The 48087-nt window shown below is 74.8% G+C and carries 46 protein-coding genes and 3 tRNA genes (1 of these 49 cut by a window edge); 24 read left to right on the top strand and 25 right to left on the bottom strand.

Annotation, left to right across the window (positions count from 1 at the left end; all coding sequences use genetic code 11):
* The 3 genes in view from BM414_RS20760 to BM414_RS20770 are tightly spaced (at most 17 nt apart) and all read left to right on the top strand, a layout consistent with a single transcriptional unit that may run on beyond the window.
* On the top strand, window positions 1-360 hold the end of the coding sequence (locus BM414_RS20760) for an energy-coupling factor ABC transporter ATP-binding protein (protein ID WP_093582550.1). Its footprint begins 381 nt before the window's first position; 360 of the gene's 741 nt are visible here — the last part of the coding sequence; its start codon lies beyond the left edge, outside the window; the stop codon is at window positions 358-360.
* Window positions 357-1022 carry an energy-coupling factor transporter transmembrane component T gene (locus BM414_RS20765; RefSeq protein ID WP_093582552.1) on the top strand — a complete coding sequence of 222 codons (666 nt, stop codon included), beginning with the start codon at window positions 357-359 and terminating at the stop codon, window positions 1020-1022. The genes BM414_RS20760 and BM414_RS20765 overlap by 4 nt, the downstream gene beginning before the upstream one ends.
* A 17-nt stretch (window positions 1023-1039) precedes the next feature.
* Window positions 1040-1567, top strand: coding sequence for an MOSC domain-containing protein (locus BM414_RS20770; protein WP_093582554.1), 528 nt, complete (start codon window positions 1040-1042; stop codon window positions 1565-1567).
* Window positions 1568-1574: 7 nt separating this feature from the next.
* Here BM414_RS20770 and BM414_RS20775 read toward each other — a convergent pair whose 3' ends face one another.
* Window positions 1575-2693 (bottom strand): class I SAM-dependent methyltransferase, encoded by a 1119-nt coding sequence (locus tag BM414_RS20775; RefSeq protein ID WP_093582556.1) that lies wholly within the window; start codon window positions 2691-2693, stop codon window positions 1575-1577.
* A gap of 118 nt (window positions 2694-2811) precedes the next feature.
* On the opposite strand from BM414_RS20775, the gene BM414_RS20780 reads away from it, so the two are divergent.
* On the top strand, window positions 2812-3255 hold the full coding sequence (locus BM414_RS20780; protein WP_093582638.1) for a YccF domain-containing protein: 444 nt from the start codon (window positions 2812-2814) through the stop codon (window positions 3253-3255).
* Between the two features lie 9 nt (window positions 3256-3264).
* On the opposite strand, the gene BM414_RS20785 is transcribed toward BM414_RS20780, so the two are convergent.
* Window positions 3265-3678, bottom strand: a complete 414-nt coding sequence (locus BM414_RS20785) for an acyl-CoA thioesterase (protein ID WP_175551714.1) — start codon at window positions 3676-3678, stop codon at window positions 3265-3267.
* Window positions 3679-3771: 93 nt separating this feature from the next.
* Here BM414_RS20785 and BM414_RS20790 point away from each other — a divergent pair, with 93 nt between their 5' ends.
* Complete coding sequence (locus BM414_RS20790; RefSeq protein WP_093582642.1) at window positions 3772-4200, top strand: protein-tyrosine phosphatase family protein; 429 nt, start codon at window positions 3772-3774, stop codon at window positions 4198-4200.
* A gap of 102 nt (window positions 4201-4302) precedes the next feature.
* Here the strand turns inward: BM414_RS20790 and ettA are convergent, their stop codons facing one another.
* Both ettA and BM414_RS20800 read right to left on the bottom strand, forming a co-directional pair.
* A complete protein-coding gene (ettA, locus tag BM414_RS20795; RefSeq protein ID WP_093582558.1) occupies window positions 4303-5973 on the bottom strand; it encodes an energy-dependent translational throttle protein EttA in 1671 nt (556 codons plus the stop codon).
* 115 nt (window positions 5974-6088) lie between these two features.
* Window positions 6089-6643 (bottom strand): single-stranded DNA-binding protein, encoded by a 555-nt coding sequence (locus tag BM414_RS20800; RefSeq protein WP_175551715.1) that lies wholly within the window; start codon window positions 6641-6643, stop codon window positions 6089-6091.
* A 181-nt stretch (window positions 6644-6824) separates the two neighbouring features.
* On the opposite strand from BM414_RS20800, the gene BM414_RS20805 reads away from it, so the two are divergent.
* Window positions 6825-6897: transfer RNA gene (locus BM414_RS20805), tRNA-Arg, on the top strand.
* A gap of 4 nt (window positions 6898-6901) precedes the next feature.
* On the opposite strand, the gene BM414_RS30325 is transcribed toward BM414_RS20805, so the two are convergent.
* Both BM414_RS30325 and BM414_RS30330 read right to left on the bottom strand, forming a co-directional pair.
* The gene (locus tag BM414_RS30325) at window positions 6902-7498 is read right to left on the bottom strand and encodes a sensor histidine kinase (protein WP_217644845.1); all 597 of its coding nucleotides are present in this window, start codon (window positions 7496-7498) and stop codon (window positions 6902-6904) included.
* The gene (locus BM414_RS30330; RefSeq protein WP_217644846.1) at window positions 7456-8319 is read right to left on the bottom strand and encodes a cyclic nucleotide-binding domain-containing protein; all 864 of its coding nucleotides are present in this window, start codon (window positions 8317-8319) and stop codon (window positions 7456-7458) included. The genes BM414_RS30325 and BM414_RS30330 overlap by 43 nt, the downstream gene beginning before the upstream one ends.
* 305 nt (window positions 8320-8624) lie before the next feature.
* Here BM414_RS30330 and BM414_RS20815 point away from each other — a divergent pair, with 305 nt between their 5' ends.
* Complete coding sequence (locus tag BM414_RS20815) at window positions 8625-9314, top strand: DUF4333 domain-containing protein (RefSeq protein WP_093582562.1); 690 nt, start codon at window positions 8625-8627, stop codon at window positions 9312-9314.
* Between the two features lie 40 nt (window positions 9315-9354).
* On the opposite strand, the gene BM414_RS20820 is transcribed toward BM414_RS20815, so the two are convergent.
* Entirely contained in the window at window positions 9355-10389 is a 1035-nt protein-coding gene (locus BM414_RS20820) for an LLM class flavin-dependent oxidoreductase (protein ID WP_093582564.1), read from the bottom strand.
* Window positions 10390-10520: 131 nt separating this feature from the next.
* On the opposite strand from BM414_RS20820, the gene BM414_RS20825 reads away from it, so the two are divergent.
* A complete protein-coding gene (locus tag BM414_RS20825) occupies window positions 10521-12524 on the top strand; it encodes a putative bifunctional diguanylate cyclase/phosphodiesterase (protein WP_245784877.1) in 2004 nt (667 codons plus the stop codon).
* 12 nt (window positions 12525-12536) lie between these two features.
* Here the strand turns inward: BM414_RS20825 and BM414_RS20830 are convergent, their stop codons facing one another.
* Window positions 12537-13349, bottom strand: a complete 813-nt coding sequence (locus BM414_RS20830; RefSeq protein ID WP_093582566.1) for an SGNH/GDSL hydrolase family protein — start codon at window positions 13347-13349, stop codon at window positions 12537-12539.
* A 43-nt stretch (window positions 13350-13392) separates the two neighbouring features.
* Complete coding sequence (locus tag BM414_RS20835; protein WP_245784878.1) at window positions 13393-14817, bottom strand: dihydrolipoyl dehydrogenase family protein; 1425 nt, start codon at window positions 14815-14817, stop codon at window positions 13393-13395.
* Between the two features lie 34 nt (window positions 14818-14851).
* Here BM414_RS20835 and BM414_RS20840 point away from each other — a divergent pair, with 34 nt between their 5' ends.
* The 4 genes from BM414_RS20840 to BM414_RS20855 all read left to right on the top strand — a co-directional run bounded on the left by BM414_RS20840 (window position 14852) and on the right by BM414_RS20855 (window position 19414).
* Window positions 14852-15352: a flavin reductase family protein gene (locus tag BM414_RS20840; RefSeq protein ID WP_093582570.1), complete on the top strand. Its 501-nt coding sequence runs from the start codon at window positions 14852-14854 to the stop codon at window positions 15350-15352.
* A gap of 54 nt (window positions 15353-15406) precedes the next feature.
* Window positions 15407-18022 (top strand): bifunctional FO biosynthesis protein CofGH, encoded by a 2616-nt coding sequence (locus BM414_RS20845; RefSeq protein ID WP_093582572.1) that lies wholly within the window; start codon window positions 15407-15409, stop codon window positions 18020-18022.
* A gap of 311 nt (window positions 18023-18333) precedes the next feature.
* Window positions 18334-19014 carry an alpha/beta hydrolase gene (locus BM414_RS20850; RefSeq protein ID WP_217644847.1) on the top strand — a complete coding sequence of 227 codons (681 nt, stop codon included), beginning with the start codon at window positions 18334-18336 and terminating at the stop codon, window positions 19012-19014.
* A gap of 25 nt (window positions 19015-19039) precedes the next feature.
* On the top strand, window positions 19040-19414 hold the full coding sequence (locus BM414_RS20855) for a VOC family protein (protein ID WP_093582574.1): 375 nt from the start codon (window positions 19040-19042) through the stop codon (window positions 19412-19414).
* Between the two features lie 27 nt (window positions 19415-19441).
* On the opposite strand, the gene BM414_RS20860 is transcribed toward BM414_RS20855, so the two are convergent.
* From BM414_RS20860 to BM414_RS20890, 7 genes are read right to left on the bottom strand one after another with little or no spacing between them, the layout of a single operon-like run.
* On the bottom strand, window positions 19442-20284 hold the full coding sequence (locus BM414_RS20860) for an HAD-IIA family hydrolase (RefSeq protein ID WP_093582575.1): 843 nt from the start codon (window positions 20282-20284) through the stop codon (window positions 19442-19444).
* Entirely contained in the window at window positions 20277-21758 is a 1482-nt protein-coding gene (locus BM414_RS20865; RefSeq protein ID WP_093582577.1) for a biotin carboxyl carrier protein, read from the bottom strand. Before BM414_RS20865 ends, BM414_RS20860 begins: the two co-directional genes overlap by 8 nt.
* A complete protein-coding gene (locus BM414_RS20870; RefSeq protein WP_093582579.1) occupies window positions 21758-23128 on the bottom strand; it encodes an acetyl-CoA carboxylase biotin carboxylase subunit in 1371 nt (456 codons plus the stop codon). Before BM414_RS20870 ends, BM414_RS20865 begins: the two co-directional genes overlap by 1 nt.
* Entirely contained in the window at window positions 23125-23610 is a 486-nt protein-coding gene (locus BM414_RS20875) for an acetyl-CoA carboxylase biotin carboxyl carrier protein (RefSeq protein WP_093582581.1), read from the bottom strand. Before BM414_RS20875 ends, BM414_RS20870 begins: the two co-directional genes overlap by 4 nt.
* Window positions 23611-23616: 6 nt before the next feature.
* Window positions 23617-24705 (bottom strand): PEP/pyruvate-binding domain-containing protein, encoded by a 1089-nt coding sequence (locus tag BM414_RS20880; protein WP_093582583.1) that lies wholly within the window; start codon window positions 24703-24705, stop codon window positions 23617-23619.
* Entirely contained in the window at window positions 24705-26513 is a 1809-nt protein-coding gene (locus tag BM414_RS20885) for a PEP-utilizing enzyme (protein WP_093582585.1), read from the bottom strand. The genes BM414_RS20880 and BM414_RS20885 overlap by 1 nt, the downstream gene beginning before the upstream one ends.
* Before the next feature lie 26 nt (window positions 26514-26539).
* On the bottom strand, window positions 26540-28549 hold the full coding sequence (locus tag BM414_RS20890; RefSeq protein ID WP_245784879.1) for an acetoacetate--CoA ligase: 2010 nt from the start codon (window positions 28547-28549) through the stop codon (window positions 26540-26542).
* A gap of 75 nt (window positions 28550-28624) precedes the next feature.
* Here BM414_RS20890 and BM414_RS20895 point away from each other — a divergent pair, with 75 nt between their 5' ends.
* Entirely contained in the window at window positions 28625-29458 is an 834-nt protein-coding gene (locus BM414_RS20895) for a helix-turn-helix domain-containing protein (RefSeq protein ID WP_245784880.1), read from the top strand.
* Between the two features lie 54 nt (window positions 29459-29512).
* On the opposite strand, the gene BM414_RS20900 is transcribed toward BM414_RS20895, so the two are convergent.
* Window positions 29513-30286, bottom strand: coding sequence for a hypothetical protein (locus BM414_RS20900; protein ID WP_139245966.1), 774 nt, complete (start codon window positions 30284-30286; stop codon window positions 29513-29515).
* Between the two features lie 311 nt (window positions 30287-30597).
* Window positions 30598-31488, bottom strand: a complete 891-nt coding sequence (locus BM414_RS20905; RefSeq protein WP_093582591.1) for an ATP-grasp fold amidoligase family protein — start codon at window positions 31486-31488, stop codon at window positions 30598-30600.
* A gap of 78 nt (window positions 31489-31566) precedes the next feature.
* Between BM414_RS20905 and BM414_RS20910 the strand changes: the two genes are divergently transcribed.
* Entirely contained in the window at window positions 31567-32580 is a 1014-nt protein-coding gene (locus BM414_RS20910; RefSeq protein ID WP_093582593.1) for an NADPH:quinone reductase, read from the top strand.
* A gap of 13 nt (window positions 32581-32593) precedes the next feature.
* Here the strand turns inward: BM414_RS20910 and BM414_RS20915 are convergent, their stop codons facing one another.
* Window positions 32594-33748, bottom strand: a complete 1155-nt coding sequence (locus tag BM414_RS20915) for an acyl-CoA dehydrogenase family protein (protein WP_093582595.1) — start codon at window positions 33746-33748, stop codon at window positions 32594-32596.
* A 160-nt stretch (window positions 33749-33908) separates the two neighbouring features.
* Between BM414_RS20915 and BM414_RS20920 the strand changes: the two genes are divergently transcribed.
* Window positions 33909-34508 carry an SACE_7040 family transcriptional regulator gene (locus BM414_RS20920; protein ID WP_217644849.1) on the top strand — a complete coding sequence of 200 codons (600 nt, stop codon included), beginning with the start codon at window positions 33909-33911 and terminating at the stop codon, window positions 34506-34508.
* Window positions 34509-34534: 26 nt separating this feature from the next.
* On the opposite strand, the gene BM414_RS20925 is transcribed toward BM414_RS20920, so the two are convergent.
* Window positions 34535-36394, bottom strand: a complete 1860-nt coding sequence (locus BM414_RS20925; protein ID WP_093582597.1) for a hypothetical protein — start codon at window positions 36392-36394, stop codon at window positions 34535-34537.
* A 157-nt stretch (window positions 36395-36551) separates the two neighbouring features.
* Complete coding sequence (locus BM414_RS20930) at window positions 36552-37781, bottom strand: hypothetical protein (RefSeq protein ID WP_245784881.1); 1230 nt, start codon at window positions 37779-37781, stop codon at window positions 36552-36554.
* A gap of 151 nt (window positions 37782-37932) precedes the next feature.
* On the opposite strand from BM414_RS20930, the gene orn reads away from it, so the two are divergent.
* The 8 genes from orn to BM414_RS20970 all read left to right on the top strand — a co-directional run bounded on the left by orn (window position 37933) and on the right by BM414_RS20970 (window position 44167).
* The gene (orn, locus tag BM414_RS20935) at window positions 37933-38625 is read left to right on the top strand and encodes an oligoribonuclease (protein ID WP_093582599.1); all 693 of its coding nucleotides are present in this window, start codon (window positions 37933-37935) and stop codon (window positions 38623-38625) included.
* 57 nt (window positions 38626-38682) lie between these two features.
* Window positions 38683-38758: transfer RNA gene (locus BM414_RS20940), tRNA-His, on the top strand.
* 72 nt (window positions 38759-38830) lie between these two features.
* Window positions 38831-40456 (top strand): peptide chain release factor 3, encoded by a 1626-nt coding sequence (locus tag BM414_RS20945; protein ID WP_093582601.1) that lies wholly within the window; start codon window positions 38831-38833, stop codon window positions 40454-40456.
* A gap of 86 nt (window positions 40457-40542) precedes the next feature.
* Window positions 40543-41484: a 3-hydroxyacyl-CoA dehydrogenase NAD-binding domain-containing protein gene (locus BM414_RS20950; protein ID WP_217644850.1), complete on the top strand. Its 942-nt coding sequence runs from the start codon at window positions 40543-40545 to the stop codon at window positions 41482-41484.
* Window positions 41484-42221, top strand: a complete 738-nt coding sequence (locus tag BM414_RS20955) for an acetoacetate decarboxylase (protein WP_093582604.1) — start codon at window positions 41484-41486, stop codon at window positions 42219-42221. The genes BM414_RS20950 and BM414_RS20955 overlap by 1 nt, the downstream gene beginning before the upstream one ends.
* A 52-nt stretch (window positions 42222-42273) precedes the next feature.
* Complete coding sequence (locus tag BM414_RS20960) at window positions 42274-43497, top strand: CaiB/BaiF CoA transferase family protein (RefSeq protein ID WP_093582606.1); 1224 nt, start codon at window positions 42274-42276, stop codon at window positions 43495-43497.
* A 92-nt stretch (window positions 43498-43589) separates the two neighbouring features.
* Window positions 43590-43817: a hypothetical protein gene (locus BM414_RS20965; RefSeq protein WP_093582608.1), complete on the top strand. Its 228-nt coding sequence runs from the start codon at window positions 43590-43592 to the stop codon at window positions 43815-43817.
* 104 nt (window positions 43818-43921) lie between these two features.
* On the top strand, window positions 43922-44167 hold the full coding sequence (locus tag BM414_RS20970; RefSeq protein WP_093582648.1) for a hypothetical protein: 246 nt from the start codon (window positions 43922-43924) through the stop codon (window positions 44165-44167).
* Between the two features lie 68 nt (window positions 44168-44235).
* On the opposite strand, the gene BM414_RS20975 is transcribed toward BM414_RS20970, so the two are convergent.
* The 4 genes from BM414_RS20975 to BM414_RS20990 form a co-directional block, all read right to left on the bottom strand.
* Entirely contained in the window at window positions 44236-44517 is a 282-nt protein-coding gene (locus BM414_RS20975; RefSeq protein ID WP_093582610.1) for a MoaD/ThiS family protein, read from the bottom strand.
* 10 nt (window positions 44518-44527) lie between these two features.
* Window positions 44528-45625, bottom strand: a complete 1098-nt coding sequence (locus BM414_RS20980) for a sialidase family protein (RefSeq protein ID WP_093582612.1) — start codon at window positions 45623-45625, stop codon at window positions 44528-44530.
* Window positions 45626-45711: 86 nt separating this feature from the next.
* The gene (locus BM414_RS20985; RefSeq protein WP_093582614.1) at window positions 45712-46119 is read right to left on the bottom strand and encodes a hypothetical protein; all 408 of its coding nucleotides are present in this window, start codon (window positions 46117-46119) and stop codon (window positions 45712-45714) included.
* Between the two features lie 63 nt (window positions 46120-46182).
* Window positions 46183-47364, bottom strand: coding sequence for a L,D-transpeptidase (locus BM414_RS20990; protein WP_245784882.1), 1182 nt, complete (start codon window positions 47362-47364; stop codon window positions 46183-46185).
* Window positions 47365-47534: 170 nt separating this feature from the next.
* Between BM414_RS20990 and BM414_RS20995 the strand changes: the two genes are divergently transcribed.
* Window positions 47535-47607, top strand: a tRNA-Lys gene (locus tag BM414_RS20995).
* Window positions 47608-48087 lie beyond the last annotated feature (480 nt).

A 48087-nucleotide genomic window follows, 5' to 3' on the forward strand; every position in this document is an offset into this window, starting at 1 on the left:
GAGCGCGCGGCCCGCGTCGCCGAGGTGCTGCAGCGCTACGGGCTGGCCGAGCACGCCGACCACCCCGCGCACCTGCTCTCCGGTGGGCAGAAGCAGCTGCTGGCCATCGCCGGCGTGCTGGTGATGCGCCCGGCCCGCATCGTGTTCGACGAGCCGACGACGCTGCTGGACCTGGTCAACGCCCGCCGGGTCGCCGAGCTGATCGCCGGGCTCGAGCAGCAGGTCGTCGTCGTGACCCACCAGCTGGACCTGCTCGACGGCTTCGACCGGGTGCTCGTCGTCGACCGCGGCCGCGTGGTCCAGGACGCCGCCCCCGGCCCGGCCGTGGCCGCCTACCGCGCGCTGATGGCCGGCCGGTGACCCTCGCGCTGTACGTTCCCCGGGCCAGCGTCGTCCACCGGCTGCCGGCCGGCGCCAAGCTGCTCGCCCTCGCGGTGCTGGCCGTCGCGCTGTTCGTGCTGCCCACGCTGACCGCGGCCGGCGCGGCGCTGCTCGGGACGCTGGCCGTCGGGCTGCTCGTCGCCCGGCTGCCGGTGGCGGTGCTGGCCCGGCAGGCGCGGGCGGTCCGGTGGTGGCTGCTGGCCCTGCTCGTCGTCCACGCGCTGACCACGGACCCGCGCACCGGCGCGCACGTGGCGCTGCGGCTGCTGACGCTGGTGCTGGCGGCGGCCGTGGTGACGGCGACGACGCGGGTCAGCGAGATGGTCGCGGTGGTCGAGTGGCTGAGTGCGCCGCTGCGGCTGGTCGGCGTCCGGCCGGCGCGCGTGGGCCTGGCGATCACCATGGCGCTGCGGTTCATCCCGGTGCTGATCGAGCGCGCCGACCGGATCCGCGAGGCGCAGGCCGCCCGCGGCGGGTCCCCGCGCGGCGTGCGCGCGCTGCGGACGACGATCGCGCCGCTGCTCGTGCAGGTGCTGCAGATGGCCCACGACGTCAGCGAGGCGCTCGACGCCCGCGGCGCCGACGACGTCCCGCCCCCGCGCCGCCGCCGGCGCTCCCCCGCCGTGGAGGTCCCACGATGACCCCTGGAGGTCCCACGATGACCGTCGTCGAGATCTGGCTGACCCCGACGGCCGCCGCGCCGATGCGGCGGGTGCCCTCCGCGCGGCTGGTCGCCGGACAGGGGCTGGAGGGCGACCGCTACGCCCTCGGCGGTGGCACCTGGGCGCGGTACCCCGATCTGGAGAAGCAGCTGACGCTCATCGACGGCGCCGACGTCGCGGCGGTCGCGGCGGAGGCCGGCGTGCCGCTGACGCCCGGCGACACCCGCCGCAACCTGGTGACCGCCGGCATCGACCTGCCCGCGCTGGTGGGCCGGTGGTTCGCCGTCGGCGACGCGCTGCTGTTCGGCGTGAAGCGCTGCCCGCCGTGCGCCCACCTCGAGCGGCTCACCGGCGCGCGGCTGGTCAAGGCGATGGTGCACCGCGGCGGCATCAACGCGGCGGTGTTCGCGGGCGGCGAGGTCGCCGAGGGCGCGGTCGTGCGGGCGGTGTCCGAGGAGGAGGCCGCCCGGCGCGGGGCACCGACCGGCGCGGACCGGCCGGTACCCCGCCTCGTCGCAGGCTGAGGAGGACTCAGCCGACGAGGCGGTAGAAGCGGAGGAAGTCGTCCGGGAGGTCGAGGACCTCGACGTCGGCGAAGCCCGCCTCCCGGGCGTAGCGGCGGAGCGTGCCGGGGCGCATGACCGTCCCGGTGGCCGCCGACGGCTGGTGGGAGAGGCCGTCGGCCAGGCAGCAGGCCAGGCTGTAGCCGTACATCAGCCGCTCCACCTCGTCGCCGGGGGCGGTGAACTCCTCGGCCACGCGCTCGTCGACGACGAGCACCGTCCCGCCGGGGCGGACCAGCCGTCGCATGGCAGCCAGCACCGACACCGGGTCGGACAGGTCGTGGATGCACTCGAACGCCGTCACCAGGTCGTAGCCCGCCGCGTCGTCCACCGTGGCGGCGTCGGCGAGGTGGTGGTGCACCCGGTCGGCGACGCCGGCCTCGGCGGCGTTGCGGCGGGCCGCCTGCACCGAGGGCTCGTCGACGTCGTAGCCGTCGACGGTCGCCGCCGGGTAGGCCTGCGCGATGCCGATGGACGACCAGCCGTAGCCGCAGCCGACGTCGGCGACCCGGCCGCCGCGCCGCAGGGCCGCGTCGACGTCGGGGATCGACGGCAGGAGGGTGCTGCCCAGGCGGCCGAGGAACAGGGAGCGGTTGGCCGCGGCCTGCGCCTCGCGCACCTCGGTGCCCTGCTGGGCCCACGAGACGCCGCCGCCGGTCCGGTGCGCCTCGGCGAGCGCGTCGACCTGCCGCCCGGCCGCCACCGCGAACCGGACCAGCGGCACCAGGTGGTCGGCGCTGAGGACGTCGAGGAGTGGCGCCTCGTGCCCGCGGGGCAGCGTGAAGCGGCGGGCCCGGGCGTCCCCGGGGCGGGCGGGGTCGTCCTCGGCGGTGAGGATGCCGGTGACCGCCTGCTGCTCGAGCCACTCGCGGACGTAGCGCTCGGCCGTCCCGGTGCGGCCGGCCACCTCGGTGGAGGTGGACGCGCCGTGCGCGGCGAGGTCGCGGTAGTAGCCGAGGTGGTCGCCGAGGTACACGGCCTGCGCGTCCAGGACGGCGAGCACGGTCTGGAACAGGCGCCCGGCCAGGGCCTCGGTGGCGGCGGGCCCGGCGTCGTCGGTGTCGGGTGCGCGGGTGTCGGTGGTCATCGCGGACCTGCTCCTCTCGGGTGGCCCCGGCCGGTCGGCCGACCGCGCCGGCGCGGCCGATCCTGGTCCCGGCGGCCCCACCGCGGAACCCGGCGGCGCCCCGGTCCGTGGTCTGTCCGTGGACACCCTCCGGACGCTGCTCAACCTGGTCTGGCTCGTGCTGCACGGCTGGCTGCTCGCGCTGGCCTACGCGCTCGCCGGCGTGCTGGCCTGCCTGCTGGTGGTGACCATCCCGTTCGGCATCGCCGCGTTCCGGCTGGCCGGCTTCGTCGTCTGGCCGTTCGGGCGGACGACCGTGCGGGCACCCGGCGCGGGCGTCGCCTCGGCGCTGGGCAACCTGGTGTGGTTCCTGGTGGCCGGCTGGTGGCTGGCGCTGGTGCACGTGGCCGCCGGGGTCGCGTTCTGCGTGACGATCGTCGGCATCCCGTTCGGGATCGCCTCGTTCAAGCTGGCCGCCGTGGGCCTGTTCCCGCTGGGCAAGCGGGTGGTCGAGACCGCTCCCCCGCGCGACTGGATGCACGCCGGCAGCGGCGTGGTGCAGGGGGCGCCGGCCCGCTGGTGAGGGCGGGCGTCAGTCCCCCGGCTCGTCGAGCCAGCGGGCGAGGAACTCCTTCTCGTCCGGGGAGAGCCGGCGCGGGCGCTCGATCGAGAAGTCGAAGGGCACCAGCAGCGTGCTGCCGGTGACCGCCAGCTTCTCGTGGTCGAAGACCTCGTAGTGGCAGGTGAAGGCCGCCGCCCGGATGCCCGACACCCAGATCTGCACGTCCAGCGGGCGGGACGAGTAGACGACGGGCAGCTTGTAGGCGATCTCGTGGGCGGCCACGACCGTGCCGCGACGCAGTCCGGTGCGCTCCTCCAGTGAGGCGCGCTCGAAGAACAGCGCGACGCGCGCCATCTCGAAGTACTGCAGGTACACGACGTTGTTGACGTGGCCGTAGGCGTCCATGTCCGACCAGCGCATGGGGACCTGCACCGTGTACCGCACGGTGCGACACCCTGCCGCACGCGGGCCGCGGACGTCGACCGGCCCGCGGCGTGAGGGACGCACACGGACGTGCGGCGGGCCTACGGTCCGGCCGTGGACGTGTGGGACGCCGGGGCTCCGGGGGTCCTGGTGCTGCCCTCCGGCCGCCGCGTGCGGGGACGGGGGCTCCGCGACGGACTGCCCGGAGGGCCGCTCCCCCGCTTCGGCGTGTACCTCCTGGGCCGGCTGCCGGGTCCTCTCGACTGGGAGAGCCGCTGGGTGCGCTGGCCCGACTTCCGGCTGCCGGCGTCGCTGCCGGACCTGCGGGCGGCTCTGGGCGAGGCGTGGGAACGGTCGCTCACCGAGCGGGTCGAGATCGCCTGCAGCGGTGGCACCGGCCGCACGGGGACGGCCCTCGCGTGCCTGGCCGTCCTGGACGGTGTCCCCGCCGGTGAGGCGGTCGCCTTCGTGCGCCGGCACTACCGGTCCCGTGCCGTCGAGACGCGGAGGCAGGCACGGCTCGTGGCCGCGTTCCCGCCCTGAGACACCGCCGGCCGGCCGGAGCAGCGCTGCTCCGGCCGGCCGTGTAAGGACCCCCTCCTCCTCAGCCCTCGCATGCTCGGGCCGAGCCTCGGGAGGGGGCCGTCAGTCGCGGCTGAGCTTGCGGTAGGTCGCGCGGTGCGGGCGCGCGGCCTCCGGGCCGAGCCGATCGACCTTGTTCTTCTCGTAGTCGGCGAAGTTGCCCTCGAACCAGAACCACGTCGACTCGCCCTCGTAGGCGAGGATGTGGGTGGCCACGCGGTCGAGGAACCACCGGTCGTGGCTGACCACCACGGCGCAGCCGGGGAAGTCCAGCAGCGCCCCCTCGAGGCTGGTGAGGGTCTCGACGTCGAGGTCGTTGGTCGGCTCGTCGAGCAGCAGCAGGTTGCCGCCCTGCTTGAGGGTCAGCGCCAGGTTCAGCCGGTTGCGCTCACCGCCGGAGAGCACGCCGGCCGGCTTCTGCTGGTCGGGGCCCTTGAAGCCGAACGCCGCCACGTAGGCCCGCGAGGGCATCTCCACGTTGCCGACCTTGATGTGGTCGAGGCCGTCGGAGACGACGTCCCACAGCGTCTTCTTGGGGTCGATGCCGCTGCGGGACTGCTCGACGTAGCTGACCTTGACCGTCTCGCCGACCTTGATCTCGCCGTCGTCGGGCTTCTCCTCGCCGACGAGCATCTTGAACAGCGTGGTCTTGCCCGCGCCGTTGGGGCCGACCACGCCGACGATGCCGTTGCGCGGGAGCGTGAACGACAGGTCGTCGATGAGCAGGCGGTCGCCGAAGCCCTTGGTGAGGTCCCTGGTCTCCACGACGATGTTGCCCAGCCGCGGGCCCGGCGGGATCTGGATCTCCTCGAAGTCCAGCTTCCGCGTCTTCTCCGCCTCGGCGGCCATCTCCTCGTAGCGGGCCAGGCGGGCCTTGCTCTTCGCCTGGCGCGCCTTGGCGCCGGAGCGCACCCACTCCAGCTCGTCGGCCAGCCGCTTCTGCCGCTTGGCGTCCTTCGCGCCCTCGACCTTGAGCCGGGCGGCCTTGGTCTCCAGGTAGGTGGAGTAGTTGCCCTCGTAGGGGTAGGCCCGGCCGCGGTCGAGCTCGAGGATCCACTGGGCCACGTTGTCGAGGAAGTACCGGTCGTGTGTGACGGCGACGACGGTGCCGGCGTACTTCTCGAGGTGCTGCTCGAGCCACGCGACGCTCTCGGCGTCGAGGTGGTTGGTGGGCTCGTCGAGCAGCAGCAGGTCCGGCGCCTCGAGCAGCAGTCTGCACAGCGCGACGCGGCGGCGCTCACCACCGGAGAGGACGGTGACGTCGGCGTCGCCGGGCGGGCAGCGCAGCGCGTCCATGGCCTGCTCGATGCGGGCGTCGAGCTCCCAGCCGTCGTGGTTCTCGATGACCTCCATGAGCTCGCCCTGCTCGGTCAGCAGCGAGTCGAAGTCGGCGTCGGGCTCACCCATCGCCGCGCTGACCTCCTCGAAGCGGGTCAGCGCGTCGCGCAGCGGCTTGACCGCCTCCTCGACGTTGCCGCGGACGTCGAGCTCCTCGTTGAGCGGCGGCTCCTGGAGCAGGATGCCGACCGAGGCGTCCGGCGCCAGCATCACGTCGCCGTTGGAGGGCTGCTGCATGCCGGCCATGATCTGGAGGACGGTCGACTTCCCCGCGCCGTTCGGCCCGACGACGCCGATCTTGGCGCCGGGCAGGAAGGACAGCGTGACGTCGTCCAGGATGACCTTGTCGCCGTGCGCCTTGCGGGCACGGACCATGGTGTAGATGTACTGAGCCACTGGGCCTTCGAGCCTTCCGTCGGTGCGGTGTCGATGCGCAGGGAGGGGCGGGCCGGCGCGTGCGCCGGCCCGCCCCCGTGCGTTCTCGGCCCCGATCCTCCCAGTTGGCGGACGGCTACTGCAGAGCCGGTTCCGGCAGGACGTGCAGCGCCGTGTCCAGCGTGTCGTCGAACGCGCTGTCGAGCGCGCCGTCGGCCGCGGACGAGTCGGGGTCCAGCTCGTACAACGGCACACCCGCCCCGGTGTAGTCCCGCTCCCCGGCATCGGCCGGATCGGCCGGCGGCTCGTCCCCCTGCGGGGTGGCGGTCGCGGCCCGCTGCGTCTTGCGGAAGTCCGCGGTGCCGCGGCTGAGGTCGAACCCCACCGCCGCGGCCCGGACCTTCGGCCGGCTGCGGCGGCCCTGCTCGGAGTCCCACTCGTCGGTGCGCAGCGTGCCGCGGACGATGACCGGGTCGCCCTTGCTGACGCTGTGCGAGACGTTGCCGCTCAGCTCGCCCCAGCACTCGACGTCGACGAAGAACCTCGCGCCGTCGACGAAGCCCTGCACGCTGCTGTCGTAGCGCCGCTCGGTGGAGGCCACGCGGAAGTTGGTGACGCTGCCGTGCTGCGTGCGGTTGCGGGTGGGCGAGGTGACGACGTTGCCGGTCACGGTGATCTCGGTGGTGCTCACGGTGCTCCTCGGGTCTGCGGTGGCCGGCACGGTGCCGGTCCGACCTCGACCCTGGCGCCGCCGGTAGGTCGGCGGCGGCACCGTCGGCGACCTGTGGAGCACGCGCCCCCTGTGGACGACGGGCGCCCGGGGTGTCACCGGGTCACGCCAGGTCCCGCGGAGGTGTCATCATCGCGGCCGAGCGCCCGTAGCTCAGCGGATAGAGCAGGTGCCTTCTAAGCACTTGGTCGCAGGTTCGAGTCCTGCCGGGCGCGCCGGTCAGCCGGCGGTCCCGGCCGCCGGTCGCGCCCGCGCGGCGGGGCCGACGGACGGCAGCCGGACCCGGAGGACGGTCTCGCGCGGCCGGGGGTCGATGCCGATGTCGCCGCCGTGGCGTTCGACGATCCGCCGGGAGATGTCGAGCCCCAGGCCGGTGCCCTCGCCGACGCCCTTCGTCGTGAAGAACGGGTCGAAGGCGTGCGCCCGGACCTCCTCGGTCATGCCGGCGCCGGTGTCCCCCACCTCGACGACGACCGCGCTCCGCTCCCAGCCGGTCCGGACGCGCAACGTGCCCGCGCCGTCCATGGCGTCGAGGGCGTTGTCCACCAGGTGGGTCCAGAGCTGGTTGAGCTCACCGGCGAGGGCCTGGATGCGGGGGACGTCGGCGGCGTACTCCCGCACCACGGTCACCCCCGCGGGGACCCGGTGGGCGAGCGTCATCAGCGTGCTCTCCAGCCCCTCGGCGACGTCGGTCCGCTGCATCGACGCCCGGTCCAGCTGGGAGTAGGACCGGACGGCGGCGACCAGGTCGGAGATCCGCCGGGTGGAGTCCTTCACCTCGGCGAGCAGGCCGGTCGTCTCCAGGGTGCTGGCCACCCACTCCAGACCGGCGGCCAGGGCCGCCTCCCCCGCGACGGCCGCGACCCGCTCGCACCAGTCGACGTCGGCGCCGGCGGCGGCGAGCTCCGGGCCCAGGACCCAGTCCTGCGCCACGCCGTGCCCGGCCAGCCAGTCCGACAGGGCGTCCTCGCGGTCGGCGAGGGCCATCGGGTCCTCACCGGGCGACGGGGCCCGAGCTCCTGGCGCAGCGCGTCGATGCCGGTGAACTGGTCGGCGGTCACGGGGGCGGCGGCGAGCCGGCGCAGCGAGGTCAGCATCCCGTCGCACGCCTCGGCGAGGGCGTCGACGGCGCGGGTCGCCGCGGCGGCGGGGTTGTTCAGCTCGTGGGCCAGCCCGGCCGCCAGCGTGCCCAGGGCGGCCAGGGCCTCGCGCTGCCGGGCCATCGTCTCGTAGTTGCGCGCCGACCGGGAGACGCCCTCGGTGAGCGCCAGGCCGAGGGGGAAGCGCTCCGTCCAGATCCTGCGCAGCTCCGCGGCGGGTACGCAGAGCACCCGGCCGGCGGTGGCGGCGCGGCCGGTGGCGAGGTAGGCGCCGTGCTCGTCCCAGGCACGGAAGCCGCCGGCCCACCGTCCCGGCACGTCCATGCTCCCCAGCTGCGTCTCGTCCCGCCCGACGTGCCGGACGAGGTCGATGCCGCCGTCGAGCAGCACCCACCAGGAGTCGGCCGGGTGGTTCTCCTGGAAGAGGACGTCCCCGGGCGCGAAGGACACCTCGGTCCCCGCCGCCAGCAGGTCCCGCAGCTGGTCGTCCCCGGTGCCCTCGAAGAGGGCGACCCGGCGCAGGTCGTCGGGCCCCATCGCGACCTCCTCACCGCCCCGCAGCACACCAGCGCCGTTCCGGACACGGCCCGGGACCACGGGGTCGGTGGCGCGGATGGAAGCACGCGCGGGCACCTGTGCGGTCCGGTCCGGCGCACCGCGGGACCGACACCCTGCCCGCGGCCGACCGTGCGTCAGCCGCTGTGCGCACCGGGTCACCCCAGCGGTCCGGCAGTCGCTGGCACCGCGCTGCAAGTGGGATCGAAGGACGCCGCAAGCGGGGGGCGGCACGGTTGTCCCGAGCACCCGGGGACGGCCCCGGGGACCGCACCGAGGAGCCTCCCGTGACCCAGGTCCACGACCCCCGCCACACCGCCCAGCCCCACGGCTCCGCGCCCCAGGGACACGGCCCGTACGCGCCGCCGCCCGTCCCGGCGCCGGCCGGCTTCGGCGGCCCCGGCTTCCCGCCCGCCGGCTTCGGCGCCCCCGCCGGCAACGGCCGCCCGCCGAAGAAGCGGACCGGCGCGATCGTCGGCAGCATCGTCGCGGTGCTGGTGCTCGCCGGGCTCGGCGTCGGCGCCTTCCTCCTCTTCGGTACCAAGGTGCTCGACACCGCCGAGGCCGAGCGGCAGATCGCGGCCATCGCCCAGGAGCAGGCCGGCGTCACCGTCACCGACGTCAGCTGCCCCGACGACGTCGAGCTCGCGGCCGGCACGGTGACCACCTGCACCGCCTCGCTCGAGGGCCAGGAGGTCACCTTCACCGTCGAGCAGACCGACGACGAGGGCAACGTGACCATCGACAGCGACCAGGTCTACGTGCACCTGGCCGACGTCGAGACCACGCTGGCCGAGCAGTTCGCCTCCAGCACCGGCCTCGAGGTCGTCGCCAGCTGCGACGGCGGCGACCACACCGTGCTCGTCGCCGAGGACGGCCTGACGCTGCAGTGCCAGGTCGCCGCGGCCGACGACCCGAGCGACAGCGCCGTCGTCACCGCCACGCTGGACGCCGAGGGCAACGTCAGCTTCGAGTGACCCCGCCGCCGAGCGCCGGGCCCCGACCGGGGTCCGGCGCTCAGCGCTGTCCGGCGGGCACCCAGCCGATCGCCGGGGCGACGTGGCGCGCCACGTTCTCCAGCAGCCGGGCGTTGTACTCGACGCCGAGCATGTTGGGGACGGTGAGCAGCAGGGTGTCGGCTTCGCGGACGGCGGCGTCCTTGGCCAGCTCCTCGGCGAGCTGGTCGGGCTCGCCGGCGTAGCTGCGGCCGAAGCGGGCGCGCACGCCCTCGAGCAGCCCGACCTGGTCGGCGGAGCGGCGCTCGTCGCCGAAGTAGGCGCGGTCGAGGTCGGACACGATCGGGAGCACGCTGCGGCTGACCGAGACCCGCGGCTCGTGGTCCCACCCGGCCTCGGCCCAGGCGGCGCGGTAGCGGGCGATCTGCTCGGCCTGCAGCTCGTCGAAGGGCACGCCGGTGTCCTCGGACAGCAGCGTGGAGCTCATCAGGTTCATGCCCTGGCGGGCGGCCCACTCCCCCGTCGCACGGGTGCCCGCGCCCCACCAGATGCGGTCGGCCAGGCCCGGCGACTGCGGCTGGATCGCCAGCCGGCCGCGCGCGCCACCGGTCATCCCCGGGTCGGCGTCGACGACGGTGGTCCCGCGGATCGCGGCGAGGAACAGCGCCGTCTTCTCCCGCGCCAGGTCGGCGTCACCGGAGCCCTCCGGCGGGACGTAGCCGAAGGCCTCCGAGCCGCGCAGCGCCGTCTCCGGTGACCCCCGGCTGATGCCGAGCTGCAGCCGGCCGTCGGAGAGCAGGTCGGTGGCCGCCGCCTCCTCGGCCATGTACAGCGGGTTCTCGTAGCGCATGTCGACGACGCCGGTGCCGACCTCGATGCGTGACGTCCGCGCGGCCATGGCGGCCAGCAGCGGGAACGGCGAGGCCAGCTGGCGCGCGAAGTGGTGCACCCGCACGAAGGCGCCGTCGAGGCCGAGCTCCTCGGCGGCGACGGCGAGCTCCACGGACTGCACCAGCGCGTCGCGCCCGGTGCGCACCTGCGACCCCGGCAGCGGCTGCCAGTGGCCGAACGACAGGAACCCGATCCGCTTGTCCACGGCCCCCTCAGCGCGATCCGCGGGGTGGGTGTTCCCGGTGGGACTCGCCGTCACCCCACGTGACCGACTGACCACGACTCTCCGTGCGCGGGTTCCGCGGCTCCGGGCGTCCGGTCGGCCACCCTGTCCAGGTGACTCTCAGCGCCCCCCACGTGCCGCGGCCCCGAGGCGACCAGCCCGGTGAGCCCGGCGGCGCACCGGCGGGGACGAGGCTGCGGGCCATCGACACGCTGCTGGCCGACCGCGGCCAGATGTTCCGCGCCCTCTTCCTGTCCTCCCCGGTCCCCAAGGCCCTCGTCGACCTCGACGGCCACCTGCTCGTGGTCAACGACGCGCTGTGCGCGCTGTCCGGCCGCGGCATCGACGACATGGTCGGCCGGCACGTCGACCTGCTCGCCCACCCCGACGAGGCCCCGCTCCCCGAGGGGGAGACCAGCGGTGGTCCCGGCAGCGTGCCGGGGCTGGACCCGTGGCTGCGCCAGGACGGCGAGCGCCGCCTGCGCCGCGCCGACGGCAGCGAGCTGTGGGTGCAGCAGTCCCACGACGTCGTCCACCGCAGCACCGGGGAGCCACACTTCGTCGTGCTGTCGCTGGTCGACGTCACCGACCGGCGGCGGGCCGAGGAGGACCTGGTCCGCCGGGCCTTCACCGACCCGCTCACCGGGCTGCCCAACCGCCGCGCGCTCACCGACCGGCTCGCCCACGCCCTCGCGCTGTCCCGGCGCCGGGGGCTGCAGGTCGGCCTCGTGCACCTGGACCTCGACCGGTTCCAGGCGGTCAACGACACCCTCGGCACCGAGGCCGGCGACCAGCTGCTCAGCCAGGTCGCCGACCGGCTGCGCTGGAGCACCCGGGTCGAGGACACCGCCGTCCGGCTGGGCGCCGACGAGTTCCTCATCCTCGCCGAGGACGTCGAGGACCTCGACGGGCTGCGCGCGCTCGCCGACCGGCTGCTGTCGGTGCTCGACGACCCGTTCCTGCTCGGCGGCCGGGAGATCGTGCTGTCGGCGAGCGTCGGCCTGACGATGGGCTCCGACGTCGCCCCGGACGACCTGCTGCGCCAGGCGCACAGCGCGCTCACCTACGCCAAGCGGGACGGCAGCCGGGCGCGCATCGAGGTGCACGACGGCGGCCTCACCGAGGACGAGGTCGACCTGCTGCAGCTGGAGACCGACCTGCGCCGGGCACTGGACGGCAACGAGCTGCGGCTGTTCTACCAGCCGATCGTCTCCCTGGCCGACGAGACGCTGCTCGGCTACGAGGCCCTGATCCGCTGGCAGCACCCCACCCGCGGGCTGCTCCCGCCCGGCGCCTTCCTCGACGCCGCCGAGAACAACCGGCTGACCTCGCGGCTGGGCGCGTGGGTGCTCCGCCAGGCGTGCACCGACGCCGCCGGGTGGCCGGCCGGGCTGCGCGTGCACGTCAACGTCTCCGCCCGCCACCTCGCCGAGGAGGGCTTCAGCGACCTGGTCGCCGCCGCGCTGGACGAGTCGGGCCTGCCGCCCGAGCGGCTGGAGCTGGAGATCACCGAGTCGACGGCGCTGTTCGCCGCCGAGGCGACGCTGCAGGCGGTGTCGGAGGTGACCGAGCGCGGCGTGACCCTGGCGCTCGACGACTTCGGCACCGGCTACTCGGCCATCACCGCGCTGCACCGGCTGCCGATCCACACGGTCAAGATCGACCGGTCGTTCGTGGCCGACGTCGTCACCCGGCCCTCCACCGCCGCGCTCGTGCAGGGGCTGCTGAACCTCGGGCAGGGCATGGGCCTGCAGGTGATCGCCGAGGGCATCGAGGACCTCGATCAGGCCGACTGGCTGCGCCGGCACGGGTGCGCGATGGCCCAGGGCTACGCCTTCGGCCGCCCGGCCCCGCTGCCCAGCCGCGCCGAGGCACTGATGGCCGAGGTGCTCGTCGAGCAGGCCGCCGAGGAGGCCGCCGCCGTCCTCGAGGCCGTGACCGGCGAGCTCGAGGCGGTCACCGGCGGGCTGCCCCCGGTCCCGGACCCGGCCGGTGCCGACGGCGTCGACCTGTTCCTGCTCGACGACGTCGACACCCCGCCCGCCCGGCCGTTCCTCGTGGTCGTCGAGGACCACACCGACGAGCCCGACGACGACGCGGACCGGCCCCGGGCGTAGGGAAAGGCGGTCTCAGCCCCGCGCCAGCGTGAGCGGCACCGGTCGCTTGGCCGCCCGGCCGTCGCCGGAGGACCGGCCGCGCACGCGGCGGGCGACCCACGGCGCGACGAAGCCGCGCACCCAGGCGGCCTCCTCGGCCAGCGCCGCCCGCAGCGCCCGCGGCGGGGGCGGCGGCAGCGGCGTGCGCCAGTCGCCGCCGTCGGCGACGGGCACCCCCAGCGCCTCGGCCGCGGCCAGCGCGGTGCGCCGGTGCCCCTCGGCGGTGAGGTGGATGCGGTCGCTGTCCCACATCCGCCAGTCCTGCAGCCAGGCGGCACCCCACTGGTCGAGCACGACGGCGCCGTGCCGCGCGGCGATCGACCACAGCGAGGCGTTGAAGACGGCAACCCGGCCGCGGGTGCGCCGGATGATCGGCGTCTGCCGCGGGTCGACGCCGGTGGCCAGCAGCACGTCGGCGCCGTCGGCACGCAAGCCGGCCACCGCCTCCTCCAGCGCCGCGGCCAGCCGGTCGGGGTCGGCGCCGGGGCGCAGCAGGTCGTTGCCCCCGGCCACCAGGCTCACCAGGTCCGGCCGTGCGGCGCGGGCCACCGGCACCTGCTCGGCGAGGACCTGCGGCAGGAGCCGGCCGCGGATGGCCAGGTTGGCGTACTCCACGTCGGCGTCGGGCTGCGCGGCCGCAGCGGCGACGGCCAGGTGCCCGGCGAGCCGGTCGGCCCAGCCGCGGTACTCGCCGGGACGGTCGGGATCGGGGTCGCCGACCCCCTCGGTGAAGGAGTCGCCGAGGGCGACGTAGCGGCGCCAGGAACGGTTCGACGGGACGAGCACGTCCCCCACTCCAGCACGGTGGAGGGGGACACGGCGCGCCGGCCTAGCCGCGCCAGGTCTCCAGCAGCCGCAGCCAGATCTCGCTGACCGTCGGGTAGGCCGGGACCGCGTGCCACAGCCGCGCGATCGGCACCTCCCCGACGACGGCGACCGTGGCCGCGTGCAGCAGTTCGGCCACCGCGGGGCCGACGAAGGTGACGCCGAGCAGCACCTCCCGCTCGGTGTCGACGACGGCGATCGCGGTGCCCTCGTAGCCGTCGGCGAACAGCGACGCGCCCGCGACCGAGCCGATCGGGTACTCGACGACGCGGTGCGGCAGGTCCTGCTCCTGCGCCTGGGCGCTGGTCAGCCCGACGCTGGCCACCTGCGGGTCGGTGAACACGACCGACGGCGTGGCGGCGCGGTCGGCGGTGGCCGCGTGCGGCGACCAGTCGGCGCCGGAGGCCTCCTCGCCCCGCGCGCGGGCGACGATCGCCGCCGCGGCCTGGCGGGCCTGGTACTTGCCCATGTGGGTGAGCAGCCGGCGGCCGTTGACGTCGCCGACGCCGTAGAGCCACGGCAGCCCGCGCACCTGCAGCGTGTCGTCGACGTCGAGGTACTCCCCCGGCTCGAGGCCGACGGCGTCCACGCCGATGCCGGTGGTCCGCGCCCGCCGCCCGACGGCCACGAGCACCTCGTCGCCGCGGACCTCGCCCTCGGCGGTCGCGAGCACGACCTCGTCGTCCTCCCGGCGGGCGGCGCGGACCTCCGAGTCCAGCCGCACGTCGACGCCGCGGTCGCGCAGCGAGGCCAGCACGGCGTCGCCGGCCTGCGGCTCGGCGCCGGGCAGCAGCCGGTCGCCCTGCTGGAACAGCGTCACCTGCGAGCCCAGGGCGCTCCAGGCGAAGGACATCTCGCAGCCCACGTAGCCGCCGCCGATGACCAGCAGCCGGCGCGGGGCCTCCTTGGCGCTGGTGGCCTCGCGCGGGGTCCAGGGCTGCGCGCCGGGCAGGCCCTCGACCGGCGGCACGGCGGCCTCCGAGCCGGTGCAGACGGCGACCGCGTGCCGGGCGGTCAGCGTCGTCTCGCCGCCGTCGGCCCGGGTGACGACGACGGTGCGGTCGCCGGTCAGCCGCGCGGTGCCGCGGACCAGGTCGATGCCGGCGCCCTCGACCCACTGCACCTGGCTCGAGTCGTCCCAGTCGTGCGTGAAGGAGTCGCGGCGCTCGAGGGTGGCGGCGACGTCCTGCTCCCCGGTGACGGCGGCCGCGGCCCCCTTGACCGCCCTCGCCTCCTCGATGGCCTCGGTGCCGCGCAGCAGCGCCTTGCTCGGCATGCACGCGTAGTAGGAGCACTCGCCGCCCACGAGGTGCTCCTCCACCAGCACCGCGCTCAGCCCGCCCCTCACGACGACGTCGGCGACGTTCTCCCCGGTCGAGCCGGCTCCCATCACGACGACGTCGTAGGTCTTCTCGTCTGCGCTGCTCACCGGGCCATCCTCGCGGGTGTGGTCGACTGGCCGCATGCCCGTGTCCCCCGCCGACTTCAGCGCCGCGCTGCGCCAGTACGCGGCGGGGGTGGCCCTGATGACCGTGCGGGACGACATCGACGACGTCGGGACGACGGTCACCTCGGTGATGAGCGTGTCGGCCGACCCGCCGCTGGTCGCCGTCGGGCTGACCGCCGACGGCTACCCGGCCGAGGTGCTGGAGGCCGTGGGCACCTGCGGGCTGACCGTGCTGGCGGCGGGTCAGGCGATCCTCGCCAGCCGGTTCTCCTCGGCCGGGCGGCCCTCGGCGCGGCACCTGCTGGAGGCGGTGCCGTGGTCGCGGGCGCCGGGCAGCGGGGCGATCGTGCTCGACGGCGGCGTCGTCGCGCTGGACTGCCGGCTCGACCGCCTGGTCCCGGCCGGGGACCACGTGCTGGCGCTGCTCGCCGTCGAGGCGGTCCCGGTGCTGCACGACGGCGCGGCGCCCCTGCTGCGGCTGCGCGGCCGCTACGCCGACGCCCCCGGGAGCCGGTAGCACCCCGAAGGCCGTCCCTCGGCTCGCGGGGTCCGGGGTCTAGCGTCGGGGGCGATGAGCGAGCCGCAGACCCCCGTGCCGTCCGGCCTCCGCCGGGCCCTCGCCCGCGCCGAGCGGGGCGTGACCCTCGACGCCGCCGAGGCCGAGGTCCTGCTGTCGGCCCGCGGCCTCGCCGACGGTGACCCGCTGGACCGGCTGCTGACCGCCGCCTCGCGCGTCCGCGACGCCGGGCTCGCCTCGGCCGGGCGCCCGGGGATCGTCACCTATAGCCGCAAGGTCTTCATCCCGCTCACCCACCTGTGCCGCGACCGGTGCCACTACTGCACCTTCGTGACGACGCCCGGGCAGCTGCGCCGCGAGGGGAAGGCGCCGTTCCTGTCCCCCGACGAGGTGCTCGACATCGCCCGGCAGGGCGCGGCGCTGGGGTGCAAGGAGGCGCTGTTCACCCTCGGCGACCGCCCCGAGGACCGCTGGCCGGTGGCTGCCGAGTGGCTCGAGGCGCACGGGTTCGACTCCACGCTGGGCTACCTGCGCGCGATGGCGATCCGGGTGCTCGAGGAGACCGGGCTGCTGCCGCACCTCAACCCCGGGGTCATGACCTGGGAGGAGGTCCAGCGGCTCAAGCCGGTGTCGGCCTCGATGGGGATGATGCTCGAGACGACGGCGACCCGGCTGTGGTCCGAGCCCGGCGGCCCGCACTTCGGCAGCCCCGACAAGGAGCCCGCCGTCCGGCTGCGGGTGCTCGAGGACGCCGGCCGCTCGGCGGTCCCCTTCACCACCGGCGTGCTGCTGGGCATCGGCGAGACGCCGGCCGAGCGGGTCGACGCCGTCCTGCAGATCCGCGCCGCGCACCAGCGGCACGGGCACGTGCAGGAGGTCATCGTCCAGAACTTCCGGGCCAAGCCGCGTACCGCGATGGCCGCGCACGACGACCTGGCGCTGCAGGAGTACGTGGCCGCCGTCGCCGTCACCCGGCTGCTGCTCGGACCGCGGGCGCGGGTGCAGGCCCCGCCGAACCTGTCGGACTCCACCGAGCTCGGGCTGCTGCTGCGCGCCGGCGTCGACGACTGGGGCGGGGTCAGCCCGCTCACGCCCGACCACGTCAACCCCGAGCGGCCCTGGCCCCACACCGACGAGCTCGCCGCGCTGACCGCCGAGGGCGGGTTCACGCTGCGCGAGCGGCTGGCCGCCCAGCCCCGGTACGTGCTGGAGCCCGAGCCGTGGCTGGACCCGCGGGTGCGCCCGCACGTGGCCGCGCTGGCCGGGGACGACGGCCTGGCGGTCGAGGGCCGCGTGCCGGCCGGGCTGCCGTGGCAGGAGCCCGACGAGGCGTGGGTGACGTCAGGGCCGGGGTCCGGCCGCACCGACCTGCACGTCGAGGTCGACACCGTCGGGCGCACCGGCGACCGGCGCGGCGACTTCGACGCCGTCTACGGCGACTGGGCCGACCTGCGCTCGCGCACCGAGGCGGCCCGCGACGGCTCCTCCACTGCGCTGGCCGTGGGCGACCCCGAGGTGCACGCCGCGCTGCGGGTGGCCGAGCGGGACCCCGCCGGGCTGTCCGACGCGCAGTACCTGGCGCTCCTCGGTGCCGACGGCGCCGACCTCGAGGCGCTGACCGCGCTGGCCGACGCCGTCCGCCGCGACGTCAACGGCGACGACGTCACCTACGTCGTCAACCGGAACGTCAACTTCACCAACGTCTGCTACACCGGCTGCCGGTTCTGCGCCTTCGCCCAGCGGCGCACCGACGCCGACGCCTACACGCTGTCGCTGTCCGAGGTCGGCGACCGGGTGGACCGCGCGTGGGCCGCCGGCGCCACCGAGATCTGCATGCAGGGCGGCATCCACCCCGACCTGCCCGGCACCGCCTACCTCGACCTGATCGGCGAGGTGAAGCGGCGGCAGCCGGAGATCCACCTGCACGCCTTCTCGCCGATGGAGATCGTCAACGCCGCGACCCGCACCGGCCTGTCGTTCGAGGACTTCCTCGTCGCGGCCCGCGACGCCGGGCTCGACTCGGTCCCGGGCACGGCGGCGGAGATCCTCGACGACGACGTCCGCTGGGTGCTGACCAAGGGCAAGCTGCCCGCGGCGACCTGGCTGGAGATCATCGGCACCGCGCACCGCGTGGGCATCCCGACGACGTCGACGATGATGTACGGCCACGTCGACACCCCCCCGCACTGGGTGGCGCACCTGCGCACCCTCGCCCGCCAGCAGGACGAGACCGGGGGGTTCACCGAGTTCGTGCTGCTGCCGTTCGTGCACCACAACTCACCGATCTACCTGGCCGGCGTCGCCCGGCCGGGGCCGACGGTGCGGGAGAACCGGGCCGTCCACGCGGTGGCCCGGCTGCTGCTGCACGGCCGGATCCCGAACATCCAGACGTCCTGGGTCAAGCTCGCCGACGCGGGGACGAAGGCGGTGCTGCAGGGCGGGGCCAACGACCTCGGCGGCACGCTGATGGAGGAGACGATCAGCCGCATGGCCGGCAGCGAGAACGGCTCGCTGAAGACCATCGCCGAGCTCGAGGCCATGGCCGCCGCGATCGGCCGGCCCGCCCAGCAGCGCACCACCGGCTACGGCACGCCGTCCGAGGAGCGGCTGGCGACCGCCCGCTCCGACGCCGGCCGCCGCGCGCTCGACCTCTCGATCACGCCGGTCTGACCACGGCCCGGACGGGGTCGGGCCGGCCCGTTCCGGAGGACAGCGCGTGCACGTCGGACTGACCAGCCTGGTCCGACCGGACCTCGCGAGGCACGTGCCGGAGAGCCGGGCGTTCTACGCCGCTCGCGGGGAGCGGCGAGGGCCTGCGTCCCTCGAGGAGCTCCGGGAGGCGCGCGCCCGGCACGTCCCTGCTCCGCCCTCCGGGAGGGTCACCGTCGAGCAGGTCGTGGACGCATCCCGGCGGGAGGTCCCGCTGCGGATCTCCGTGCCGAGGGCCACGCCCGTGCGAGGCGTCTACCTCGACATCCCGGGTGGGGGGCTTTTACCTGGGGGCCACGGCGGGCGGGGACGCCCGCAACGCGGCGCTCGCCGAGTCGCTGGGGATCGCCGTGGTCAGCGTCGACCACCGGCTCGCGCCCGAGGACCCCTGGCCGGCCGCGCCGGACGACTGCGAGGCCGCCGCGCTCTGGCTGCTCGACCAGGCGGAGGTCCGGTTCGGCACGACCACGTCGGCCATCGGCGGCAGCTCGGCCGGGGCCACGCTGGCCATGACCACGCTGCTCCGGCTCCGGGACAGAGGCCGGGTCGATGCCCTCGCCGGCGCCGCCCTGCAGTTCGGGACCTACGACCTGAGCGGCCAGACCCCCGCGGGCCGGCTGATCGCCGACGAGTACTTCCTCGAGGCCTACGTCGGCCACCTGGCCGATCGCACCGTCCCCGACGTGTCGCCCGTCTTCGGCGACCTGCGCGGTCTACCGCCGACACTGCTGATCGTCGGGGCGTCGGACGTCCTGCTCGAGGACAACCTGGTCATGGCGGCCCGGCTCTCCGCAGCGGGAGGTGAGGTCGACCTCCGCGTCTACCCGGAGTCGCCACACGGCTTCACCGGCCACCCCACCGGCATGGCGAGGGCCGCGCTCCACGATCGGGACGCCTGGCTCGCCGAGCGCCTGGGCGATGAGATCGCCGGGCCCGCGCCGTCTACGTCTTGAGGACCGCGACGAGAGGAGCACACCGGTGTTCACCGACACGAGGGCCTACAGCGGCATCGCCGTCCGCGACCTGGCGGCGGCCCGGCAGTTCTACGGCGAGGTGCTCGGGCTGCGCACGTCCGAGGACCACGGCAACCTCTGGCTGCACCTGGCCGGCGGCCGGGACACCTTCGTCTACGAGCAGCCCACCGCCACCCCGGCCAGCTACACCGTCCTGAACTTCGAGGTGGACGACGTCGGCGCCGCGGTCGGCGAACTGACCGCGCGCGGCGTGCGCTTCCAGCGCTACGACGGGATCGAGCAGGACGAGCACGGGGTCGTGCGGGGCCAGGGCCCGGACATCGCCTGGTTCACCGACCCCTCGGGCAACGTGCTCTCGGTGATCGCCGCCGACGCGTGACCGGGCCGCGGGCGGGGTCCGACGTCCTCACCCGCGCAGCAGTCCCGCGAGGACGCCGACGTCCGGCAGGTCCAGGTGCGGGCGCACGTGGGCCGGCAGGCCGGCGTAGGACTCCGCGTGCCCGATCCCCGTGTGCACGGCCACGGCGAACGCGCCGCCGGCGCGCGCCATCGGCACCTCCAGCTCGGGGTCGTCGCCGACCACCGCCAGCTCCCCGGGGGTCAGGTCCAGCCGCCGGGCCGCCGTCTGCAGCGCGGCCGGCGATGGCTTGCCGACGACGGTCACCTCGCACCCGGTGACGTCGCGGACGACGGCGCTGATGGCCCGTGACGTCCCGAGCGACCTCCCCTCCGCCGTCGCGAAGAACAGCGACTGCGAGGCGCTGTAGAACCCCGCCCCGCCGAGGACCGCGAAGCAGGCGGCCTCCAGCGCCTCGAAGGTCAGCTCCTGCCGGTACCAGCCGGCCATCACCGCGTCGCACCGCGTCCCCGGGACCGGCGGCAGCGTCTCGATCCCCGCCGCTTCCAGAGGCTCGGTGATCCCCGGGCCGCCCAGCACCATGACCCGCCGGTGACCGGCCCCGGTGAACACGTCCACCGCGGTGGAGGCCGGCGTCAGCACCTCGTCGGCCGCGACCGGCAGGCCGATCCGCTGCAGGGCGTCCGCGCACCGTCCCGGCGTCTTCACCGTCCCGTTGGTGAAGACGCAGAACGGGAGGGACAGCTCGTGCAGCGTCCGCACCAGGTCGAGCGCTCCGGGCAGCGGGGCCAGCCCCTGGTTGTCCCGGTCGCCCAGCACCAGCGTGCCGTCCATGTCGAGGACGAAGCCGCGCACCTGCCGCAGCCGGTCGAGGGCAGCAGGATCAGGCACCGGGGCCCCCTCCGGCGGTCCGGCGGACCGACATCCGCAGGCCCGGTGTGGTGACGGCGAGGTCGTGGACGGACGTGCGCGACCCGAGTTCCCGCAGGAGCGTGAGGACCGGTGCCAGCGACGGATTGAAGTGCCGCGGCGCCGGGCCGGCCGCGAGCATGGCGTCGACCTGGTCCTCGGGCATGTGCGCGCGCAGCAGCAACTCCTCGTCGCTGATCCCCCGCCGGAACCGTCTCCGCAGCTCCGCGGGCGTCGGCGGTGGCGGCTCCGACGCGAGCTCGCGGGCCCGGGACCGGTCGAGGATGCGGTCGTGCACGGCCGGGTCGATCGGTGCGGTCGGCCGGCCGAAGCTGCCCAGCACGTACCGGATCACCTGGTCGGGCACGGTGGCGTAGCGCTCGCCGATCACGTTGAACAGCGCCTGGGACACCACCATCTGCGGGAACGGCGTGACCATGATCGGGTGTCCCAGCTCCGCCCGGACGGTGCCGACCTCCTCCACCAGCGCCTCGAACCGGTGCTCCATGCCGATCTCGCGCAGCTGCCGCCGGGTCGTGGTCATCACGCCGCCGGCGATCTGGTGGTGCAGGAACGCCGCGTCGAAGTCCTGCGGCCGGCCGGCCGGCAGCTCCTCCGCCACCGCGAGTCCGTCGAGGAGGTCGCAGACCAGGCCCAGGGCGCGGTCGTCGACGTCGACCCGGTGGCCCATCTCCCGCAGGTTGGCCACCGTCCGGCGCGCCTCGGGCAGCGACGAGCCGTTGCCCAGCGGCCCGCTGCCCACCTGGACGACCTCGACCCCCAGCTCCGGCGCGATCGAGTACGTCAGCGGTGAGAGCCCGATGGTCGCGTGCGAGTGGAGCTCCAGCGGCATCCCGTCCAGCTGCCCGACGATCGCCGGCAGCAGCGTCCGTGCCCGCTCGGCGGTGAGGATCCCGGCGGGGTCCTTCACGTACACGCGGTCGAAGTCGGGATGGGCCGCGAACTGCCTGGCCAGGTCGGCGTAGAGGGCGTCGTCGTGCACCGCGCTGACCGAGAAGACGAGCGCCCCGATCACCTCCTCGACGCCGGCCTGCTTGAGCCGGCGCGCGGTCTCCCGGGCGGCGTCCATGTCGTGCATCGGGTCGAGGACGACGACCCGGTCGATCCCGTTGACGACGAGCCGGTCGTAGACCAGCTGCATGGTCTCCGGATGGGAGTTCTGCCAGCTGATGAAGCGGAAGCCGGTGCCGATGAACTGCAGCCTCGTCGTCGGCATCGCGGCCCGGGTCAGCCGGAGCCGCTCCCACGGGTCCTCCCGGTGGGTGCGGACGGCGACGCCCATCGCCGTGCTGGAGCTGTAGTCCAGCGCCCGGAAGCCGACCCGCTCCATCAGCGGGGCGACCTGCGCGACGTGCGCCGTCCGCAGGCCGGTGGCACCCCACAGGCTCTGGTTCCCGTCGCGGAGCGACACGTCGACCAGCTGCACGTCCGCCATCAGCGCGCCCCCACCCGGTGACCGTCCAGGAACCGCTCGAAGAACGCGGTGTCCACTCCCCCGGCGGCGAACTCCGGGTCGGCCAGCAGCGCCCGGTGCACCGGCACCGTCGTCGTCACGCCCTCGATCCGCAGCAGGTCCAGGGCGGCACGGGCCCGGGCGAGGGCGTCGTCCCGGTCGGTCCCGTGCACGACCAGCTTGGCCAGCAGCGAGTCGTAGTGGGGCGGGACGACCGAGCCGCCCTGGACGTGGGTGTCCACCCGCAGGCCCTCCCCCACCGGCAGCACGACCCGGTCGACCCGGCCCGGTGAGGGGCGGAAGCCCTGCGCCCAGTCCTCGGCGTTGATCCGGCACTCCACGGCGTGCCCGGTGAGGACGACGTCCTCCTGCCGCAGCCGCAGCGGCAGGCCCTCGGCGACGGCGAGCTGCTCGGCGACCAGGTCCAGACCGGTGACCATCTCGGTGACCGGGTGCTCGACCTGGATGCGGGCGTTCATCTCCAGGAAGGAGAAGGTGCCGCGCTCGCGGTCGACGAGCAGCTCGACGGTGCCCAGGCCGCGGTAGGACAGGTGCTCGGCGAGGGCGAGGGCGGCGGCGGCCATCCCCGCACGCAGGGCGTCGGGCAGCAGCGGCGCGGGCGCCTCCTCGAACAGCTTCTGGTAGCGCCGCTGGACGGAGCAGTCACGGTCCCCGAGCGCCACGGCGCGCGAGCCGTCCCCCAGGACCTGCACCTCGACGTGGCGTCCCGACGACACGAAGCGCTCGATGTAGACCCGCGGGTCGCCGAACGCGGCAGCCGCCTCCGAGACGGCGAGGTCGAACGTGTGTGCCAGGTCCTCCGGCCCGGCGACGAGCTGCATGCCGCGGCCGCCACCCCCGCCGACGGCCTTCACGAGCAGCGGGTAGCCCAGCTCGTCGGCCACCTGCCGCGCCCCCGCGAGGTCGGCGGCCTCGCCGCCGGGGACGACGGGGAGCCCGGCGGCCACGGCGTGGGAGCGGGCGGTGAGCTTGTCCCCCACCGCCTCCAGCGACTCCGGCGCCGGCCCCACGAAGACGATCCCGGCCGCCGCGCAGGCACGGGCCAGCGACGGGTTCTCCGACAGGAAGCCGTAGCCCGGGTGCACCGCGTCCGCGTCCACCGCCTGCGCGGCCCGCACGACGGCCGCCACGTCGAGGTAGCTGCGGCCCGCGTCGGCGGGGCCGAGCCGGACCACGCGGTCGGCCAGCCGCGCGGGCAGCGACTCCACGTCGGCGTCGGAGGCGGCCAGCACGGACTCGATGCCGAGCCGTGTGCAGGTGCGGATCACCCGGGCGGCGATCTCACCCCGGTTGGCGATCAGCAGCCGGCGGATCCGCCGGGTGCCGGTCATCCCGGAGCACCGCCCGCGGCCGGCTGCACGACGAGCAGCACCGAGTCGGCAGCGGCGAACTCGCCGTCGCCCACCCGGAACTCCAGGACGGTGCCCGGGACGCCGGCGTGCACCGGCGTCATCATCTTCATGGTCTCCACGATCCCGACGACGGTCTCGGCGTCGACCCGGTCGCCGACGTCCACGAACGGCGGGGCACCCGGCTGCGGTGCGCGGTAGAAGGTGCCCAGCAGCGGGGGGTGCACCGCCACCAGCCCCTCGCCGACCTCCGCGGCGGCAGCGGGGGCCTCGACGGCGACCGCGGGTGCGACGGCCTGCTCCACGCGGGGTGCCCGCCTGACGTGCTGCTCGGCGGTCCAGCCGACGGCGCCCTCCCGGCGGACGGTGAGGGTCAGGTCGGCCAGCTCCAGGTGCAGCTCGTCCAGGCCGCTGGAGTCGAGCACCCGCAGGACGTCGCGGACGTCGTCGGGGGTCAGTTCCACCTCAGCTCACCCCTCCGACGGGCGCTTGCCGCCCAGCACGTGGAACACGTGGTCGAACGGCCGCGCGGCCGGGGCGGCCGTGCGCGCCCGGTCCTTCTCGGCCCACACCGTCTCCGGCCGGCTCTGCAGCAGGAAGACCTCCGCGCCGGCGGCGGTCTCCGCGACGGCCCACTCGACGTCCTGCGGGCAGCCGTGGTGCGCCTCGACCCTCCGCGCGATCGCCACCAGCTCGGCGATCTCGGCGTCGGAGATCGAGGGGCGGTCCTGCAGCTCGGCCGGCACGTCGGTCTCGACCACGCCGTAACCGGACGGATCGGGGCGGTGCCAGCGGGTCTTGCTGGCCACGGTCCGCCTGATCTCCCCGGTCACCTTGCTGACGACGAACGAGTCGGGCGTGACGTCCCCACCGACCACGGCCGACCCCAGGCCCCAGCTGGCGTCGATGGCGACCACCGACTTGTCGCCGGTCCTCGGGCTGCGGGTGAACAGCACGCCCGAGCTGCGGGCGTCGACCATCCGCTGGACGACGACGGCCATCCCGAGATCGGTCTCGGGGATGCCGCGGCGCAGCCGGTAGGTGACCGACTCGACGCTGTAGAGGCTCGCCCAGCAGCGGCGCACGTGCGCCAGCACCGAGTCGGCCCCGCGGACCCACAGGTAGGTGTCCTGCAGCCCCGCGAAGCTGGCCTCGGCGCTGTCCTCGCTGGTCGCGCTCGACCGGACGGCGACCGGCAGGTCGGGGCCCCCGCACTCCTCGCAGAGCGCCGCGTACGCCGCGGTGAGGGCCTCGGCCACCTCATCGGGCGGGGGCGCGGACTCCAGCACCGCGCGGATCTCCGCGGTGGCGGCGGCGAGCTCCTCGGCGTCGGCGGGGTCGAGGGCGGCGACGCGGGCGGGGATCGGCAGGCCGGCGGAGGTGAGGTGCTCGACGGTCCGCCGGAAGGCCGCCGTCGTCACCACGACACCGGTCGGCACGCGGATGCCGGCGCGCAGCAGCTCGCCGAGGCCGGCCCCCTTCCCGCCGACGGTCGGGACGTCGTCCAGGCCGACGTCGCGCAGGTGCAGGACGGAGCGGGTGGCCACGAGCGTCCCCATCAGCCCAGCACGGTGACGACGCCGCGGTCGCCGTCGACCCGGACGCGGTCCCCGGTCCGGATGCGGGCGGTGGCCATGCCGGTGCCGACGACGGCCGGCATGCCGTACTCGCGGGCCACGATCGCCGCGTGGGACATCGTGCCGCCGATGTCGGAGACGGCCGCGGCGATCTTGCCGAACACGGGGCCCCAGCTGGGGGCGGTCACCGGGCAGACGAGCACCTCGCCCTCGCGGATCTGGCCGATGTCGTTGACGTTGAGCAGCACCCGCGCGAAGCCCTCGACCACACCGGGTGAGGCCGCGTAGCCGCGCACGGTGGACTCGTCGTCGTCCGTACCGCCGAGCCAGGTCTCGACGGTCTCCTGGGTGATCCCCCAGAGCATCTTCACCGCCGGGTCGTTCAGCGCCTCGGGGACGGCACCCAGCGCCGGTGGCGCCGACCAGCCCGACAGCGCTTCGACGATCCGCTTGCGCTCGGCGACGATCGGCTGCCAGTGCCGCGCGCCGAGCTCGGTCCCGCCCGAGGCCCAGGCCAGCATGACGTCGGCGAGGGCGTCCTCGACCTCCACGTGCCGCAGGTGGAAGACGTCGTCGGCCGCCAGCAGCACGCCACGCTCGGCCAGCAGCGTCCCGAAGGCCCGGATCTTCTGGAAGAAGCGGGTCGTGAACCAGTGCTCGCAGTAGAACTTGTGCGACTCGATGTACGGGAACACCTGCCGGCACAGGCCGAGCATCTGGTCGAAGGCGGCCTTCTCGTCCTCGGAGTCCAGCAGGGCCCGGTACTCGGCGGCGATCCGGTCGCGCTCCTCGGCCAGGCGCTCGGTCGGGCGGGTGAGGTCCTCGCCGGCCGCGACCTGCTCGACGTAGCGCGGCAGGGCGGCGAAGGGCACGGTCAGGTCGTCGGCCCAGGACAGGTGGTGGTGGTAGAAGCCGTCGCCGACCGAGACGTTGAACCACGGGTCCTTGGCCGCCTCCAGCGCGGCCAGCCAGCGGGCACCGGTGTCCCCCCGCTCGCCCAGCGCCGCGAGCACCTTCGCCGGCTCCGCGCCCTCGACGAACAGGTCGGCGAGGTCGAGCTCCACGGCGAGCGCGGCGAGCTGCTTCAGCTCGTCGTCGGGCCGGTACATGGTGACGTCCATGCCGGCCACCATGCGGGCCACCATCTGGTCGCCCATCTCCGGGAACGCCTGCTTGCAGAACTCGAAGAAGACGACGTAGGCGCCGTACCCGAGCATCAGGAGCTCGGTGTGGTGGTGCCACATCTTCGAGTAGAGGTCGATGCATCGGTGGAAGTTCTCGCGGACCTGGTGGTTGGAGGCGAAGCCGCGGCCGCCCGTGACCACCTCCAGGGGGTCGAGCTCGCCGAGTACGGGCACCTCGACGGCCTCGATCTCGGCGATCAGCGCCTCGATGCGCTGCTGCCACTCGCCGTAGATGCGGTCCCAGTTGGCGTAGTAGTGCCCGGCCCGCTCCTGGAAGTGCACGAACCGCCGGCCCTGCTCGGCCTCGTCGAGCACCGGGTTGGCGGTGATGTAGACCCGCCCGTTGAGGATGCGGTACTCGATCCCCATGGTCGTCGGGAAGGAGAACAGCCGGGCGGTGTTGGCGCCGATGGCGGTGTACGGCACCTCGGAGGTGATGCCGTCGAAGGCCGGGACCACCTCCGGGAAGTGCATCGAGTTGTAGAACCAGAAGCGCTGGTCGTCCTCGGGCTGGAACCGGGAGAAGTAGGGGTACATCGCCTCCCAGCCCTCGGCCCCGGGGACGGCCTCGATCTCGGACGGCAGGGGGAACGAGCGCTCGGGCATCGCGTGCTCCTCGACTCTGAGGGTGGTCAGCGCAGCGGGTGGTCGCGCTGGGTGCGGGCGTACTCGACGAAGTCGTCCAGGGCGGTGGGGTCGGCCATGGCATCGGGGTCGGCGACGAGGGAGGGGTCGGCGCCCAGGAGCAGCCGGCGGACCGGGATCTCCATCTTCTTGCCGCTCCGGGTCAGCGGGATGGCGCGGACGGCGACGATCGCGTCGGGGACGTGCCGCGGCGTGTACTCCTCGCGCAGCCTCCGGCGGAGCCGCCCCGCCAGCTCCTCGTCCAGCTCCGCGCCGGGGGCCAGGGAGACGAACAACGGCATGGAGGAGCCGCCGGGCCGGCTGAGGTCGACGACCAGCGCCCCGAGGACGGCGGGGTCGTCCTCGACCACGCGGTAGATCTCCGCGGTGCCGATCCGCACGCCCTGCCGGTTGAGCACCGCGTCGGACCGCCCGCGCACGAAGCAGCCGCCGCGCTCATTGACCTCGAAGAAGTCCCCGTGCCGCCACACCCCGGGGAAGGTCTCGAAGTAGCTGGCGCGGTAGCGGCTGCCGTCGGCGTCACCCCAGAAGAACAGCGGCATCGACGGCATGGGTGCGGTGATCACCAGCTCGCCCACGCGGCCGACGACGGGGTTCCCCGCGTCGTCCCACGACTCGGCCGCCACCCCCAGCGAGCGGGCCTGGATCTCCCCGGCCCGGACGGGCAGCGTCGGCACGCCGCCGACGAAGCCGGTGCAGCAGTCGGTGCCGCCGCTCCCGGTCGCGATCCAGAGGTCGGACCCGACCGCGTCGTAGAACCACTTCGTGACGGCCGGGGACACCGGGGAGCCGGCCGGCATCACGATCTCCAGCGCGGAGAGGTCGAACCGCTCCCGCGGCACGACGCCGGCCTTCTGCATGAGTTCGACGAACGTGGGGCTGGCCCCGAAGAGGCGGGCCCGGCTGTCCTGCGCGGTGCGCCAGAGGACGTCGACGTCGGGGTGCGACGGGTTGCCGTCGTAGAGCACCGGGACGGTCCCCTGCAGCAGCATGCTGACGCAGAAGTTCCACATCATCCAGCCGGTGGTGGTGAAGAAGAAGGCGCGGTCGCCCGCGCGCAGGTCCAGGTGGAACGCCTGGAGCTTGAGCTGCTCGAGCAGGATCCCGCCGTGCCCGTGCACGATCGCCTTGGGCAGCCCGGTGGTGCCGGAGGAGAACAGCACCCACAGCGGGTGGTCGAAGGGCACCTGCTCGCAGACGAACTCTGCGGCCGGCACCGGAGGACCGGCCAGCACGTCGTCCCACGAGGTGCCGGGTGCCTCCAGTCCGAGGACCGGGACCCGCACGACCTCGCGCAGGCGCGGCAGCCCGGCCACCAGCTCGGCGACCTCGCCCCGGCGGTCGAAGTCCCTGCCGCCGTACCGGTAGCCGTCCGCGGCGACGAGGACCGTCGGCTCCAGCTGGCCCAGCCGGTCCAGCGCGCCCCGCGCCCCGAAGTCCGGCGAGCAGCTGGCCCAGACGGCGCCGACGCTCGCCGCCGCCACCATCGCGACGACGGCCTCGGGCACGTTCGGCAGGTAGGCGACGACCCGGTCCCCCGGCCGGACGCCGCGGTCGCGCAGGTGCGTGGCGACGGCGCGGACCTGCCGGGTGAACTCCTCCCACCGCACCTCGCGCAGCGGGGTGGTCTCGCCGACCGCGAGCAGCGCCGGCTGACCGGGGCGTTCCTGGGCGAGCACGTGCTCGGCGAAGTTCAGCCGGGCGCCGGGGAACCACCGGGCGCCGGGCATCTCCCGGCTCTCCAGGACGGTGGTGTGCGGTGCTGACGAGCGGACGCCGAAGAAGTCCCAGACCGCCTGCCAGAACTCCTCCAGCTCGGTGGTCGACCACGACCAGAGGTCGGCGTAGTCCGGGAACGACCGGCCGGTGCGGGCCTCCGCGAAGCGCGTGAACTCGGCGAGGCGCGTCCGCTCCACCTGCTCCGGCGACGGGACCCGGAGCAGGTCGCCCTCCCGCACCGCCGGGGAGGCAGCGGTGTCCGCCGCTGACGAGGCCATGGGCAGACAGTGGCGCAGCCGGAGTGTGACGGGCAACACTCCTCCCCGTCCATTTCACCCAGTGCGAAGATCCAGGTGGCGGCCACCGTGCGGCAGTACCGGGTCAAGACCATCGACTCGCTGGCCCGCGGGCTGGAGGTCCTCCGCGTGCTGCAGGAGGTGCGGGCGGCGAGCCTGCACGACCTCCACCTGGCCACCGGCATCCCCAAGGCGACCCTCACGCGGATCCTGGTCACCGCCCACCAGCACGGCCTGGTCTGGCAGCGCATGGTGGACGGCGCCTTCCTGCCGAGCCACACCCTGCGCAGCCGCCGGGAGACCGACGACGGCGAGTGGCTGGTCGAGATCGCCTCACCGGTCCTCGGCGAGCTCTCCCGGCGGCTGCAGTGGCCCTCGGTCGTCTCCGTTCCGCGGCTGGACCACATGGAGACGCTCGAGACCAACAGCTCGCGGACCTATTTCGACGCCCTCCCCCAGCGGCCGCACGGGTTCCGGGTGAACATGCTCGGCTCGGCGTCCGGACGGGCCTACCTGGCGTTCTGCCCCGACCAGGAACTGGAGGCGGTGCTCGCGCGGCTGCGCCTCAGGAAGGACCCCGCGTACCGGCTGGCCAGGGACGACGCCGCGGTCCGCCGGATGATCGAGGCCACCCGGCAGCGCGGGTACGGCGTCCGGGCACCCGACTTCGGCGGGGACCACGACCGGCCGCGGTCGGAGGTCGACGACGGACGGGAGTCGATCGCGATGCCCGTGCGGGTCGACGGCCGGGTCGTCGGGTGCATCAACCTGACGTGGCGCCGGCAGGCCCTCTCCCTGCCGACGGCGGTGCAGCGCCACCTCGAGGACCTGCGCACCGCCGTGCGGACGGTCGAGCAGCGGGCCCGGGAGGCGGGCCTCGGACACGGGTGAGGCACCGGTGGGCCGCGGCGGGATCTCCGCCACGGCCCACCGGGCCTCACCGCCTCACGGCGTCGGGTGGTCGACGACGTACTCCGGCACCCCCTGGTTGCTCGGGTCGGCCTGGGTGCCCACGTCGTTCACCACGTGCCGGATGATGCCCACCCCGTCGAGGTGCACGGTCGCCACGTGGTGCAGGCGCACACCGGGGGTCTCCGGCACCTCGAAGCCGCTCTCGGTGGTGATCCCCGGACCGGCGTTGCGCTGGTAGCCGTACACGCCGCCGCCGTAGAGGCGGTGCCGCGTCACGTCGTCGGCGACCTCGTAGCCCGCCCAGCCCAGCGTGCCGTCGGGCTGCTGCCAGTCTGCCTGAGACGGCGGGTCGTAGGGCAGCTCGTTCTGGTACAGCACCGTGGTGCCGTCCTCGCCGTGCCAGATCGTGTTGTAGGTCTGGAAGTGCTCGACGAACAGGCCGGTCGCGGTCACGCGGTCGCCGTTGATCTCGGCGCCCACGCGGCCGGTGTTGGTCCGCCAGCGGTCGGTGTCGCCGCTGACGCCCGCGGTGAACGGCTCGACGCCGTGGTCGGCACGCCACACCCACGTGTGGTCGATGAGGACGTCGTCGCTGTTGACCTCCAGGGCGGTGTCGACCTTGCCCACGTGCGGCCCGCCGACGCGGAAGTACACGTCCGACAGCGTCGTCGGGTCCGCGGCATCCGAGCGGCCGCCGTTGCCGTTCGGCTTGCCCACCTGCAGCAGCGACGGCGACTCGACCGTGCCCGCGTCGATGGTCATGCCGGCGACGACGGCACCGGGGACGTCGGCGATCGTCACCGGCACGGCGCCGCCGACTGTGGTGAGCGTGGCCTGGCCGATGCCCGAGGACCACGGTGCCGACCTGCTTGACCTCGATGCTGCACGCGACGTCGTAGACGCCGGGGGTGAGCAGCAGGTGCCCGCCGCGCGCCAGGTGGTCGTTGATCTGCTGCACCGGCGTGGACGGGGTGGCGATGAGGAACTCGGTGATCGGGATCGTGCGGCCCGGGGTCTCGCCGTCGGCCCAGCTGGTGCCCGACGACTCCCGCTGCGCTGAGGACACCCGCACGTTCCAACGGCCGGCGTCGTCGACGAACAGGTGGGGCGCTCACAACCTAGGTGACCGCACCGACGTCCCGCCGCCTCCGGGACGGCGGGCACCCCCTCACCTCGGCGGGCAGCGTCCACCACTCGCCGAGCAACCCGTCGAGGCCCGGCTCGAGGCGGGCGAGCCCCGCCCCCGGGTAGGGCGTCAGCTCTCCCGCCCACAGCTGCCCGTCGTGCCGGTAGAGGTCCACCCGGAGCATGTCGAAGCCGGTGGCCACCGCGGCTGCGGCCCCGAGCAGCTCGGGCAGCTCCGCCGGGCGCGGCACGTCCGGGCCGGGCGGGTAGCCCCAGGTCCACGGCAGCGGTTCCCAGCCGGCGCTGTACAGCCGCGCCCGGTGCTCCCCGTGCCGGCCGGTGTGGACGCCGACCAGCCGCGGGACGCCGTCGAACACCAGCACCTTGAGGTCGGCCGGCGACTCCCCCGGCTCCCCGACGTGCTCCTCGACCAGCAGGCCCGGCCGGGCGCAGCGGTAGGCCCACTCCTCGCTCTTGCGCCAGTAGCGCTCGGCGACCCACCCGGCGGTGCGCGCGGCGAGGTCGGCGACGTCGGGCCGCCCCTCGCCCACGACGACCCGCCGGCAGGAGTGGTTGGGCTTGAGCACCCACCGGTCGGGCAGGTCGACGCCGGCCAGCTCGGTGACGTCGGTCCCCGCCCAGTACGTCTCGGGCACCCGGAGCAGGCCGGGCGCGCGGCGGGTGAAGTGGTCCTTCATCGCCAGCTTGTCGCAGGTCGGGACCAGCAGCGGACGGCGGTCGCGGGTGATCCGCCGGTGCAGCTTCTCGGTGAAGGTGCGCGGCTCCCCCCACGGCGGCAGCCGGCCGTGGTGCTGCCGGTAGACCCGCGCCCGCCGGAGCGAGGAGGGCAGCACCCGCGTCCAGGCAGGGGGGAACTCCGGCACGGGGGTGTCCTACCGCGCCGGGCACCATCCGGAACGGTGCCGTGCGCGACGGTCGCGCCGTCCGGGTAGGGGCCCAGCGTGCGTGCCATCACCTACACCCAGCCCGGCGGCCCCGACGTCCTGCAGCTGACCGACCGCGCCGTCCCAGAGCCCGGCCCCGGGGAGGTCCTCGTCCGGCTCGCGCTGGCCGGCGTCAACCCGACCGACTGGAAGTCGCGCAGCTCGGCGCAGCCCGGCCCCGGCGGCCAGGTGCCCGGGCAGGACGGTGCCGGCACGGTCGAGGCGGTCGGGCAGGGCGTCGACCCGGCGATCCGCGGCGAGCGGGTCTGGGTCTGGGAGGCGGCCTGGCAGCGGCCCTGGGGCACGGCGGCGGAGTACACCGTCGTCCCGGCCCGCCAGGCGGTGCCGATGGGGCCGGAGCCCTCCTTCGAGCTCGGCGCCGCCCTCGGCATCCCCTTCCTCACCGCGCACCGCTGCCTGACCCTCGGCGAGTCCGTGCCCGACCGGATGGGCCCCGGCTCGCTGACCGGGCGGACGGTGCTCGTGCAGGGCGGCGCCGGCGCGGTGGGCAACGCGGCGATCCAGCTGGCGCGCTGGGCCGACGCCACGGTCATCGCCACCGTGAGCAGCCCGCGCAAGGCGCAGCTGGCTGCCGCCGCCGGCGCCTCGCACGTCGTCGACTACCGCCGGCAGGACGTCGTCGCCGAGGTGCGCAAGGTGGCGACGAAGGGCGTCGACACCGTGGTGGAGGTGTCCGCCGCCCGGAACGCCGCCGTCGACGCGCAGGTGGTCGGCATACACGCCGCCGTCGCGGTGTACGCCGACGACGGCGGTGCCGAGGTGACCATCCCGGTGCGCGCGCAGATGGGGCCCAACGCGCGCTGGAACTTCGTCCTCGTCTACACCCAGCCCGAGCGGGCCAAGGTGATCGGCGTCGAGGACGTGAACGCCGCGCTCCTCGACGGCGCGCTGCGGGTGGGTGAGGAGGCGGGGCTGCCGCTGCACGTGTTCCCGCTGGCCGAGACCGCGCAGGCCCACCGGGCGGTCCAGGAGGGCGCCGTCGGGAAGGTGCTGATCGACGTCACGGCCTAACGGCCGACCGCCCTCACCCGACGCCAAGGTCCTTGGCGATCAGCATGCGCTGCACCTCGCTGGTGCCCTCGCCGATCTCCAGGATCTTGGCGTCGCGGTAGAACCGGCCGACCGGCGTCTCGTTCATGAAGCCGTACCCGCCGTGCACCTGGGTGGCGGCGCGGGCGTTGTCCATCGCCACCTCGGAGCTGTAGAGCTTGGCGATCGACGCCTCGCGGCGGAACGGCTCACCGCGGAGCATCTTCTCGGCCGCGCGGTAGTAGGCCAGCCGGGCGGTGGCGGCCCGGACCTCCATGTCGGCGATCATGAACTGGACGGCCTGGTTGCGGCCGATCGGGCGGCCGAACGCCTCGCGGGTCCCGGCGTAGCGCACCGACTCGTCCACGCAGCCCTGCGCCAGGCCGACGGCGAGCGCAGAGATCGCGATGCGCCCCTCGTCGAGGATGGAGAGGAACTGCGCGTAGCCGCGGCCGCGCTGCCCGACCAGGTCCTCCTCCGGCACCCGGCAGTCGCTGAAGGACAGCTCGCGGGTGTCCGAGGCGTTCCAGCCGACCTTCGAGTACCGCGGGCCGACGGTCATGCCCGCAGTCCCGGACGGGACGGCGATCGCGGAGATCTCCTTGCCGCCGTCGGGGCGGGTGCCGGTGACGGCGGTGACGGTGACCAGCTCGGTGAGGTCGGTGCCGGAGTTGGTGATGAACGCCTTGGACCCGTTGACCACCCAGTGCCCGTCCTCGAGCCGCGCGGTGGTGCGGGTGGCGCCGGCGTCGGAGCCACCGCCGGGCTCGGTGAGGCCGAAGGCGGCCAGGGCCTCGCCGGTGCAGAGCCGCGGCAGCCACCGCTGCTTCTGCTCCTCCGAGCCGAACCGGTGGATCGGCATCGCGCCCAGCGAGACACCGGCCTCCAGGGTGATGGCCACCGAGCTGTCCACCCGGGCCAGCTCCTCGATCGCCACGCAGAGGTCGAAGTAGGTCCCGCCCGAGCCGCCGTACTCCTCGGGGAAGGGCAGGCCGAACAGCCCGAGCTCACCCATCTGCCGCACGATCGCGGTGGGGAACTCCTCGCGCTCGTAGAAGCCGCCGATCTGCGGTGCCACGACCTCGAGCGCGAACTCGCGGACGGTCTTCCGCAGGGTCTCGGTCTCGTCGTCGAGCCGGTAGTCCAGCACGGTGTGCCCCCTGGTGCTCCGGACCCCGGTGGGATCGCCCCGGAGCCCGCCCGTGCGGCCGCGCCGGTCGGCCGGCCGCTGCCACCGATGTTAACGACGGTTCACATCGCGGTCCAGTGGTCGACCGGGGTCCCGGACGGCGACGGCTAGCATCCGCGGCGTGACCGTCCGCCAGCCCGACTCGGCGCTGTCGGCCGACGCCGCCCGGCCGTCCCGGCGGGAGCAGATCCTGCGGGCGGCCGCCCAGCTCTTCGCCGAGCGCGGCTCACGTGCGGTCGGTGTGGACGACGTCGGTGCGGCGGTCGGGGTGACCGGCCCGGCCATCTACCGCCACTTCGCCAGCAAGGACGCGATGCTGGCCGAGATGCTCGAGGGCATCAGCCAGCGGCTGCTGGCCGGCGCGCGCGAGCGCGTGGCCGCCGCCGGCCTCGACCCCGCTGCCCAGCTGCGGGCACTCGTGACCTTCCAGGTGGACTTCGCCCTCGACAACCCCGCGCTGATCACCGTCCAGGACCGCGACCTCGGCTCACTGCCGACCGACGACGCCGCGGCGGTGCGCCGGCTGCAGCGCCGCTACGTCGAGGTCTGGGTCGACGTGCTGGCCCGGCTGCGCCCCGAGGAGGGCACCGACGCCAGCCGGGCCCGCGCCCACGCCGTCTTCGGGCTGGTCAACTCCACGCCGCACAGCGCCGGGCGGCTGCCCCGGGAGCAGATGGCCGCACTGCTCGCCGCGATGGCCGAGGCCGCCGCCACCGCCTGAGGAGCCCTCGGAGCGCCGTCGGTCGGTCAGCCCGCGCTGGGATCGGGCATCGGCAGGCTCAGGCCGCTGCCGGCGACCAGGTCGAGGTCGGCGGTGCCGTCCGCGCCGGGCGCCACCCAGGAGGTCTCCACGATGGTGACCAGGGGCCCCTCGGTGCCGCTGGCGTACTCCGCCCCGGACAGCGCGGCCGGTGCGCCCGGGTAGCTGACGCCCTCGCGCAGCAGGTCGCTGACGTTGCCGCTGCCGTTGCGGTCGGTCAGGCCGCGCAGGTCCCGGGCGCCGGTGGAGTCGCCCATCTCCACCGCGGAGACCGCGACGACGACGGCGCGGCCGTCGACGTCGGTCGACCACAGCGCGCGCGCCAGCCCGGTGCAGTCGGTGCGCTCGAAGAAGTCGGCGACCTCGCCGTAGGAGTTGCCGACGCAGGTGTCGTCCACCTGCACCTGCTCCAGGGTGAAGGCGCGGCCGTCGAGGACGGTGCGGTCGCCGGGCTGCGGACCCACCGGCTGCGGCGCCGCCGACGTCGTCGGGGTGCTCGACGGCGCGGCGGCCGACGCGCCGTCGCCTCCGCCGGTGAGGCTCACGACGGCGACCACCGCGACGACGACCAGCGCCAGCGCGGCCGCGGCGAGCAGCACCAGCCGGCGGCGGGCGGCCGGGGAGCGGCGGCGCGGGCCGACCAGCGGCACCGGCGGCGGTGGCGGAGCGGGGGCGGGGTGCGCGACGGCGGGCACGGGCGGCGGCGCGTCGTGCCCGCCGTCGGTGTCACCGCTGCCGAACAGGCCGCCGATGCCGCCGGTCTCGTCGGTGGGGACCTCCCGGACGCCGGACTGCGCGCCGGACTGCACGCCGCCACCGGACTGCTCGGCGGGCGCGCTGAAGCGGGCGGTGGCCGGGTGCGCCGGCGGTGCGACCACCGGTGCAGGAGCCGGGGCCGGGGCGGGCGCGGGAGCCAGGACGGGCGCGGGAGCCGGGGCGGGCGCGGGAACCGGAGCGGGCGCGGCCAGGCCGGCGGCCGCGCGGGCGGCGGCCTCCTCGTCGGCGCGGATCGCGGCGACGGCGACGGCGGCGGCGGCGAGGGGGTCGACCAGCGGCCCGGCCGGGGACGAGGCGACGCGGTGGACCGGGATGGGCCCCGGCGCGGGCATCGGCGCGGGGACGGGCGCGGCTGCCGGAGCCGGCGCGCCGACCGAGGCGGCCATGGCCGCGGGAGCGAGCAGCTCGCGCTTGCGCAGCACGTAGGGCGAGTACGGGAAGCCCTCGCCGTTGAGCTCCTCCACCGACGGCCCGCGGCCCTCGAGGCCCAGCGCGGTCAGCGCGGCACGGACGTCGGCGGTGGTCCACAGCCGCGGGTTGTCCACCCCGGCGTAGCGGGCGGCGCGCGAGATGCCCAGCAGCAGCGAGCGGGACTCCAGCAGCGCCACCTGGTCGCCCTCGCCCAGGTCGCCGTCGGCGGGGACCAGGCCGGTGAGGTCGCCGACGAGGACGGTCAGCCGCGCGATGCGGCCGGGTTCCAGACCCGCCTGGCGCAGCCGCAGCGCGGCGTCCATGCCGGCCCGCATCAGGCCGTCGAGCGTGGTGGAGCCGCCGCCGGCCAGCTGCAGCACCTCGCCGGGGCCGGCGTCCGGGCCGATGGTCCAGGAGCCCTCGGGGGTCGCGGTCACCACCCCGGCCTGCCGGACCACCTCGACCACCCGCACCACGGCGAGGCCCTCGGGCACGAAGAGCACCGCGTCGGAGATGCGCCGCTCCCTCAGCCCGTCGACCACGGGGATCGACGCGACGACAGCCCCTCGGACCGCGCCACCGCGGTCCCAGCGGGTCAGTTCGGCGAAGAGCGCGCGCTCCCCCGCCGTCTGCGGCGGCACGGGGGTCAGGGCCAGCACGGAGTCCTCCGGGAGCGGGTGGGGTGCAGGGGGGCGCGGTGTGCGCGGCGAGGTGTGCGGCGGTGTGCGCGGCGGTGCGCAGGGCGGGACCCGGGAGCGGAGCCCGGGCGGGCGGCCGGGCCCGACGCTACGTCAGGTGACGGGCCGGTCCCGCTCCTCAGCGGGACGACGCGCCGCCGTCGGCCGGGGAACCGGCGAGGACGGCCTCGGCCTCGCGGCCGGGCTCGGCCGGACGACGCCAGCCGGCGAACCAGGTGCTGCGGGCGACCAGGTCGACCGCGGTCCACAGGACGGTGAACGCGCCGACCACCAGCGCGATCGACCACCACGTCCAGTCCCAGGGCGGCAGCAGGCCCGCGGCGTCCTGCAGCCACCCGGCGGCGTAGACCAGGGCAGCGGTCGCCGGGGCGGCGCTCCAGCCGGGCAGGCGGTGGGTGACGGCGAGGTCGACGCAGACGGCGCCGACGATCAGGACCAGCGGCAGGACCGACTCCGGGAACCCGGCGGCGGCCAGCCCCACCCACACGACGGCGCGGTAGGCGAGGTAGGTGCCGGCGACGACCGTCGCGGTCCAGCGGAGGCCGACGACCTTCCGCGCGACGACGAGGGAGAGCAGGCCGGCGCAGAGGAGCCACGCGGGGTGCACCCAGGAGGGCACCGGGAGCATGAACATCGTCGGCGTCTGCCCCTGGGAGGCGGCGAAGTCCAGCAGCTGCGGCTCGGCCGTCGTCTGCCCGGCCTCGTAGGCGCGCAGGGACAGGACGCCGTACTCCTGGTGCTGGTTGGGGAAGACGACGTTCTCGGCGAAGAACAGCCACAGGCCCAGCGAGACCAGGTCCTTGACCCGGCCGGGCAGGGCGTACAGCCACCAGCCGCGGATCGCGCCGGCCAGCATGATCGCCGTCCCGATGTAGAGCAGCGCGTGACTGGGGCTCCAGCTGGTGATGTCGAGCCCGTTGATGCGGTGGTTGAGGATGTCGATCGGGACGGCGACGAGGAAGGTGCCGATCCCCCACTGCATCAGCCGCAGCGCGCGGCGGTCGACGCCGTAGCCGCTGTAGCTGTGGAACACCACCAGCGCGATGACGACCGCGGTGCCCGCCGAGTTGAGCAGGTGCGGGGGCGCCAGGTCGTCGCGCAGCCAGCGGAAGTGCCAGGAGACGTCCCACGACGAGCCCAGCATCTTGAGCAGGAAGGCCCCGAGCCACGCGGTGTAGATCCAGCGCAGCTCGGTCTGCGGAGTGGGGCGCCCGGGGCGCCCCGGCGTCGTGTAGGCGAGCCAGAGCCAGCGCACCAGCGCGACGGGGTGCCGGAGCCCGGCGGCCAGCGAGCCCGGCGCCGGCGGCACCGCTCGGGCGCGCGCGGCAGGGACGGCGGGGTGGGGCACGGGGGAACTCCCAGGGCTGCGGGGCGGGATGGCCCGAGACTAACGGCCGCCGCAGCGGAAACCGACCCCCTGAGTGGCGCCGGTGTGGCGGGTGCGGTAGTGAGCGGACACGCGAGGCGGGTGGGACTGGCGGGACGTAGGGTCCTCGGACGTGGCGGACGCTGGCGGGCACCTGGTCTGGATCGACTGCGAGATGACCGGACTGGACCTCACCCGGGACAAGCTGATCGAGGTCGCCGTCGTCGTGACCGACTCCGAGCTGCGCGTCCTCGACCCGGGCCTGGACCTGGTGATCTCCGCCGACGACGCCGACCTCGAGGACATGGCCGACGTCGTCACCGAGATGCACGCCAAGTCGGGGCTGACCGACGCGGTCCGCGCCTCGACGCTCACCGTGGCCGAGGCCGAGCAGCAGCTGCTCGCCTACATCAAGCGGTGGGTGCCCGAGCGGCGCACCGCGCCCCTGTGCGGCAACTCGATCGGCACCGACCGCGGCTTCCTCGCCCGTGACATGCCCGAGCTCGACGACCACCTGCACTACCGGATGGTCGACGTCAGCTCGGTCAAGGAGCTGGCCCGCCGGTGGTTCCCGCGGGTCTACTTCGCCCAGCCGCCCAAGGGCCTGGCGCACCGGGCGCTGGCCGACATCGTCGAGTCCGTCCGTGAGCTCGCCTACTACCGCCGGACGCTGTTCGTCGACGGGCCCGGACCCTCGACGTCGCAGGCCCAGCGGGCGGCCGGCGAGGTCGTGGCCGGCTTCGCCGACGTGCTCGCCGCCGCCGACGCGACACCACCCGCGGGCCCGCCGGCCGAGGGCGCACCCCCGGCTGCGTCGGGGGGCTGACCGGCTCCGGTATCCTCGGTCCCGTTCCCGGCGCGGTCGTGCTGCCGGGTGCACGCGGTGGGTGTAGCTCAGCTGGTAGAGCACCAGGTTGTGATCCTGGGTGTCGCGGGTTCGAGCCCCGTCACTCACCCCACGACGCAAGGCCCCGGTCGGTCCGCCGACCGGGGCCTTGCGTCTCTGCGGACCACCCCAGGGAGACCCAGCCATGACCACCAGCGTCCCGACCCGACCGGACGACGCGGCGCCCACGTCGGCCGACGTGGTCGCCGAGGCCGCACGGCGGCGCACCTTCGCCGTCATCAGCCACCCCGACGCCGGCAAGTCGACGCTGACCGAGGCGCTGGCCCTGCACGCCCGGGTGATCGGCCAGGCCGGCGCGGTGCACGGCAAGGCCGGCCGGCGCGGCACGGTGTCGGACTGGATGGACATGGAGAAGGCCCGCGGGATCTCGATCACCTCGGCCGCACTGCAGTTCTCCTACCGCGACACCGTGGTCAACCTCCTCGACACCCCCGGGCACGCCGACTTCTCCGAGGACACCTACCGGGTGCTCACGGCCGTCGACGCCGCGGTCATGCTCATCGACGCCGCCAAGGGCCTCGAGGCCCAGACGATGAAGCTGTTCGCCGTCTGCCGGCACCGCGGCATCCCGGTCGTCACCGTCGTCAACAAGTGGGACCGCCCCGGCAAGGACGCCCTCGCGCTGATGGACGAGGTCGCCGAGCGGACCGGGCTCACGCCGACGCCGCTGACCTGGCCGGTGGGCATCGCGGGCGACTTCCGCGGCGTGCTCGACCGGCGCGACGGCAGCTACCGGCGCTACACCCGGACCGCCGGGGGTGCCACGGTCGCCCCCGAGGAGGTCCTCCCCGCACCCACGGCCGCCGCGCGCGAGCCCGACGCGTGGCCGCAGGCCGTCGAGGAGGTCGACCTGCTGGCCGCGACCGCCGGCGAGCACGACCAGGACCTGTTCCTGTCCGGCGTCACGACCCCGGTGCTCTTCGCCTCCGCGGTCTCCAACTTCGGGGTCGGCGCGCTGCTCGACGTCCTCGTCGACCTGGCCCCCGCGCCCGCCGGCCGGCCCGACACGGACGGGGTGCTCCGGCCGGTCGACGCCCCGTTCAGCGCCTTCGTCTTCAAGGTGCAGTCGGGCATGGACGCCGCCCACCGGGACCGGCTGGCTTACATCCGGATCTGCTCCGGCGTGTTCGAGCGGGGCATGGTGGTCACCCACGGCTCCACCGGGCGCCCCTTCGCGACGAAGTACGCCCAGCACGTCTTCGGCCGCGAGCGCGAGAGCATCGACGTCGCCTACCCCGGCGACGTCGTCGGGCTGGTCAACGCCTCGGCGCTGCACGTCGGCGACACGCTCTACGCGCAGGAGCCGGTCACCTTCCCGCCGCTGACCACGTTCGCGCCCGAGCACTTCGCCGTCGTCCGCAGCCTCGAGACGGCCAAGCACAAGCAGTTCCGCCGCGGGATCGAGCAGCTGGAGTCCGAGGGCGTCGTGCAGGTGCTGCGGTCGGACCGGCGCGGTGAGCAGGCGCCGGTGTTCGCGGTCGTGGGCCCGATGCAGTTCGAGGTGGCCACCCACCGCATGGAGCACGAGTTCCACGCCCCGGTGCAGCTCGAGCCGCTCCCCTACACCCTCGCGATGCGCACCGACGAGGCATCGGCCCCGCGCATCACCGCGACCTCGGGGACCGAGGTGATGCAGCGCAGCGACGGCGAGCTGCTGGCGCTGTTCACCACCAAGTGGGTCATGGGGATCGTGCGCAACGGCAAGCCCGACCTGACCCTCGAGCCCCTGGTCGCCGCCCAGCTGGCCTGACGGTCCCGGTGTGACCCGGGTCGCAACACGCTCTCCGATGTGTTGCGATGCAGGGAGGGGACCGCCGAGCGCAGTGGGGGCCGCACGTGGACCGGAGTCAGGGCACCGTCGCGGTCATCGGGGCCGGGACCATCGGGCTGTCGTGGGCGGCGCTGTTCGCCGCGCACGGCCACACCGTCCGCGTGCAGGACCCGCGGCCGGGCATCGGCCCCGAGGTCGAGTCGGCGGTGCGCCACCTCACCCGGCTGCAACCGGCGACGGGCGAGGCCGCGGACCTGCTGTCCCGCATCGAGGTCGTCGACGACGTCGAGACCGCCGTCGCCGGCGCCGACGTCGTCCAGGAGAACGCGCCCGAGCGGCTGCCGCTCAAGCAGGAGCTGTTCGCCCGGATCGAGGCAGCCGTCGGCGAGCGCACGCTGATCGCGTCGTCGACGTCGGCGCTGATGCCCAGCGACCTCGCGCGGGAGATGCGCACGCCCGAGCGGCTCGTGGTCGGCCACCCGTTCAACCCGCCGGAGGTGCTGCCGCTGGTCGAGGTGGTGCCCGGCGAGCGCACCGCGCCCTGGGCGGTCGAGGCGGCGGTCGCCTTCTACCGCTCGGTGGGCAAGAAGCCGGTCGTGCTGCACCGGGAGATCAACGGGTTCGTGGCCAACCGGCTGCAGTCGACGCTGTTCCGCGAGTGCGTGTGGCTGGTGACCCAGGGCGTCGTCAGCGCCGCGGAGCTCGACGAGATCGTCACCGAGTCGATCGGACCCCGCTGGGCGACGGCCGGCCCGTTCGAGAGCTTCCACCTCGGCGGCGGCCCCGGCGGCATGCGGCACTTCCTCGAGCACCTCGGCCCCGGCATGGCACGGCGCTGGAAGGTCGTCGAGCAGCCCGAGCTCGACGAGGCGACCGTCGAGCTGGTCAGCAGCCAGGTGGAGGAGCGCTTCGCCGGTCGCACCTACGAGCAGCTGACCGAGGACCGCGACCGGGCGCAGCTGGCGGTCATCCGTGCCCGCGACGAGGCGCGGGGCGGGAACGGCTGATGGACCTCGAGGAGGTCCGCCGGCAGACGACGACCCCGCTGGGGGCGCCGGCCTACCCCGCCGCCCGGTACCGCTTCACCGGCCGGGAGTACCTCAACATCCTGTACCGGACCGACGCCGAGGCGATGCGGCGCGTCGTCCCCGAGCCCCTGACCGTGGGCGACCCGCTGGTCAAGTTCGAGGTCATGCGGATGCCCGACGTCACGGGGCTGGGGTCGTTCACCGAGTCCGGCCAGGTGCTTCAGGTCCAGTACGAGGGCGAGAGCGCCGACTACCTGCACGCCATGTACGTCGACAGCCTGGCCTCGATCACCAGCGGCCGGGAGATCAGCGCCTACCCGAAGAAGTCGGGGACGCCGAGCCTCTACGTCGACTCCGACACCCTCGTGGGCACCCTGGACTACGGGACGCTGCGCGTGGCCACCGCGACCATGGGCTACAAGCACGCGCCGATGAGCGACGAGGACGCGATCGCCGAGATCGGCCGGCCCACCTTCGGGCTGAAGATGCTGCCCGGCTACGACCGGCGCCCGCGGATCCTCGAGCTCGTCCGCAGCCAGATCACCGACATCACCATCCGCGGCGCCTGGAGGGGGCCGGCCCGGCTGCAGCTGTTCGAGCACGTGCTCGCCCCGCTCGCCGACCTGCCCGTGCGGGAGATCGTCTCGGCCAGCCACATCCTCACCGACCTGACGCTGGGCCGGGCGAGCCTCGTCTTCGACTACCTGCAGGACTGACCGGACGCCGGCCGTCGGCGCCCCGGGACGGAGCGGAAGGGGAGGAACGGCGATGGTGGCACCGCTCGAGGGCGTGCGCGTGGTCGAGGTGGCCAACTGGATGGCCGCGCCCGGGGCCGCCGCGCTGATGGCCGACATGGGAGCCGACGTCGTCAAGGTCGAGCCCCTCGGGGGGGACGCCATGCGCGGGGCGACCCGGCAGCCGGAGGTCCCGGAGGGCCAGGAGCCGATCGACGCCGCCTTCCAGATGGACAACCGCGGCAAGCGCAGCATCGCCGTCGCGCTCAACGAGGCGCAGGGCGCCGACCTGGTGCGGCGGATGGCCGCGCGCGCCGACGTCTTCCTCTGCAACCTGCTGCCTGGCCGGCAGGCCCGCTTCGGGTTGGACGCGCCGGCCCTGCACGCCCTCAACCCGCGGCTGGTGCACGCCACCCTCACCGGCTACGGCCCCGGCGGACCCGACGCCGCCCGCCCCGGCTACGACCTCACCGCCTTCTTCGGGCGCGGGGCCGTCCTCGACGCGATGAGCGAGCCGGCCAACCCCGCACCGCCGCGCCTGCGCCCCGCGCAGGGCGACCACACCGCGGCGCTGGCCCTGTTCAGCGGCGTCCTCGCCGCCCTGCGCGTGGTCGAGGCCACCGGCGAGGGGCAGGTCGTGGACGTCAGCCTGCTCGGCGCCGCCGCGTGGACCATGTCCAGCGACCTGTCGGCCACGCTCATCGACGGGGTCAGGCCCACACCCCAGGGCCGCGTGGCCCGGCCGCACGCCCTGCACGGCGGGTTCCGGTGCGCCGACGGCCGCTGGATCCTGCTGTTCATGCCCGAGCCCCGCTGGTGGGCGCCGTTCTGCGAGGCCGTGGGCCACCCCGAGTGGGTCGACGACGAGCGGTTCGCCGGCTGGGCCGACCGGGCGCGGAACATGCCGGAGCTCACCCGGCTGATGGACGAGGCCTTCGCCACCCGCCCGCTCGAGGAGTGGTGCGCGATCTTCGACGAGCGGGGCTTCATCTGGGGCCCGGCCTCGACCGTCTCGGAGTTCGCCGCCGACGAGCAGGCCGCCGCCGACGGGCTGTTCCCCGAGATCGGCGACGCCTCCGGGCGGCGCTTCCGCACCGTCCGCGCCCCGCTGCGCCTGCAGGGCGGCGACGTCGGCCCGCGCGGGCCGGCGCCGGCGATCGGCGAGCACACCGAGGCGGTCCTCACCGAGCTCGGCGTCGGCGGGGACGAGCTCGCGGCCCTGGCCCGGGACGGCGTCGTCGGCCTGCCCGCCGGGTGAGAGCGACGGCCGGACGCGCCCGCCCGGGGGCGACACGCCGAGGGTGACCGGCGGCGGGCGTGGGCGCGACGGCGCACGGGCACCCAGGTGCCATGGGGGACTGGCGTGAGCTGCTGCAGGACCTGCCCTTGGAGAGCCGGCTCAAGGCCCTGCTGGTCTACGAGCTGGCCTCGGACCGGGTGCCCGGGCAGCCGCTGGAGGTGACGACGGCGGCGGTGCGGGCCGTGGCGAGGGCGGAGGGCCTGGACACCGGGCAGCCGTGGATCGAGGCGGCCGCCGCACGGATCAGCGCCGAGCCGGTCGGGAGACCGCGCGCCTGATCCGCCTGGGGTCGGTGGGGCGGCCGGGACGCGTGCGCTGCTGCGGTGCGGACACGCACCGGCAGGTGCTGGCCCGGCGCCGCACCGCCTCGGACCCTGGCGGCATGACCACTGCCTACTCCTACGGGACCGCCCACGCGGTCGTCATGGTCGGCTCGGTCGGCAGCCCCGACGGCCTGCAGCCCCGGCAGATCGGTCCGGCGCACGCGACGATCGGCCGGGTCACCGGACGCAGCCGCAAGTCGCTGTGCGGCTCCTACGTGGCGGTGGACGAGCAGACGGTGTGGCCTCCGGAGGACTACGAGGACCACCAGCTCTGCCCGGAGTGCGCCGAGCTCGCCCGCCTCTGAGCGCATCCCGGCCGCCGACGACGGGGTCCCGGCCCCCGGCGACGGGTCTCAGCCCCCGGCGACGGGTCTCAGCCCCCGGCGACCGAGGGCAGCACCTGCACCACCGCACCGGCCGGCACCGGCGTCGCCAGGCCCGCGGTGAAGCGCACGTCGTCGCCGTCGACGTAGACGTTGACGAACCGGCGCACCTGCCCCGCCTCGTCGCGGATCCGCCGCTCCAGCACCGGGTGGGTGGACGCGAGCGCGTCGAGCAGCCCGGCCAGCGTGCCGTCGGCGGGGTCCACCTCCAGCCGCCGGGAGCCGCCGGCCAGGTCGGCCAGGACGCCGGGCAGCAGCACCTCGACGCTCATGACCGGACGCTCACGACAGCACCGCCGCCCGGACGCACAGCACGTCGGGCAGGTGGTCGGCGACCAGCGTGAACGTGTCGCCCTCGTCGCGGCTGGCGTAGACGCACCCGTCCCTCGTGCCCACGGCGACGCCGGTCGGGTCGCCCTCGTCGACGCAGACGGCGTCGCGCAGGACCGCCGTCCAGGAGCCGTCGGGCAGTCCCTCGCCGAGCTCGGTCCAGGTGGCGCCGGCGTCGCGGGTGCGGTGCACGCGCAGCCGCCCGCCCGGGGGCACCCGCTCGACGTCGGCGACCAGCGGCACCACCCAGGCGGTGCCCGGGGTGCGCGGCGACGCCGCGACCGGGAAGCCGAAGTCGACCGGCAGCCCGCCGGCGATCGAGGTCCACGACCCGCCACCGTCGTCGGTGCGGAAGACGCCGAAGTGGTTCTGCGCGTACAGGCGGTCGGGGTCGCCCGCGTCGGCGGCGACCTTGTGCACGCACTGGCCGTACTCGGGCGCCGGCCCGGGCAGGAACGGCGTGGTGATGCCCGAGTTGCGGGGCTCCCACCCCTCGCTGCCGTCGTCGCTGACGTAGACGCCGCCGGTGCTCATGGCCACCAGCACCCGGTCGTTTGTGGGGTGCGGGATCACGGTGTGCACCGCGCCGCCACCGGCACCGGGCTCCCAGCTCGGCCGGTGCGGGTGGTCCCACAGGCCGCGGACGAGGGCGAAGCTGCACCCGCCGTCCTCGCTGCGCCACAGCGAGTGCGGCTCGCACCCGGCCCAGACGACGCCGGGACGGTCGGCGGTGTCCGGCCGGATCTGCCAGACGCGGGCCAGCGCGGCACCGGTGTCGGCCGGGAAGCGGATCGCGCCCTCGTCGGTCTCGTCCCACGTGCGGCCGAGGTCGTCGGACCAGGTGACCGTCGGGCCCCAGTGGCCGTACTGCACCCCGACGAGGACCCGCGGCACCCTGCCGCCGGTGGAACCGCCGCGGGTGTCGATGCCGACCGCCGCCACCTCCTGCGACAGCAGGTGCGGCCCGTCGAGGGTCCAGGTGCGGCGGTCGTCGTCGCTGCGGGCCAGCCACAGCCCCTTGCGCGTGCCGATGGCGAGCAGGTCGGCCACGGGTCCCTCCGAGGTGTCGGCGGGGTCCCGCGGACCCCTCCCGACACCTCTGACCGCGGCCGCCGCCCGAACTGAGCGGTGTCCGCTCAGCGGCGGGTGGCGCCCCCGGAACCGTCGGCGTGCTGGCCGGCGTGCCCGTCACCCAGCCCCGGCGCGAGCCGCTCGGCCTCGGCGCGCAGCTTCTCCGCGGCCGTGGCGTGCTCCTTCGCCGCGGCGGCCCGCTGGCGGGCCTCCTGCTCGGCCAGGCGGGTGCGCTCCTCGACCTCCGCGCGCTCGCGGCGGGCGCGGGCGGCCTGCTCCTCGGCCGCCGCCTGCTCCTTCTCCGCCTGCGCGCCGCGCAGCCGTGCCTCCTCGAGGTGCTCACGCGCCTGGACGCGCTGCTGCTCCCGGCGCTTGGCGCCGGCCACCCTGCTGCGCTTGGCCAGTGCGAGGCCGACCAGCACGAGCACGACCAGTGCGACGACGATGATCAGGACGATCAACCAGGTGTCCACGAACGCTCCCCTTCCCAGAGACCGGTCGGGATCTTCCCGCCGTGTGACCTCGGGAAACGGAGATCACTTGAGCGCGCTGCCGGCCCGCCACTCGTCCCACGGGACCGTCCAGTCGGCGATGCTGGAGGTCAGCGGTCCGGCGTCGGAGTTCCGGATCTCGACGACGTCCCCGGGCTGCGAGAAGTCGTAGAACCAGCGGGCGTTCTCGGTCGAGAGGTTGATGCACCCGTGCGAGACGTTGGCGCTGCCCTGCTGGGCCACCGACCACGGAGCGGCGTGCACGAACTCGCCGTTGTCCGAGAGGCGCACGGCCCACTGGACGGGGGTCCGGTAGCCGCCGGGGCTGTCGGCCGGCACGCCGTAGGTGCTGGAGTCCATGACCCGGTCGGCGTTGAGCTCGGTGACCACGTGCGGGCCGTTGTAGCTCGGGGTGTCCGGGCTGCCGGCGCTCATCGGCCAGTCCTGCACCAGCCGGTCGCCGTCGTAGACCTGCATCCGGTGGGTCGAGGCGTCGGCGATCGAGACGTGCCGCTCGCCCACGTGGAAGGACACCGTGCGGTCCTTCTCGCCCCAGACGCCCTCGCCGAAGTCGACGCCGTAGAGGTCGGCGTGGAGGGTCACGTCGGTGTCGGCCGGCCAGTACTGCGAGGGCCGGAAGTGCACCTCCGTGTCGCTGATCCAGCTCCACACGCCGTCGGTCGGGGTGGAGCTGGTGACGCGCAGGCGGCTCTCGACGGCGGCCCGGTCGCCGACCGGCTGCTCGAAGTAGACGCGGATCGGCATGCCGACGCCGACCGTCTGGCCGTCCAGCGGGCCGATCGACGGCGTGGTCACCGCCTCCGGGGTGACGGTGGTGAACGTGCTGGTGGCCTGGGCCGGCTGGTCGTCGGCCCCCTCGGCCGTTGCGGTGAGTGTGTAGGTGGTGCCGTAGGCCAGGGGCTCCCGCGGCGTCCAGACCCCGGTGCCCTCGGTGGCGCCGTCCGCGACGTCGCCGGCGACCTCGGTCCCGGCGTCGTCGGTCACGGTGACGTCCTCGAGCTCGCCGTCGGTGACGGAGATCTCGACCGGGTCCGCCGGTGCGACGTCGGCCGTGCCGTCTGCCGGGACCAGCGAGAGCTGCGCGGGAGCGGCGTCCGCCGGGGACGAGGTCCCCGGCGCGGCCGAGGACGTCTCGCCGTCACCCCCGGTGCACCCGCTGAGCAGGGCCAGGACCCCCGCCGTGACCAGCGCAGCCGTCCGTCGCACCCTCGTTGCCTCCTCGTGCCCGACCGTGCCGCGGCAGCGGGCACGGCTGTACCCACTCGAGTGTCCACGCTGGTCACGGAACCGGGGCGTCCGCCGCCCGGGACCCCCGGGCGGGCCGCCGCCGACCGCTGGTATCGTTGCCCCTCGTGGCCCGGGCAGCCGGGAGACACGCGCCATTAGCTCAATTGGCAGAGCAGCTGACTCTTAATCAGCGGGTTCGGGGTTCGAGTCCCTGATGGCGCACTCTCTTCACCTCGATTCCCCTTCTGACCTGCGAGTACAGGATCGAAGGGCACGCCACCCGGCAACGGCCGTCGCGCCAAGCCATGGAAAACCCATCGAAAACTCTGTCTCCTCGGCAGCGCACCCCGGAGACACTGCGGACGCGCGACCCGTGAGGACCCGCGCTCCTGCAACCGCCTCGGGAGCTGGACGGTGCCCACCCTCTGCCACTCCCCGCCCGCATCAGGCTGCCGGATGCCTTGGTCGCCGAAAGGGTGCTGCGCGTCCGTGCGGGATGGGCGTACGGGCGTTCGCCCTCGTCGTCGATGACCCTTTGCCGTTACCGGCTCTTCAGCAGCGCGCTCGGTTGCCTCGGCGACGATCGCCTTGGTGTCCCGCCCCGGGTTTAGTACTGCAACGGCAGTTATGCGTGTCGCTGTCGGGATCGGCTGAGGGCTGGTAGCAGCGTGTGCGGATGCGCTGCGATGGCCTGGTGGCCGA

It is taken from the genome of Geodermatophilus amargosae (assembly GCF_900116515.1).
GTDB classification, from domain to species: Bacteria; Actinomycetota; Actinomycetes; order Mycobacteriales; family Geodermatophilaceae; genus Geodermatophilus; species Geodermatophilus amargosae.

Excerpts from the sequence above, each read along its gene's own strand:
- BM414_RS20960 (WP_093582606.1), top strand. The coding sequence starts at position 42,274 with ATGGTGGCACCGCTCGAGGGCGTGCGCGTGGTCGAGGTGGCCAACTGG.
- BM414_RS20845 (WP_093582572.1), top strand. The coding sequence starts at position 15,407 with ATGAGCGAGCCGCAGACCCCCGTGCCGTCCGGCCTCCGCCGGGCCCTC.
- BM414_RS20770 (WP_093582554.1), top strand. The coding sequence starts at position 1,040 with ATGACCGTCGTCGAGATCTGGCTGACCCCGACGGCCGCCGCGCCGATG.
- BM414_RS20970 (WP_093582648.1), top strand. The coding sequence starts at position 43,922 with ATGACCACTGCCTACTCCTACGGGACCGCCCACGCGGTCGTCATGGTC.
- BM414_RS20870 (WP_093582579.1), bottom strand. The coding sequence starts at position 23,128 with ATGACCGGCACCCGGCGGATCCGCCGGCTGCTGATCGCCAACCGGGGT.
- BM414_RS20945 (WP_093582601.1), top strand. The coding sequence starts at position 38,831 with ATGACCACCAGCGTCCCGACCCGACCGGACGACGCGGCGCCCACGTCG.
- BM414_RS20865 (WP_093582577.1), bottom strand. The coding sequence starts at position 21,758 with ATGGCGGACGTGCAGCTGGTCGACGTGTCGCTCCGCGACGGGAACCAG.
- BM414_RS20775 (WP_093582556.1), bottom strand. The coding sequence starts at position 2,693 with ATGACCACCGACACCCGCGCACCCGACACCGACGACGCCGGGCCCGCC.
- BM414_RS30330 (WP_217644846.1), bottom strand. The coding sequence starts at position 8,319 with ATGGGGCCCGACGACCTGCGCCGGGTCGCCCTCTTCGAGGGCACCGGG.
- BM414_RS20890 (WP_245784879.1), bottom strand. The coding sequence starts at position 28,549 with ATGGCCTCGTCAGCGGCGGACACCGCTGCCTCCCCGGCGGTGCGGGAG.
- BM414_RS20885 (WP_093582585.1), bottom strand. The coding sequence starts at position 26,513 with ATGCCCGAGCGCTCGTTCCCCCTGCCGTCCGAGATCGAGGCCGTCCCC.
- BM414_RS20955 (WP_093582604.1), top strand. The coding sequence starts at position 41,484 with ATGGACCTCGAGGAGGTCCGCCGGCAGACGACGACCCCGCTGGGGGCG.
- BM414_RS20880 (WP_093582583.1), bottom strand. The coding sequence starts at position 24,705 with ATGGGGACGCTCGTGGCCACCCGCTCCGTCCTGCACCTGCGCGACGTC.
- BM414_RS20965 (WP_093582608.1), top strand. The coding sequence starts at position 43,590 with ATGGGGGACTGGCGTGAGCTGCTGCAGGACCTGCCCTTGGAGAGCCGG.
- BM414_RS20975 (WP_093582610.1), bottom strand. The coding sequence starts at position 44,517 with ATGAGCGTCGAGGTGCTGCTGCCCGGCGTCCTGGCCGACCTGGCCGGC.
- BM414_RS20840 (WP_093582570.1), top strand. The coding sequence starts at position 14,852 with ATGCCCGTGTCCCCCGCCGACTTCAGCGCCGCGCTGCGCCAGTACGCG.